Genomic DNA, 53112 nt, shown 5'->3' with positions numbered 1-53112 from the left:
GGCTCCGCTCGACTTGCATGTGTTAGGCACGCCGCCAGCGTTCATCCTGAGCCAGGATCAAACTCTCCGAATATATCTCGAAAAGTTTTCATCCGAAATTAATAGAAACTCGAAACTGACGAGTCCGTTTTACGGTGTAGAACATCCTGTTCAGTTTTCAAGGATCTGTTCTTTTCGGTTGATTATAGGCTTCGCATTACTGCGTTATCTGCTCGCCTCTAATCAACCTCAGTATGACCTCTTCCCGGATTCGAACCTCGAACATCCAACTTCGAACCTCGCATCAGCGACGTTAGTTATAATATCACATCGGTAGCTTTTTTGTCAACTACAAATTTTATTTTTTCATCGGGGGAACTTGTCCCCCGACGCTTGCATATAATAACACACAGAGAATAAACGTGTCAATAGTTTTTTGTTTTTATTGTGGGGCTGCGCGGTGGCCTAAACCAATAGCGACCTCATCCAAATGTAAAAGTCCTATACCAAAGAAAACGGCTACGCTAATATGGTCTTGATAACGAGCAATACCAATTTTGCCACCTACGTTTAACCCAACTGCTTTAGGCATGATTTGAGCCAGAGCTTCTCGGGTTGCACCTGCAACCGCTCCTTCGTCGGCATGGGTATCTTTGATAACGCCTTCTCGTTTAGCTGCCACAACAGCTCTCTCTACGATTTTTGCCACTGAAGGTACAAACTCACCACCATAATCTACTGCTGCAGTTTTTATCCCAATTTTGGCAAATTCGTTTTTCAAATTTTTTTCTTCTTCTCGGTCGGATGTTAACGCCATACGAATTGCAACAGCGGCAATTCGCTTGCTGCCAGTTGGTGCATGAACCAACGATATCACCTCATTAAACTCTCTGTAGCGTTAATTAATTATATCTAACAATTTGTATACAAGCAATATCACTCGGTGAATATTTCCGCCCGCTGACCTGCTTTTATTGACAATTGCCCCTTGCTTACTCTGCCCCGTTCAGTCCATTTCTCAACCTGCACAGTTATTGTTTTATTAAGTCTATTATAAATCGTAATGCGATCACGGTTCTGGGAGGGTATAGTTACCTCCCCCAGTAAAAAATCTGCAATCGCTATACCATTTCTTTCTACTATTATTGCAGCTGATTGGCTAAAGTTTTCAGGTATGAGGCGCCAGTAATAATCTGCTTGATTTTGTTCGGTGCTAAAAACAGATATAGCTTCTTCAGAGTAATATATATGTCCCTTGGGGTCATGATGATTTTCTAAAAAGGCTGAGACTTTAAAATACCCCTCCATTGGTATTGAATTGTCCCACAATTGATAAAAGCCTATGCTCAAAATTGTTAAGATGGCTACTGCCGTAATAGCTCGAAATACATAATCCCAGGCAGGCATAATAATCCCTCCCGCAATATCATATGCCTGCCTCCTGGTCTCTTATGTAAAAATTTGTTTGATTATCGATTGTTTAGACGTTTCTCCCATAATTCTTTGGTTCTCTTCAATTCAGTAAAAAGACGAAACAGCAGTCGTTCTATTTCCAACCTATCCATGACAAAGTCCGCAGGAGCAAGGATCTCAATCTTGCGAAACTCATCTCGCACAATAAAGGGCAAAATCTCCTCAAGGGTATCACAGCGGACAGTTATAATCAAGGGCGCAAAGGCCATTTCCCTGCCATCCACTTCATCAGTCACGGTATAGATGTCTAGACCCATGTCTATTTCTTCGACAATTACCCCTTGCCAGGGTACGTTCCGCAGCAATGCTGCCTGCTGATCCCGGATTTCTTCAGCCATTTTTTCTGGAGACTTACCTCCAAATAAAGCTTTCTTTCCAGTCCCTTTAAAATCCAGGCGAATTCTCGCCCGTACCGGTGATATTACAACTTGGTTATTTTCCAGAGATTTAACCATAGATAAACCTCCAAACTTTTTCTAATACTCAATACCCCTTCTCGCTGAAATTCCCTGTTGAAATGGGTGCTTTATCTCTTTCATTTCTGTAACCAGATGGGCCGCTGCAATGATTTCCGGCGGAGCATTACGCCCGGTTAGGACCAACTCCACCAGAGGAGGCTTATTATTGATCAGTTCTAGAACTTCTTTCGTGGAAATTAGCTCAAAATAAATTGCATTTAGTACTTCATCTAAAATAATAATATCAAATTCATCGGTAGCCATAATCTTTCTAGTTTTTTCTAAAGCCATGGCAGCTTGTCTTATATCTTCGGCTGTAGCTTCCCCTTTTTTGACAAAGCATTGACCACATCCCCGGCAAGAATCTTCCCCCTGGCGAATAAGGTGACTGTAGGGACAGCCACGACCGTACTGGCTGAATTGAATGTAAGGATAAAGGCGATGCCAGGTAGCTAGCTCCCCATAATAACCGCTACCTTTCATGAATTGAATAATATAAACTTTAAAACCATGACCAATAGCCCGTAAAGCCAGGCCAAAGGCAGCCGTAGATTTTCCTTTGCTATTCCCTGTATAAACCTGAATTAGCCCCTGTGTTAAGCGCTGACGCATTTTCTCCTTCTCCCTTCCCTGAAGCTAAAAAAATTATTCTCCCCTGTCTGGCACTTTTCCTGCCGGACAGGGGATTTTTTTCTACCAGGTCAGGTCTCTGGAGCCACATAACCCGCAAGTATCAAAGTACCGCCTGGGGTTTTCATAGGCCAGTTGCGCCGTGTCCAGATCTGCTCCCGTTGCCTCCATAGTACTGATAAAACCCTCATCGTCAAAATTAGCATAAAGGCCAGTCGGGGGACCACAGGCCTCGGGGACAGGTGGAGGAATCAGGGAACTGGAGAAGTTCACTGTGTTTCCACAATTATTGCAGCGTGGCATTATTCTCCCTCCTTCGTTGTAGTAGTATTTACCAGTGAGACTGCTTCCATACATGAAAACTTATCAGAAAAGAAATGCTATTACTGGAGGTGTGATTATGAAAAGAGTAGTAACAGCTCTTTTTAACAATGCCGGTGATGCCATTAAAGCCGTTCAAGAAATCAGTCCGTTTCTCGGACCAGATCAGGTTTCCGTAGTTACTAAGCTAAAATCCGATAATGAAGAGGTATTAGGAGGCCCAAAAGGGATACTCCTGTATACCAGTCGTATTTATGGCCAGTCTGAACCATTGGCTCCGCTGCAGGGGCTGTATCCTGTTGAAATAGTGGAACTCGAAAAGCATGGTACCTTCGCAGCTGTTGGCCCCCTGGCGGATGCAATTATGCAACCAGACAAGAGCATTGCTGATGCTCTGTCCTACCTGGGAGTTCATACTGAGGAGGCTAACTATCTGGCTACAGAAGTGCTGGAAGGCAATACCCTGGTAGCGATTGAATCAGATAACAGCAAAATTAATGAGATCGGTAACCTCCTGGCCAATTATGGCGGTTATGCAGTCAAGAAATGGGACAGAGATCTTGACCATGCTCTTTACCCCTACGGTTAAATTGGGACTTGCCAAGTCCCGCCTCCCATTTTAAAATAGAATCAGGGAGGTGGGAAACCATGCCACGGGTAAAAAAGTTTGGTACTTTCCGGTTGAACAGCATGGGGAAGAGCATTGAAATCAACATGGATCATGGATGTGGTATCTGTGATAGTGAAGAATTCCGGCATCTCAACACCCGTTTAGTGGATGAAAAGGGCTGGGTTTCAGAATTCAAGTGTAATGGTTGTGGTGATGTCATTCGTTTATCCCATCATCACCACAATGTTATCGACTAAAAATATAACCCCGTTCCACAGGGGGAACGGGGTGTCCTGTTTTATAGCCTTTTTAATAATTCCTGGCGTAATTGCTCATAACCAGGTTTACCCAGTAAAGCAAACATATTCTTTTTATATGCCTCTACACCAGGCTGGTTAAATGGATTTACCCCCAGTAAATAGCCACTTATTCCACAGGCCTTTTCAAAGAAATAGACTAACTGGCCAAAATAATATGGATTATTGGCAGGTATATTGACAACCAGTGCCGGTACCCCGCCATCAGCATGGGCCAAGAGAGTGCCGGCAAAAGCTTGCTTATTGACAAAATCAAGCGACTTCCCGCTAACAAAATTCAGGCCATCACTGTCATCGGGATCTTCGGGTATGAACAATTCTGCTGTAGATTGTTCAAACATGAGAACGGTTTCAAACAGATTGCGCAAACCTTCCTGTAAATACTGCCCCAGGGAATGCAGGTCAGTGGAAAACTCTACTGCCGCAGGAAAGATACCTTTGCCGTCTTTACCTTCGCTCTCTCCATATAACTGTTTCCACCATTCGGCAAAGGAATGTAACTGGGGTTCATAGCTGACCAGTACTTCCAGAGTCTTGCCTTTGGCATACAAAAGATTACGTAGAGCTGCATACTGGTATGCCGGGTTCTGTTCCAGGTTTTGGTTAGCATACAACTCCATGGCCTCGCGCGCCCCGGCCATGATTTCCTCAATGTCAATCCCGGCCGCAGCTATTGGCAACATTCCCACTGCCGTAAGCACAGAATAACGGCCCCCGATTTCGTCTGGAATAACAAAGGTTTCATAGCCTTTTTCGGTAGCCAGGCGTTTTAAAGCTCCCCGGTTCCTGTCAGTGGTAACATATATCCGTTCCCGGGCCCCTTCAACCCCATATTTGCGTTCCAGCAGCTCCCGGAAGAAGCGGAAAGCAAGCGCCGGTTCGGTTGTGGTTCCTGATTTTGAAATAACGTTTAGTGCCAGCTCCTTACCTTCCAGTACTTCTAATAGATGTTTTAAATATACCGGACTCAGGTTATTACCGGCAAAATAAATTTCCGGTGCCTGTCTTTTCTCCGCCTTAAGTTGATTGCGGAAAGTGTGGCCAAGCAGTTCAATCGCAGCTCTGGCCCCCAGATAAGAACCCCCAATACCGATAACAATCAGGGCATCTGCCTGTTCCTTGATGCGGGCAGCAGCATTTTTTATTCTCTCAAACTCCTGGCGATCATAGGTTTGTGGCCATTCAACCCAGCCAGTGAATTCCTGGCCGGGTCCTTTCTTTTCATGTAGCAGCTGGTGAGCGAGCTTAACAGCCGGTGCCAGCTGGCTTAATTCCTCCTCACGAACAAAAGCTAGTGCTTTGCCATAGTCAAGGGTGATGTTTTTCATAAGCTACCTCCTCTGGATTTGATTTATAATGCATGCCCAGGCTGTTTAGCGATTAAGCCAGAAGGCCCGCCGTTCCATATAGGGAACAAATCCCTGACTGCTCCAGAAATTACGGGCGATTTCATTTTCCTGGGCATTAGCAATTTCCACCAGTTCCACGCCGTTTTTTTCAAACCACTCCAGAATAGCGCGTAAAAGGGCTTGTCCAATGCCCTGCCGTCTGTGACTGGCCCGGACTCCCAGTTCAGAAATAAATCCAAGGCGTGTAATAGTGAAAATTGGGGGCCGGGTCAACAACATACCATGGCAAAAACCCAGTACCTCACCATGTTCTTCTGCCAGAATCAAAAAATTGGTAGGATCTGCTAGTAGCGTATTGAGATAGCGAAAATAATTTTCCCTGGCTCCAGCCGCCAGCCGATATTGTTCCCCGTATTGTTCATGGAAAACAGCCAGTTCATACCATAAAGCTGTAATCCCGTACAAATCCTCACGGGTTGCCTCACGCACAATCATCCCGGTCTCCCCCATTTATTTCCTCTCAATCCTGGCTATTTGCCTGAGTTTCCTGATCTCTTCACTGTTTAGATAACGATATCCACCCTTCTTAAGACCTTTTAAATTTAAAAAAGCGAAGCTGGAACGTTTCAGAAATAGAACCGGATGACCTATGTACTGGCACATGCGTCTAACCTGGCGTTTCCTGCCTTCATGAATGGTAATCTCCAGCCAGGCTCTTCTGCCTTCCTTGCCTGCTAACCTGACCTGTGCCGGAGCCGTCATCCCGTCTTCCAGAGGGACCCCCTGGCGTAGTGCCTGCAATTTTTCCTCCTCCGGTACCCCTTCTACCAGAGCCAAATAGGTTTTGGGTACTTTATAGCGCGGGTGGGTAAGAGCATAGGTCAATTCACCGTCATTGGTCAATAAAAGTAGTCCTTCCGTGTCATAATCCAGGCGACCGACGGGAAAAACCCGGGTCTTTACATCCTTAAGCAATTGTAAGACCGTAGGGCGCCCTTGCGGGTCTCTGACGGTAGTGACATAACCTCGCGGTTTATATAATAAAATATAAATTTTCTCATCGTTAATTTTTATCTTGTTACCATTAACTTCGATCAGGTCGCGCTCGGGATCAGCCTTAAAACCCAGTTCTTTTATCACTTTGCCGTTTACTTTCACTTTTCCTGCCAAAATCAGTTCTTCTGCCCGTCTCCGGGAAGCAATCCCCGCTTTAGCCAGGATTTTTTGCAATCTCTCCAGCGGCATCTTTTTTCCTCCCCTGTTATTAAGCAAAAGCCTGTTTACAAATAACAATTGCTGCCAGAAATGCCACAGCATCAGCCACTAACCCTGCCCAGGGAGCATGCCGAAATTTCTTGATCCCCACTGACCCGAAATAAAGGGACAGAATATAAAAAGTAGTTTCTGTACTACCCTGCATAACTGCAGCAATCCTGCCAATTAAACTATCCGGGCCATATGTCTTCATTATATCACCACTCAAAGCCAATGCACCGCTACCGGATAGTGGGCGGAGTATCGCCAAAGCCAGCAAATCCGGTGGTATATCAAATAAACCAAGAACAGGAGCCAAAGCTCTGCCGATAAAGTCCAGGGCCCCGGAGGCCCGAAATACATTAATGGCTACCAGCATCGCCACTAAATATGGTATCACTTTTATTGCTGTTGTAAAACCCTTTTCTGCCCCTTCGATAAAAATCTCATAGGCTTTAATCCGTTTACCTGCCGCTACTAAGATCACCAGAACCAGAAAAAACGGCACCAGCCAGCGGGAAAGCTCTTGCAGTGCAGTGATCACCACCATCGCCTCCTCCGCCACCAGCGATCCAGCAGCAGGCCAGCTCCCAGCCCGAACAATGTAGCCAGCATCGTGGGTCCGATAATGTCAGTAGGTTGCTGAGCTCCCAGTTTGGCTCGCAAGGCAATGACTGTTGTTGGAATCAAGGTAAAACAAGCGGTGTTTAGTACCAGAAATGTACACATAGCATTACTGGCTTCATCCCGGTAGCCATTCAGTTTTTGCAACTCCTGCATAGCCAGCAGGCCCAGAGGGGTGGCTGCATTGCCCAGGCCCAGTAAATTGGCAGCAATATTCATCAGCATTGCGCCCATGGCCGGATGCTGCACCGGAACGTCAGGAAAAAGTCTGATCAGGAGAGGACGCAAAAGCCTGGCCAGCCCATTTACCAGCCCAGCTTCCTCAGCTATTCGCAAAATGCCCAGCCAGAAGGCCATAATGCCTACCAAACCCAGGGCCAGCTCCACCGCCTGTTGCGCTCCCTGCCAGGCAGCCTGAAGAACCCGGTCTATTTGCCCATTAATAGCCCCAAAGAGGAAACCGCAAAGCAGTAAACCGCTCCACAGCCAGTTGAGCATAAAAAAACCTCCCGACTTTTGCTACCTTCAATATACGCTCTGAGCGGGAGGAAAAGAACTTTTTATAATTCATAAATAACAGCAAAACCAAATTCTCTGGCTATTTTTTCCGCTTCTGCAACATCTTCTTCACCCCAGATGGACCAACCACCTTTGCGCACTCCCTGAACCAGCAGTTCCACTTCTCCCGGCCTGATCACCATCACCCGTTCTGACTGATTGCGGGCACTGCGTTGCATCTGAGCTATTTGCCGCTCAATAGCAGCTTCCAGATCCACATCCATTACTTTCAGAGCAATAAACAAACAGGAAAGGGCATCTTCCAGCTCCTTGCGGGCGCTTTCTTCATCCCCCCGTAACAGAGCCTTTAGGCTTTCTGCCACTTCTTCATTAAGATGGCTGATCACCTGCCGTGGATCCAAAACCTTGTACTTACGATTAGCCCAAATTGCTTCCACAGCTGCTCGTAATTCCATGCGACCCTACCCCTTTAGTGGCATTAAATTTTACCAACAATTATACCGCAAAGAAAAAAGGGGGACAAGCCCCTATCACTATAATCCCGCCCCGATATCTGTCTTGTTCTCCTCTTTTTCCTTGCTTTTTTTCCCACTGACAATGTTCTGTATTTTTTCCAGAAGACCGGGAGCCATGTCCAGCAATCGATCCACCACCGCATTTCCATCAACCGGCAAGAGCCGTACCTGATTCTGACCTACTACTAAAAATCCAACCGGTTGTACTGATACTCCTGCACCACTACCACCCCCAAAGGGTATGGCCTGGGTGTTATCTTTCTTGTTGCCCCCACCTAAAAGCTCAAACTCCCCGCCGCCAGCAGCAAAACCACAGCATACTCTGGAAACGGGAATTATCACCGTCCCATCCGGTGTTTCTACCGGATCACCCACTATGGTATTTACATCCACCATTTCCTTGATGCTTTCCATTGCTGTTTTCATCAATGCCTCAATGGGATGCTGGTCTGCCATCAGCTTTTCCCCCTTTTTTACACTTCCATAACCGCCAGAGCGTTTTCCCGGCGGCATTAATAATATGACCACAGGAAAGGTTTACTATGCACAAAAAACCTATTTGCCATTCCGAGGCAAGGAAATCAGGCCGATAGGCAAATTCTGCTGTACGGGAAGATGGAGCGAAAAAGCGGGGGATCATCCGGTTAACCAGGGCTACCCCTATCCAGACCAGACCAGAAAAGAGGCCAGTTAAGTGAGGGGCAAAAGGCCACCCTCCTTCTAGTTCCAGGCGCAATCTCAATACGCGGGCATGACGGCGCAAACTGTTAAACCAGGGTTCAAATGTATAAAGGTAATTGTTCAGATTGGTACCCAGGTAGTCCCGCAACACTTCTGACCAGAAAAAACGCAATTGCTTTTTATGCCAGTGGAGTTCCTGAGCCGGCCATTCCGAATAAAGCACAGTCCATCCCTGCCTGGCCAGAGCTAAACGCCAGATTATTTTTTTCTCTGTTCCAGTGCGTTTTATTTTTAATTCCAGATATACAGGCAGGCGGTAAAGAGCCCAACCAGCTAAGCCTATGAAGGCCAGGATAAGAAACCAATACAGGCCCGACACCGCACTTCCCCCTTAAATTTCGATCCCTTGTTAATTTAACCGCAAAAAAACCGCCCTATTCTTCCAGGGCGGTAAGAAATTCCTCCAATGGGGGTAGATCAGCCAGACTTTGCAAACCAAAGTGGCTGAGAAACATTTCGGTTGTTCCATACAGGATAGGTTTACCCAGACCCTCCCGGCGGCCTACTTCCTTGATCAGGCCTCTTTCCAGCAGAGTATTGATGGCCTTCTCAGTTTTCACTCCCCGGATGAGCTCGATTTCGCTCCGGGTAATTGGCTGCCGGTAGGCAATAATGGCCAGGGTCTCCAGGGCTGCTTTTGATAAAAAATTGCTTTGCTGAGGGCGAAACAAGTGCTCAATATAATGAGCAAATACTGGTTTAGTCACCAGCCGCCAGCCCTCAGTTCCTTGCAGTAACGTTAATCCCCGTTCCGGCCGTTGCAAATCTTCCTGCAATTTTTGCAGCTGTTCCTGCACTTCTTCCTGGCTGATGCCCAGGATTGTGGCCAGTTTTTCCTCAGTCAATGACTCAGTAGCAGCAAATAAAACCGCTTCCAGGGCTGCCTGTAATTCCTCGGAAAAGAGGGTGGTCACTCCTGTTCCTCCTCAATCATAATGGTGTTGTTGCCTTTAATCTCAATTTCGCCAAACAGCTGCCTTTGAAAAAGGGCAATCTTGCCCTGCCGAAACAGCTCTAAAATAGCCAGAAAGGTAGTAACAACCTCGGTTCGACTGGATCGCCTGGTAAACAGGGAAGAAAAAGTTATTCCTTCGGGGTAGAGGACCAGATGGCGCAAAATCTCCCGCATTTTATCCCGTATCGAAAATTGTTCCCGAGTATAGGAAACAGGTTTGGGATCTTCCTGGTCCTCAGCCCGTTCCAGCACTTGCTTTAAAGCTGCCAGCAGCTGTTCCAGCGTCACCCCGGCCAGTGGATTCCGGGGGCAAAAGAGATATTCATACAGCTCGCGACAGTTCTGGCGAAAATACATCTGGCCCTGTTCTCTTTCCCGTATTTCCAGAAGCTGGGCTACAGCCTTGAACTGTTTATATTCCAGAAGTTTTTCCACCAGCTCCTCGCGAGGGTCTTCCTCATAGACCAGCTCGTCCTCTTCCTCCCCTTCCAGGCGCGGCCGGGGCAGAAGCATTTTAGCTTTAATGGCCAGCAACTTGGCGGCCATGACCAGAAATTCGGAAGTAACCTCCAGATCCAGTTCCTGCATGGCTTGCAGGTAGTCCAGATACTGTTCCACCACAGTAGCAATGGGGATATCGTAAATATTCATCTGGTTTTTGTCAATTAAATGACATAATAAATCTAAAGGTCCAGAAAATGTTTCCAGCTGGATTTCGTAGGCCACCATCTTCTTCCTTTCTAAAACTTCAATGCCTCCCGGACCCGTTGCATTGTCGCCTCAGCTTTGCGGCTGGCCTTGTCCCTCCCGGCAGCCAGAACCTCTTCCACCAGACCCGCCTGTTCACTGTAATGTCTCCGCCTCTCCCTTAGAGGAGTCATTACTTCATTCAGACGTTCCGCCAGTTGCTTTTTGCAGTCAATACACCCAATACCAGCGGTACGGCAACCTTCGGCAATTTCCACAATAGCCGCAGGATTGTAGATTTTCTGATAGGTATAAACCACACATACGTCAGGATTGCCTGGATCCTGACGCCGAACACGGGCCGGATCTGTGACCATTTGTCGGATTTTTTGCCAGAGGCTTTCCGGCTCTTCTACCATGCTAATATCATTGCCATAGGATTTGCTCATTTTCCGTCCATCCAGACCCGGCAAAAGGGGAACCTCCCCCAAAATAGCCTGAGGCTCGGGAAAGAGCTGGGTCTGATAGAGATAGTTGAAGCGGCGCCCTACTTCCCGGGTCAACTCCAGGTGGGGTAACTGGTCCTGCCCGATCGGAACAGCATCGGCCAGATAGACGAGGATATCAGCCGCCTGCAGCAAAGGATAGCCCAGGAAACCATAAGTGTTGATATCCTTCCCCTGGTCACCAAACTGTTGAATTTGGTCTTTATAAGTAGGCACCCTTTCCAGCCAGGAAATAGGAGTGATCATGGAAAAAACCAGGTGTAGTTCCGCATGTTGCTGCACTTTGCTTTGCACAAAGATGGCCGCCTTTTCCGGGTCCAGACCAGCAGCCAGCCAATCCAGTACCAGTTCCCGGGTATTGGCCGCTATTTGTTCGGTATGTTCAAAGGCAGTGGTAATTGCATGCCAGTCAGCTACCATAAAGTAGCAATCATTTTCTTCCTGTAGTTTAACCCAGTTTTCCAGAACACTTAAATGACCGATATGCAAGCGCCCGGTCGGCCGCATGCCACTAAGTATGGTTTTTCTCTGCATTGACTGTGCTCCTTTCCCCATCTATGCTAGACTAGTAAATTGGCTACAAGTTGCAAGAAAGTAATTAATACATCCCGCAAGGGAACTAAAAGAACCCGATGAAAACCTGTTAGCAGCATCAAGAAAAGAATTGGATAGGAGTACTGTTCCAGCAGTTCCAGCCAGCGGGTATAGCGATAAGGCAACAGACCAAACAGGATTTTGGAGCCATCCAGAGGCGGAATGGGCAGAAGGTTGAAAACTGCCAAACCTACATTGATACTGAGAATTCCCTGCAAAATGATTTCAAGGACAGGAGATAGTTCAATTCCAAAACGGACCAACAACCCCCAGCTAATTACTGTCAGCAAGGCTATTAAGACATTAGTCAGCGGACCAGCCAGGCTTACCAGCATCATCCCTGTCCGCATATCTATTCGGCGGGTAAAGCGCACTGGATTGACAGGAACCGGTTTGGCCCAGCCAAAACCGGTAAAGATGAGCAACAATGTACCCACTGGATCCAGATGGGAAAGAGGATTTATATTTAACCGCCCTTCCCTTGCCGCTGTATCATCTCCCAGTTTATAGGCGACCCAGGCATGGGCAAATTCATGGAAAGCAAAACCCAATAATAAACCTGGTATACTCGCAATTAAGGAATATAAATCATTAAACATTAAATCCCTCTCTCCTTGCTATTTCTCTGGCCAATTGTATTTCATCCTCTCGCGTCACCGCTTTCCCATCCAGTTTAGAACGGCGGATCTCGGCCAGGATTGTACGATATACAGGTCCTCTGGGAATGCCCAGCTGAATAAGATCATTGCCGCTGATATGCAGTTTTAATTCGCGCCTGCGGGCATAATAGGCCTGCAACATGCCGTGGGGACCCGGTTTTTGAGTGGCCGCCAGGAAAAAAGCTCCTGCCTCCCAGCCCAATTCATCCAGATGGGCAGCCAATCGGCCCAGGGTAATCTGGGGCCATTCCCGCAACAGCAGCTGTACCTGGGGCCAGGCTTTCATGGCAGCGAGGATAGTGTCCCGTTCTACCGCTGCCAGCCGCATTCTTTCCACTACCTCTTCCTGCTGGGCCACAGGCAAACGGTACAACAACCCCATCATATAAGCCAGCCAGGGCTGGAATGCCTCCTTGCCTACCGCTTGTTCCTTCAACCATAAAATCTCCCTGGGTAAGGCCTCCAATACCAGACAACATTGCTGGTCCAGATTAAGCTCCGGGATAATCAGGTCCCAGAGACCTAATTCCTGCATGCGGAAAATAGCCTTGGAAGGATTGTCCTCACTAAAAATATGTTTCAGTTCCTCCCTGATCCGGTCATAGGATAGTTTGGTCAACCACTGATCCTTAATAGCCTGTTGCGCCAGCCGCAAAGTGGTAGTCTCCATTAGGAAATTATATCTCTGTTCAAACCTGATGGCACGTAAAATTCTGGTGGGGTCTTCTACAAAGGAAAGATTATAGAGAACCCGGATCACCCCTTCTTCTAAATCCCGCCGACCGCCAAAATAATCCACCAGCTGACCAAAGTTGTCCCGGGACAAATCGATGGCCATGGCATTGATGGTAAAATCGCGGCGGTACAAATCCTCCCGTAAGGTAGATTTTTCCACCCTGGGCAGGGCAGCGGGGTATTCATAGTATTCCGTTCTGGCGGTGGCCACATCGATTTTAAAATCATTGGGGAGGATGACTATGGCCGTGCCGAATTTTTCGTGGGTACGGACACGGCCGCAGAAAAACTCGGCCAGTTCCTGACCAAAAGCAATACCATCCCCCTCTACCACCAGATCAATATCAAAGTTTTCCACTCCCAGCAAAAGGTCCCGTACAAAACCGCCTACCACATAAACCTGACGGTGATTTTTGGTCGCTACATAACTGATTTTAGCCAGCAAATCAGTGATTTCCGCCGGCAAGCGCTCCTGCAAAAGCTGTTTTATGGTCTTGCGCTCCCCGCTGGCGTCCTCTTCCGGCAAATAAACGGCCTGAATGCGATGGGGCAATAAATCCCCGTGTAGAGTTCGCAGAACGTCGGTCCTGGAAACGATACCTACCAGCCGTCCCTGCTCAACCACCGGCAGGCGGCCAATATTATGTTCAATCAATAATCTTTGAATTTCCGGCAAAGGTACATGCGGTTCAATGGTAATCACCTTACGGCTCATATAGCCTTTGACCGGAGCATGCCCCAGATTGTGCAGCTGGGCTTTATCAATGTCCCGCCGGGAGATAATCCCCACCAAATCCAGGTTTTCATTGACAACAGGTAAGCCGGAATGGCCATAGCGTAACATGATTTTCCCGGCTTCGTCAATGGAGGTATGAGGAAAAACGGTCTTAACGGGAGCTGACATCAGATCCCGGGCAGTTAGCAAGGGCCGGATCCGTTCTTTCATGATTTGTTCCAGTTGCTTGAGAACTTCATCCAAAGTCATATCTTTCACACTTGCAGATGCTGCCTTGGCATGACCAGCCCCACCAAAGGGTTCCAGCAAGTCAGCCACATCCACCCCTTCGCAGCGGCTGCGAGCTACAATTTGCACCCGATCTTCCATTTCTACTGCCGCAATGATCACATCCACTGCTTCTATTTCCCCCAGCTTGTGCACCAGCAATGCCAGCCCGCTGATAAATTCCTCCCCGCTGGAACGGCTGAGCAACACCTTGACCCCATTGACCAGATGATGCTGGGCATTGATGATCAGGCGGTTAAGCAACTGTTTCTGGCTTTCCGTCAGGGGGCGTTCAATGAATTCCGCCAGGAGCTTCAGGTTAGCTCCCTGGCGAAGTAAATATGCCACTGCTGCCGCATCCCGGGCCGTGGTTGTGGTAAAGGTCAAGGAGCCGGTATCTTCATAAATACCGATGGCCAGCAAAGTGGCTTCCAATGGATGCAGAGGCAAGCCCGCCCTTTGGATTTCCTCCACCAGCAAGGTGGTGGTGGCCCCCACCTGGTCCACCACTTCCACCTGGCCTTTTACATCCTCTTCATTGCGGGGATGATGGTCATAGATAATCACTTCCAGGCCGGGTTTACCGATGATTTTAGCCACTGGTCCCAGGCGAGAAGCGGTTTTGGTATCAACAACAATCACTTTCTTGACTTTATTTAACGGAATTTCTTTTGCCTTTCTGATCTGAAAAGTATCTTTATAAAGGGCCATAAACTCTTCTACATTGCGGCACATTTTCCCAGCTGCCACCAGAACAGCTTCCGGATGCAGTTTTTTGGCAGCCACCATGGCTGCCAGCCCGTCGAAATCCGTATTGCTGTGGCTGATAATTATCTCCATCTCCGTCCTCCGCCCTCGCTTACTTTACCCTTGTATTATAGCAGAAACAGGCCTGGATTGCTATTTTTTGCAGCAATCAGAGCAGTCCCCAGATTTCCCCGGCATATTCCCTGATGGTTCTGTCACTGGAAAAACGGCCCGAACAGGCGATATTGGTCAAGCTCATACGTTGCCAGCGCTGGAAATCCCGGTATAAATTGTCGATTTTAGCCTGGGCTTCGGCATAAGGCAAAAAGTCCTTGAGGACAAAAAACTCATCACTGTGGGTCAAACTGGAATAAATATTGCTGAATTCTTCCCTGGCAGCGGGCAAAAAGCCATTGATCAGGGAATCCACCACTCGTTTTAGCCGCGGCAGGGAATTATATAAATACCAGGAACTGTAACCGCCATGTTCATAATAGTGCATTACCCTGTCTGCAGTAAGCCCAAAGAAGACAATATTATCCTCTCCTACTGCTTCTCCAATTTCAATATTGGCACCATCCCGGGTTCCTATGGTAATAGCTCCATTCATCATGAATTTCATATTGCCTGTACCCGAAGCTTCTTTTCCTGCCGTTGAGATCTGTTCACTCACCTCAGCCGCAGGCATGACCAGCTCCGCCAGGGAAACCCGGTAGTTTTCCAGAAAACAAACCTGTAAACGGTCATTAAAGCGGCGGTCATTGTTGATTTTCTCGGCAACTGTATTGATAAGTTTAATAATACTTTTAGCCATATAATAGCTGGGTGCTGCTTTACCGCCAAAAATAAAGGTACGGGGTACCAGGTCCAGGTTGGGCTCATCCAGCAAGCGCAGGTACAAGTCCAGTACATGCAGAATATTTAAGAGTTGGCGCTTATATGCATGAATACGTTTCACCTGAACATCAAACAGAGAAGCCGGGTCTACTTTCAGACCACAATGCTGGTAAATAAACCGGGCCATCCTTTCCTTGTTCTGACGCTTGATAGATGCCGCCCTCTCCTGTAAATCCCGGTTATCAACGAGGGGTAACAGACGTTTCAGTTCTTCCGGTTCCCGGATCCAGCTATCCCCAATCACTTCTGTAAGCAGTTCCGCCAGCTGCGGATTAGCTTTTAACAACCAGCGGCGATGGGTAATACCATTGGTTTTGTTAGTGAATTTTTCGGGAAAATACTCGTAAAACTCCCGCATTTCCCTGGTTTTCAAGATCTCTGTATGAATTCTGGCCACTCCATTGACCCGGTAACTACCAGCCAGAGCCAAATGAGCCATTTTTACATAACCGTCTGCCACTACCGCCATCCGGTGGATACGCTCCCAATCACCGGGATATCTCCCCCAGAGAGCCCGGCAAAAACGTTCATTTATCTCCTCCACGATCATGTAAATCCTGGGCAAAAGCTGTTTGAACAGCTCAATAGGCCATTTTTCCAGGGCTTCAGCCAGAATGGTATGGTTGGTATAAGACACGGTTCTAGTGGTTATATCCCAGGCTTCATCCCAGCCCAGCCCTTCTTCATCCATAAGTATCCGCATTAACTCAGGAATTACCAGTACCGGATGGGTATCATTAACCTGGATAGCGATTTTTTCCGGCAGCAAATGCCACTGATTGGCGTAGCATTTTTTGAAATAGCGCAAGATACTCTGTATACCGGCAGAGACAAAGAAGTATTGCTGTTTTAAGCGCAGTTCCCGTCCTTTATATGTATTATCATCCGGGTACAGTACCTGGGAAATAGCCTCCACCGCATATTTATATTCTACTGCCTTCAGGTATTCCCCTCGGCTAAAACAGGCGAAATCGAATTCCGTCCTGGCCACTTCTGCACTCCATAAACGCAGGGTGTTAACACAATCATTGCGATAACCGATGATGGGAATGTCATAAGGCACTGCTATTATTTCCTCATAGTTTTCATGAATAAAATTCAACCGGCCCTGTTTTTCCTCCACCCTGACCTGACCACCAAAGCGCACCTTAACTGCTTTATCCGCCCGCCGGGTTTCCCAGACATTCCCTTCTTTCAGCCAATTTTCCGGCAGCTCTACCTGATAGCCATTAACAAGTTTTTGTTCAAACAGCCCGTATTTATATCTGATACCACAACCGTGGCCAGCCAGTCCCAGCGATGCCAGGGAGTCGAGAAAACAGGCTGCCAGTCGGCCTAAACCGCCATTTCCCAGGCCTGCATCCGGTTCCACTTCTTCCAGCAGGGAATAGTCCACTCCCAGTTCCTGTAAAGCCGCTTGCCAGTTCTCCTGCCAGCCCAGGTTGATTAGATTATTGCTCAATAGACGCCCTAACATGAATTCCAGGGAAAAATAATAAACCTGTTTTGTCTGTTGCTGGGCATGTCGTCGTTTGGATTCCACCCAGCGCTGGTAAATGGCTTCCCGCACCAGATGTCCCAGCACCTGATATTTCTCCTGCTCTGTCGCTTCTTCCAGCGTTTTGCCAAACAAAGCTGCCAGTTTCTCGAGAAATGCCTGCTTAAAACTCTCCTTGTCTGCCAGCATGCCACACCCTCCTCTAATCTGTGCTCTTATATATCTATTCTCACATACTTTTGCAATAGTAGCAATCCTTCCCTTTATATTATATAATAATTTGCAAAAACAGGAGGGTGTAGAGATACGTGGTCAGCCACTTTCTGCTGTTATCGGGGTTTCTTAGCTGTGGTATGAATCAACCTGTGGAAACCCCGGTGGTTCTGGAAATAAAAAAAGGCAAACTCCAGCGGCTCATTCCCTGGCAGGCTTACCCTGCGGACTTACCTGCTCCCGATACAACCTATGCTGATTGTTATGCCCTCACCCCGCTGGCAGATGCCCATGTCCATCTGGCTCTAGACGGGGTGGATTTTGCAGCTGCCCGGGCCCGCTGGAACGACGAAACAGGTATGCACCATATGTGGCAAACTAATCTGGAATCGATGGCCAGAGCCGGTGTGCTGGCAGCCCGGGATGGCGGGGACCGCCAGGGCTGGGCCCATCGTCTCGCCGCCCAATTGGACAGCCTTTTTTATATACATACCACCCATCCCGCCTACTGTCGGGAAGGGGGATATGGTACTGCCTTTGCCCATCCCCTGGGGCGTAATGCCATGCCTCCCTGGGGCGAGCTGACGACACAAATTAGAGCCAATGGCTCCCGGCACCTGAAACTGATGCTCTCAGGCATTATTTCCTTTACCGAATACGGCCAGGTCGGGCCCTGCCAGTTTACAGAGAAGGAATTGTCCGCTTTAGTAGCTCAGGCCAATGGGGCAGGATTACCCCTCATGGTACATGCCAGCGGTGCTGAAGCCAGTGCCTTAGCTGCCAGTTGCGGGGTACACAGTCTGGAACATGGTTACTTCCTCACCGAATCCACCCTGATCCAGCTAGCGCAAAAGGGCATTTACTGGGTCCCCACTCTGGCTCCGGTAGCCGCTCAGGCCCCGGCCTATCCGGTAGCAGCCCGCAGCCTGGATAGGCAAATGCAAATGGTAGAACTGGCCCGGCAACTGGGAGTGCCGGTAGTAGCAGGCAGTGATGCCGGGGCCACAGGAGTCAGACATGGTTTTGGCTTACTGAAGGAACTGGAGCTCCTGGGTCAGTGTGGCTACTCACCACTGGAACTGCTGACAAAGGTTTTGCGCCACACCTGGCAATCCCTGAATCCTGACCTGGATCCTGTCTGGCCTCTCCCGGCCTTGAACCTGTATCGCCAGCCGCCCTGGCAAAAGCTTTCTGCCCTTTCTGCCGATCTGATTACCATCCTCTGGTTGGGAGATGATGAAATTGCAAGAACAACACTGGCAAAAAGTCACCTTAAGTTTTCCCCGGCCTCGTCTGACTGACCCGACGGCAGTTTTACAGGCCGGACTGGAAAGGTTATGGCAGCAGCAGCCCCTGGCAGCCGGAGCTACCGTGGCCATACCGGTAGGCAGCCGGGGCATAGCCGTTTTACCCACCCTGCTCAAACAAATTCTGGATTTTTTGCGTCAGCGTCAGGTTACTCCCTATTTGATTGCCGCCATGGGCAGTCATGGCGGTAGTACCGCTGAAGGACAATTGCGGGTCCTGGCTGAACTGGGTATTAGTGCTGACACTATGGGCTGCCCGGTATATCCCGGGGTTGTTACCCGGGAAACTGACAGGCTGAAGAATGGCACCCCGATATTTACCCTGGAATTACCGCTGCCCACCAATGCTATTCTGTTAATTAACCGGGTTAAACCTCATACTTCTTTTACTGGTCCCTGGGAGAGCGGTCTGGTCAAAATGCTGGCTCTGGGTATGGGCGGTCCTGCTGGAGCAGCAGCCTTACATGCTGGCGGCCCCCAGAGCTTAAGCCAGCGTCTGGGTGAAGCCGCCCGGCTGCTGCTTACCCGCCTGCCGATCTGGGGAGGCATAGCCATTCTGGAAAACGCCTATCAGGAACTGGCCGACCTGGTGGCTCTTACTCCTGCAGAAATTCTGGCAGAAGAACCACAATTACTGGCCCGGGTTAAAGGCTGGCAACCCCGTCTGCCCTGGTCAGAGATCGATTTGCTGATGGTGGAGGAAATCGGGAAATGTTTTAGTGGCACTGGAATGGATACCCATGTTATCAATCGCCTGGGTATTCCCGGCCTACCTGCACCAGCTCCCTCTCCTCTGATCAAACTGATTCTGGTTTTGGACCTGGCCCCGGCATCCCAGGGCAATGCCTATGGAATCGGACTGGCTGATCTTACCACCCGGCAGCTGGTCAACAAGATTGACTGGACAGCCACCTATGCCAATGCCTTAACTACCGGATTTCTTGAGCGAGCCAAACTACCCCTCGTAGCTGCCGACGAAAAAGAGGCCCTGCACTGGGCCTCCAGAATACTGGGACATCGTCCCCGCTTAACTGTCAGAATTAAAAATACTCTGCAGCTGGATACCGTCTGGTTATGGGAAGAAACTGACTAGGGAACTGCCGGTCCAGGTTGCCAGTTGACCTCTACCACGGTCCCGGCTGCTTTTAGCATATTATATACCGGACAGCGTTTTTTGATTTGCTGGGCCAGGCGTTCCAGCTGTTCCTGATTGGCAGTGCTATCAATGCTAATCTCCTGTTTCACCCGGGTAAAATAGGGAGGTACATCTCCTTTACCCATAATACCATCGGTATTTAATTCCCCTTCTGCCCGCATCATCAGACCATTGACTTTAATGGCCATTTCTTTCGCAATCATTACCGCCATTACGGTGGTACAACCCAGTAACGAAGCCAGGACATATTCCATCGGGGTGGGAGCTGAATCCTGTCCGCCCAGATCTCCGGGCTCATCCATGGTTACGGGGGAAAACTCCCTGATGGTAATTTCGCTTTTCATTTGTTCTACCCAGTGGCTTTTAGCCTGCAATGTAATAATCATGGGCCTTACCTCCTGTCAGTTATTTCACTAACAGGATGGCGAAAGGGCCCTATTCTTATGCATGCCTTTCGGCATTAAAAAGGCGGTCCAGTAGTTCGGGCAGCACTTTTTCCGCTTCCGCATTTATTACCTCCACCCTGGCCCCGGCCAGGCGAGCTCGTTCGGTAACATAGCGGGCAGTGGAAGTATAAAAGGAAGTGCCAATAACCAGCAACAGTTCGGCATCAGCCACCAGATCCAGGGCCTGGGGCAACTGGGCCAGCCAGTCGCCATATAAGACGACATTGGGTTGCAGCACCTCCCGGCAGTCAGAACAAAAATGATTGTCTTTAACTACTGTAAAAGGATATTGGCGTTGACAGACCGGACAAAAAACATAGTCCAGATTGCCGTGAATTTCCACTAGCTCTTTGGTCCCGGCTTTACGGTGCAGGCCATCAATATTCATGGTTATTACCGGAATCTGATAGCGGGCCAGGGCCAGATGAGCAGGATTAGGTTCTGCCTGGCTTATTCTTTCATACATTTGCCACAGCTTCTGGTAGAACTCCTGCGGCTCCTCTTGAAAATAGTTCCGGGTCAGGTAGTCTCTGATTCCGGGCATTTCTTCAAAAGTAGGTATACCACTGGCTTTAGAAATGCCAGCTCCGGTGAAGGCGATTATTTTCATCCTTCTCACCTCTGCTCCTTAGAGATGAACATAATTTATCGGGTCCTGAAAACCTGCCCGGGAAAAACCCTGTAAACGCAAAAGACAGGCATCACAACGACCACAGGCCTTTTCTCCCCCCCGATAGCAGGTGGTTGTAAGGTGCAGGGGAGCCTTCAGCTCCATACCCAGTTTAATAATACCAGCCTTATCCAGATTGATTAAGGGGGTTACAATCTCGATTCTTTGAGCATCCCTGGTTGTCGCTTTAGTCGCATAATCCACTGTGGCCTGAAAGCGCTGGATAAACTCCGGTCGACAATCGGGATAGCCGGCATAGTCAAGGGCATTGACCCCGATATATATCCGTTCTGCTCCTACCACTTCAGCATAGCCGACGGCATAACTGAGGAAAATCAGATTGCGGGCTGGAACATAAGTAGGGGGAATGTCCTTGCGCTCTATATCCCCTTCCGGTACTTCCATTGTCCCCGTCAGGGCACTGCCCCCGATAGCATCCATGTTGGTAGTAATAATTAAATGCCGGGGACAGTGATAATATTCGGCAATCTGGCGGGCACTGTCCAGTTCCCGTTTGTGGCGCTGGTTATAATCAAAGGAAATGGGATATAGCTCATAACCATCCCGGTACGCTAAAGCCAAACAAACGGTGGAATCTATGCCCCCGGATAATAAGATAACCGCTTTTTTCATTTCTTTGCTCTACCTCCATTCTCATCCATAAGTATAACCTATTTTGATGCTTTTGCAACAGCATCTGTGAAGACTATTTACATCTATCCGGTCAATACCCAGAATGGATATGCTGTGATTAGTTGATTTTTACCAGCAACTTTGGTAGAATATGAGAATAAAAACTGGAGTAATTGTGGGTTCTTATTTACTGACACCATCCGTTAATAAGGAAGTGGTCATATTGACAAAAAAGTATTTTCATTTAAAAAACATAAAAAAATATAGTTTCTTAATGCTTGGCGCTATTTTAGCATCAGTTGGACTCGAAATTTTCCTTATACCTAACAATATTATTGATGGAGGGATAGTTGGTATTTCTATCATCTTAAGTTACCTAACTAATTTACCTCTTGGGGCTTTTATTTTTATCTTAAATCTACCATTTCTTTTTATCGGGTATAAGCAAATTGGAAAAACCTTTGTCATTTCTACGTTGTTTTCTGTAACCGTTTTATCTATTGGTGTCACAGTCTTACATCCTGTTCCAGGACTGACTAAGGATGTTCTTTTAGCTGCGGTTTTCGGTGGAATTATTTTAGGCATAGGTGTCGGTTTAATAATTCGCTACGGTGGTTCTCTAGATGGAACGGAGATTGTTGCAATCATACTTGATAAACGAACAGCTTTCTCTGTTGGGGAAATTGTAATGTTTTTTAATTTTTTTATTTTGAGTAGTGCAGGATTTTTCTTTGGTTGGGATAAAGCTATGTACTCACTCATTGCTTATTTCATTGCATTTAAAGTTATAGATTTGACTATTGAAGGTTTGGACGAGTCTAAAGCAGTATTAATTATCACTGAGCAACCAAAACTTATAGCAGAAGTCCTCATGGCTCGGTTGGGTAGAGGGGTTACATTCCTTGAAGGTAGAGGTGGATATACAGGACAGTCAAAAAGCGTGTTATACTCTGTAGTAACCCGTTTAGAAATTGCGAAGCTCAAAACAATAATTGATGAAATCGACGAAAATGCTTTTGTAACTATCCATGATGTTCATGAAGTAATGGGCGGAAAATTTAAAAAGAAAGCAATTCACTAAATTCCCTCGGATTGTTGTCCGGTAAGATTGAAGAATTAGTGGTAAGGCATAACATCTAGAGAAAACGCCACCCAAAACGGGTGGCCTGTTTTTTACTCCTCAATTTTAATGGCCCCTACCGGACAACCATCTGCCGCATCCCGGGCACTGGCCTCAGCCTCCGCTGGAACTGGATCCGCAATGACCCGGGACAATCCGTTCTCCCCTAGCTCAAACACCTGGGGACAAATGGCGGCGCAGGCTCCACAGCCAATACACAGATCCTTATTCACTCTGGCTCTCATTTTCCCACACTCCTTTCTGTTCTTAATCCAATTATACCATCCCCTGCCAGCAACTCCTGTGACCGGGCTCACAATTGCTGTCTTTTTTTGTATAATCCGCAACTAACGGCAAAAAATAAAATAAATCCACCGCAAGGAGGAGCAAACCATGACCAATACCTACTATCACGCCCTTTTAAGAAAAGGCTACACCCGGCGCGATTTTTTACGCCTGTGCACCATTCTCACTGCTACCATGGGTCTGGATGCCTCCTTTATTAGCCAGGTTGCTCATGCTCTGGAAACCAAACCGCGATTACCGGTTATTTATCTGGAATTGCAACTATGTACCTGTTGTTCCGAATCCTTTATCAGAACCGCCCATCCCCTCTTTTCAGACCTGATCCTCAACCTGATTTCTCTGGATTACATGGAAACCCTGATGGCCGCTTCCGGAGAACAAGCAGAAGCAGCTAAAGCTAAAACCATGCAGGACTATCGGGGCCGCTATTTGCTTGTTGTGGAAGGAAGTGTGCCTTTAAAAGATGATGGTATATACACTACTATTGCTGGCAAAACTGCCCACCAGGTCCTGTTGGAAGCTGCAGAGGGCGCACTGGCAGTTATCGCCTATGGCTCCTGTGCCACCAACACCTGTGTTCAGGGGGCCAGCCCTAATCCTACCGGAGCTGTCGCCGTTAAAGATATAGTGCGGAACAAACCGGTTATTGATGTGCCTGGTTGCCCACCTATTGCAGAAGTAATCGCAGGGGTGGTTGCCCACTATGTTACCTTTGATCGTTTGCCGGAGCTGACTGGATTGGGCCGTCCCAGAGCCTTCTACAATCATCGTATCCATGATAACTGCAATCGCCGGGCCTTTTTCGATGCCGGTCTTTTTGTGGAGCAATTCGATGATGAGGGGGCCAAACAGGGCTGGTGCCTCTATAAAATGGGCTGCAAAGGTCCCACCACCTATAATGCCTGTGCCATTACCCAGTGGAATAATGGAGTCAGCTACCCTATCAAGTCCGGCCATCCCTGTCTGGGCTGTTCGGAGCCCAATTTTTTCGATAACTCGCCCTTTTATACCAGGCTGGCGCATATACCTGGTCAGGCTAAACCGGTTGACCCCGATGAACTGGGTAAAAAAGTGGTTGGTATCACAGCTGCCGGAGTGGGGTTACATGCCCTGGCCACCGGAGTGTTAAAAACCAAAAAGAAAAAAGAAGGTGAAAAGCATGGCCCAAAGAATAGTGGTTGATCCTCTAACCAGAATTGAGGGACATTTACGCATCGAAGCTGATGTAGAAGGGAACGTGATCAAGGAAGCCTATAGTTCCGGCACTGCCTTTCGCGGGCTGGAACTTATCCTCAAGGATCGGGATCCCCGGGATGCCTGGGCCTTTGCCCAGCGTATCTGTGGGGTTTGTACCCATATCCATGCCATTGCCTCCGTACTGGCAGTAGAAGATGCCCTGAAAATTGAAGTGCCTAAAAACGCCACCTTGATCCGCAATATCATGAATGCTACCCAGTTTGTCCATGACCATGTAGTGCATTTCTACCACCTGCATGCCCTGGACTGGGTGGATATCACTTCTGCCTTGAAAGCAGACCCGGCTGCGACCAGCCGTCTGGCCCAATCTCTTTCTGACTGGCCCAAATCCTCCCCTGGCTATTTCCGGGATTTACAAAAACGCTTGCAAAGTTTTGTTGCCAGTGGTCAACTGGGTATTTTCACCAATGGCTACTGGGGGCACCCGGCCTATAAGTTACCACCGGAAGTCAACTTACTGGCAGTGGCCCACTATCTCGAAGCTCTGGAATGGCAAAAAGATATAGTCAGGATACATACCATTTTTGGTGGTAAAAATCCCCATCCCAATTATCTGGTTGGCGGTATGGCCTGCACCATTAATCTGGATAACGATAATACCATAAATATGGAACGTTTGAATCTGGTGGGCCGGGAAATCGATAAAGCGATTGAGTTTGTGGAAAAAGTCTACCTTCCCGATCTGCTGGCCATTGCGTCCTTTTATAAAGACTGGACCTATGGTGGTGGCGTAGGTAATTTTCTGGTCTATGGCCATCTAGCTGACCGGGGTAAAAAAGAAACCGGAGAAGAAATTTTTCCCGCCGGGGTAATCTTAAATCGCAATCTGAATGAGGTCCATGACATAGATGTAAAGGATCCAGAACAGATTCAGGAATTCGTTGACTATTCCTGGTATGAATATAGTGGAAGCAAAGGGCTGCATCCCTGGGAAGGACAGACCAATCCCAAATATACCGGCCCTCGTCCTCCTTATAAGCAACTGGATACAACCGGCAAATATAGCTGGCTCAAAGCTCCCCGCTGGCGGGGTAAACCTATGGAAGTGGGTCCACTGGCCCGTATACTGGTAGGTTATGCCCGGGGCCAGTCCCGGATTAAGGAAGAAGTAGATTCCGCCCTGGCTAAACTGGGATTGGGCAAGGAGGCTTTATTTAGCGCCCTGGGGCGTACCCTGGCCCGCGGCCTGGAAACCAGGATCCTGGTCCACTTCCTGAAGAAAACCTATGCTGAACTGCTGGCCAACCTCAAAGCCGGTGATACCCGGGTTTTTAATCCGGAAAAATGGGATCCTTCCACCTGGCCCAAAGAAGCCAGAGGTGCGGGCATTACTGAGGCTCCCCGCGGCGCTCTAGGGCACTGGGTAAAAATCAAAGATGGCAAAATCACTCTCTATCAAGCAGTAGTCCCCACTACCTGGAATGCCTCCCCTCGGGATGGTCTTGAACAGCGCGGCCCTTATGAGGAAGCTCTGGTCGGAACACCTCTGGCCGATCCGGCAAAGCCTCTGGAAATTTTGCGAATTATTCATTCCTTTGATCCCTGTATTGCCTGTGCTGTCCATTTAACTGATCTCACTACCAGTCAACCCTTGACTGAAATAAGGTTTTACTAAGGAGGGTATGCGATGCTGCGCAAAGCCATCTATGTCTGGGAATGGCCGGTCCGCTTCTATCACTGGTTAAATGTCTTTTTGATCATTACCCTTTTTCTCACCGGCCTCTATATTGGCTTTCCCAAATACAGGCCGGCTGGAACCGAAGCCTACTCCTTTTTTCTGATGGGTAAAGCCCGCTACTGGCATGGCTGGGCTGCCTGGCTGTTTATAGCCAATTTTCTTTTCCGTTTTTACTGGGCTTTTGTCGGCAATGAGTATGCCCGCTTTCGCCCCTGGCGAAAAGGATTTTTTGCCGATGGCCTGGAGACGTTAAAATACTATCTTTTTCTCAAAAAAGAACATACGGTGCATACCGGCCACAATGTCCTGGCCCAGCTTACCTACTTTTTCATTATCTGGATCAACTCCGCCTTTATGATTGCCAGTGGACTAGCCTTGCAAGGAGAGATTCATCCCGGCGGCTGGCAGGAACGCTGGTTTGGCTGGCTAATCCCCTTCTTCGGCGGTAATTCACTGGTTCTGCGCAGTTATCATCACCTGGCGGCCTGGCTATTTGCTGCTTTTGTTGTCTTGCATCTCTATACCGTAATACGTCAGGATATCCTGGATGATGATGGCACCGTTTCGTCTATTTTTAGTGGCTATAAATATGTTCCTGTCAGAGAGGACAGAGAAAATGGCTAAACCGGTTGTTCTCGGGCTGGGTAATCCTCTCTATCGTGATGAAGGAATAGGAATTCATCTACTGCAGAGATTACGTCAATCCGGTCTTGCTTCTCAGATAAAACTGGTGGACGGCGGCACCGGGGGTTTATCCTTATTGCCCGTAATTGAAACTGCTGCACAGCTTTTGATCATCGATGCCGTAAACTGGGACAAGCCCCCGGGTACCGTGGGTCTTTTTCGTTATGAGCAGTTAATCCAGCTGGCCCGGCCCCGGCTCTCCCCTCACCAGGTAGCCCTGGCTGATTTACTGGCCCTGGCCTGCTGGCGTGGTAAATTGCCCCATGACCTGGTCCTGCTGGGAATTCAACCTGCTGACATCAGACCTGGTCTGGAATTGAGCCCACAGGTCAAAGCAGTCATACCCGTAGCTTTAGAACAAGTCTATGATATTATTGCCTTTTATTTCGGTGCAGGATGGCATTGTTGACACAGATTAGTTGCTGGACGATGGCAGGCAAGACAGTTATTCTTATCCCTTCGATATTCCCGCCCGTGGGTTATTGCCCATGCTGGCTCCTGATGGTTTCGGGGTTTAAGACTATTGGGATCCCGGTGGCATTTCAAGCAGTCATCTACCGGTGCTTTACCAGCGCCTTTAACCCGATGGCAGGTCAGACAATCTTTCATTTTTAACCTGGCTCTGCTACCATGGGCTACCCCACTGTGGCATAAAGTACAATTATAGCCCCGGCTATGTTTTTCGTGATTGTAAATTATGCCAGGCATGTTTTTTAACTCAGCAGGCCATTGCTGATGACAGCTCTGGCAACGCTCATTTTTTACCGTAGCCTGCGGCCTGGGCTCCAGATTAAGTAAAGTTATCATCAGCTCCCTAACTCCGCTAATTTTGGCCTTTACCACGCCAGCGAAGCCGGGCTCAGCATGACAGGCATAACATTCAACATCTTTATGGGCAGATTGGGTCCAGCTTTGATAAATAGGCTCCATCAAGTGACAACTGGCACAAAACTGCGGTTTACTGGTATAGTAACTTGCCCCTGCCAGAATTATAATTAGCAAGAATCCTGAAACCAGTATAATTTTTTTAAGATTTTGGGCTGTTAACATCTCTCTCCCCCCTAGTTAGAAATATTAAATAAAATTATCCCTTTCCCTGCCATCTAGTCTATTTTTAGTGCATTTGTACTATAAATAAAACCCGGCTACAGCCGGGTTGTTGCCTATTTTTTCAATCTCTCAGGAATTACATCATTTTGTACCAGGTCAGCATAGCTTTCCCGGCGGATAATCAAATCTGCCTGCCCATCCTTGACCAGTACCGCAGCCGGTCTGGGTACCCGGTTATAATTCATGGCCATAGAGTAGTTATAAGCACCAGTGCAAAATACAGCCAGAATATCTCCGGGCTCAGTACGGGGAACTGCCAAATCCCAGATTAGCATGTCCCCGGATTCGCAGTATTTCCCGGCCACAGATACCACTATTTCTGCCGGTTGATCAGCTTTGTTGGCCAGCAGGGCCGAATACCTGGACTGATAGAGCGCCGGTCTGGGGTTATCACCCATGCCGCCATCAACGGCAATGTAAGTTCTTACTCCTGGTATCTCCTTCACTGAACCGACAGTATAAAGAGTAGTACCAGCCGGGCCAATGATAGAACGACCGGGCTCCACTACCAGGCGGGGTAAAGGCAAATCTCTTTCTTCACAGCCAGCAAGAACTGACTCCCGGACCAGTTGCCCATACGCAGCGATAGAGGCGGGTTCATCCCCTTCGGCGTAGTAAATACCAAAACCCCCACCCAGGTTCAGTATTTCTGCTGTAAAGCCCAGCCTGCTACGCAACTCAGCCAGAAAATCCAGCATAACTTGCACTGTGTAACGGTAGCTTTCAAGTTCAAAAATCTGGGAACCAATATGGCAATGCAATCCCTTTAGGTCTATGTGAGGCAGTTGCAGGGCTTCCTCCACAATTGCCAAAGCCTGGCCGGTAGAAATAGCTGACCCGAACTTGGAATCAATTTGTCCGGTCTGGATGTATTCATGGGTATGAGCTTCTACCCCTGGGGTAATTCGCAAAAGGATGCTGGCCTTGACGCCCCGCTCCCCGGCCAGGCCATTGAGCAGATGCAGTTCGGTGAAATTATCCACTACAAAATAGCCGATACCGGCAGCTAACGCCATCTCGAGCTCGGCAGGGGATTTGTTATTGCCATGAAAATAAATCCGGGCAGGATCAAACCCTGCCTCCAGGGCAGTATATAACTCACCGCCAGAAACCACATCCAGGCCCAGTCCTTCTTCCTGAATAATGCGGGCCATGGCTTTGGTCATGAAGGCTTTCGAGGCATAAATTACTTCTCCCTGAATACGCTCATCCTGCATAAAAGCAGCCCGGTAGGCGCGGCAGTTTTGCCTGATCAGTTCCTCATCAAAAACATACAAGGGGGTACCAAACTCCGCTACCAGACCTGCTGTATCGCAACCGCCAATGGTTAAGCGCCCTTCGGCATTGATGCTCATAGTACCATGCAAACGCATATCATCATCTCCTATCACCAATAGATATTATGATTTTTTCTGAGAAACCGTTAACCTTCAATCACAAAAGTCCGGGAAAATTCTATCAATCACTATAACATGTTTTTTCCCTATTGACAATCTTTCTCACTGTCCTTTTGCCTATGTATACAATATATCTGCATAACAATGCAAAAAGCAGGAACACATTATCTGAGTGTTCCTGCTTGAGTAATTTATAATTCCACTTTAGGCAAGTTAGCCAGGGCTTCTTTAACCAGCCGTTCCGGATATTCATAATCCTGGATTTTACCGGTCAAGTAATCATCATAAGCACTTAAATCGAAGTGTCCATGGCCGCTTAAACAGAACACGATGGTTTTAGTTTCCCCGGCTTCCTTGCAACGCAGGGCCTCTACTATTGCCGCTTTAATGGCGTGGGAAGATTCGGGGGCTGGCAAAATCCCTTCAGTGCGGGCAAAGAGAACAGCCGCCTCAAAAACCTGAGTCTGGGGATAGGCCACTGCCTCAATCAAGCCGTCCTTTAAGAGCTGACTGACCAGCGGGGAATCCCCATGATAGCGTAACCCACCAGCATGAATGCCAGGAGGCATGAAATCATGGCCAAGAGTATACATAGGCATAATGGGAGTCAGCTTGGCCACATCACCATAGTCATAGGCATAGACCCCTTTGGTCAGGGTGGGACAGGCTGCCGGTTCTACGGCGATAATGCGAGTTTTCGTTCCCTTTAGAATTTTGTCCCGGACAAAGGGGAAGGAAATACCGGCAAAATTGCTGCCGCCTCCACAGCATCCGATTACAATATCAGCTGCTTCATCCACTTTGGCCAGTTGGGCCTGAACTTCTTGCCCGATTACCGTCTGGTGCAGACAGACATGATTGAGGACACTGCCCAGGGCATAATTGGTATCTTCCCGGCTGGCGGCATCCTCTACCGCCTCACTGATAGCAATGCCCAGACTGCCCGGTGAATCCGGGCTTTGTTCCAGCACTGCCCGCCCGGCCTGGGTCAGAGGCGAAGGACTGGGGATCACCTCAGCGCCAAACACCCGCATCAGTGAGCGCCGGTAGGGCTTTTGCTGGTAAGAAACCTTAACCATATACACAGTGCATTCCAGCCCGAAGAAACTGCAGGCCATGCTGAGAGCACTACCCCACTGCCCGGCCCCTGTTTCCGTTGCCAGCCGCTTAATGCCAGCCTGTTTATTGTAAAAGGCCTGGGGAATGGAGGTATTGACCTTATGGCTGCCTGCCGGGCTGGTCCCTTCATATTTATAGTAAATCCGGGCCGGAGTGTCCAGGGCTTTTTCCAGGCGATGGGCCCTGAATAAGGGCGTTGGTCTGAATAAGCGATAAAGCTGCTGAACTTCCTCAGGAATCTCGATATATGGTTCAGTGCTTACCTCCTGTTTGATCAGTTCCAGCGGAAATATAGGCAACAAATCTTCCGGAGTGACCGGTTGACCTGTTCGGGGATTGAGCGGGGGTGGCGGTAAATTGGGCATATGAGCCTGAATGTTATACCAGACGGTAGGCATTTCTTTTTCAGTGAGCAGGATTTTGGTATCCGCTCTCATCTCTCCTCAACTCCTTCTTGCCATGCTCTTCTCCCTCAAATGGAAAAAGAAGGCTCCATGCTTGTATTTTAGCATAGAGCCCACAACTGTTCAATAACAATTTTATTTTCCAGCCGCTGTTTCGCGGGCTGCTTCTGCTTGCGACCAGCGCCCGCAGCGGTCTCCCCAGCGGGCTACGGTTTCTCCGTTTTGTTTTAATTCAATAACCTCACAGAGATTGGGGCAATATTTGCACTCAAAACTGCCAGAGGCAAAATCTTGCTGACAGAGACTCCAGCCTTTAAACCTGGTAGTTTGTCCTTGCAGGACCGCTTCCCGGGCCAGGATGGCAGCTCCTACTGCTCCCATTACATTAAAGTGGGGCGGGACAATAATTTCCATCCCCAGGGCCTTTTCAAAAGCAGCCCGGATGCCGGCATTGGCGGCAACTCCCCCCTGAAAAACCACTGGTGCCAAAATCTCTTTGCCTTTACCTACATTATTGAGATAATTTCTGACCAGGGCTTCACATAAACCGGCGAGAATATCGGCCAGATCGTGACCCATCTGCTGTTTATGGATCATGTCCGATTCAGCAAAGACCGAGCAACGGCCAGCAATGCGTACCGGGTGGCGGGCAGCTAAGGCCCGGGGCCCAAACTCTTCAATGGGTATATTAAGACGCGCCGCCTGCTGGTCCAGGAAGGAGCCGGTACCGGCAGCACAAACAGTGTTCATGGCAAAGTCCGCCACAATCCCATTTCTCAGAATAATAATTTTCGAATCCTGCCCACCTATTTCCAGCACTGTTTGTACCCCAGGCACCAGCGTAGAAGCAGCCACGGCATGGGCAGTGATTTCGTTTTTAACCGCATCCGCACCCACCAGTAAAGCCGCCAGCTGGCGCCCACTACCGGTAGTGCCCACCCCGCGGATATTGGCTTTACCGGCCCAGCTTTCAGCAATTTGGGCAAGACCCTCCTGCACCGTAGGGATAGGCCGTCCCCGGGTTCTGAGATAAAGTGCTTCCTTAATCTCCCCTTTTTCATCCATCAAGACAATATTGGTACTGACTGAACCTACATCAATACCGAGAAATGCTTTCATTTCTCCTGTTAACCTCCTTTTGGCGAACCAGCAAATCCACAAAGGCCTCCAGTCTGGTCTGCAAGCCAGCCTCACCGGTATGCTGGTCAAAATAGAGCGTCATGGCAGGAATGCCCAGCTCATTGCTCACTTGAGGCAAAATACTCTGCGCTACAATTTCCGGCATACAGGTCAGAGGAGCAACCTGAATCAAGCCATCAAAACCTTTCTGAGCCCACAATACTGCATGGCCAATGGTATCCTGACCATGTCCGCCCACGAAATGATTTAAATAAGGACTGGCAGCCTGACAGGCCTGATGGCTATCCGGAATACCGGGGATCAATCCCCGAAAAAGATGTTCATTGATCCAATGGCTCAAATACAGACTCCGTTCCACCTCGACCCCCAGCGCTCCTAAGCGGCGTTCAATTTCCAGGTTGGCAAAGGGCTCCAGCAGGCAATAAATCTCTCCCGTTAAACCGATACGCACAACTTTTTTGGCCCAATCCACTGGCAAACTGTACAGCAGTTGCTGGGAATGCGTCACCGCCTGCTTAATTTCCGCCAGAGTCCGGGCCTGATCCAGGCAGACCTGGACCTGGCGCCAGGCTTTTTCCACTTCCTCCGGCTGGTAGGCCCGGGCCCTCAAGGTAGCCACCAGTCGTTCCAGTCGGTCCAGGGCCGCCAGTTTATGCCAGGCCAGGCGCAAAGCCTTCATCACCCGCCAGAGGGGCTGATTGCCGGTAATTCTCCGCAGGCGCTGTATAAACTGGGAAATGTGTTTCTCCGGCGGTTCCAGCACTACCATTTCCAGGTCATAACCCAGGTCTTTCAATATTTCCCGTTGAACCTGGGCATAATAGCCAAATCGGCAAGGCCCCATGCCGCCTGCCATTAAAATTGTATCTGCCCCTAGCTCGGCAGCTTCAATAAAGTTGCCCAGATTTATTTTCAGCGGCAAACAGGCGAACTCCGGGGAATGACGACACCCCAGTTCCAGAGTGCGTTTTGTAATGGGAGGTGGCACAATCGTTTCCACTCTCAGTTCCCTTAATAGTCCCTTTACCCCGATAGCCATCGTCCCCATGTGGGGAAAAGTTACTTTAGGCACCGCACTGTTTCCTCCTTCTCTGCAGCATATCGATAAAGGCTTCCACCCGCGTCACCAGCCCTGCCTCCCCGCTATGCTCATCAATAGTCAGGTTAAGAACCGACACCCGCCCTGCTCTTTGTAAACGCCGGGTAATAATTTCACCGGTAAATGAGTCAGGCCCACAGCCGAAGGCAGAGAGATGGATTAACCCGGATAATCCTTCTTGCTCAGCCAGGTGTAACGCGGTTCCCAGCAAATGGCGGTTCAGGGTCCAAAATAGCCTTTTGGGCATTTGGGCTGCTCCCGCTTCTGCTTCCTGGACGGGCACATCTTCCGGAGTAACCACTTCTACACCCAGCTGCTCCAAATGCTGGAGGAGCCCCAGATTAATGTAATTATCATACAGATTATAGGGATGAGCAATTACAGCTACTTTCAGTCCCCTGCGGCTGTTTTCGCCTCTCAGCGAACGGGTGTGCTGGCGCCACCAGCTGATCCCCCCGGCTTTCTGCCAGAACACCCAGGCTTTAAGCAGGGCTCGTCCCGCTTGTATCGGATGCACTCCCAGCTGTTCTGCCGTCTCCCTGGCCGCCAGCCAGAGCTGCCGTCGGCCGCCATTCAGATTGATAGTAGGCTTTAGCAAGGGTACAGGCAATTTTAAACAGGCCCGGGCCATATCCGGTAGCCCCAGGAATTTGGGACAAATATAAGCCCTTTTCTCCACGGCCACCAGCCGGGGAATGAAAAGATAGTCCACACCCAGATTAATCACGGCCTGAACATGCCCCAGAAACACCTTTACCGGCAAACAGGCTTCATCAGCAGCCAGACGCACTCCGGCATCGAGGATTTCCTTGTTAGTCTCCGGTGATAAAATAGGCTCTGCCCCTATCTGACGAAAAAATTCGGTCCAGAAAGGATTATAGCTATAATAAAGGAGGGCCCGGGGAATCCCCACCCGCGGAGCCCGTTTCTCACTGATTTTAATCTTTCTCATTTTCCTCTTTCTCTCCTTTGCCAAACTGAGGTTTCCGTGAGGGAATAGGAATGGACTGCCCCGGTTGCCGGTCAGTATCTACTGGCTTCAGGATGCTGGGCCGGCTGTTCTGAATCGGTACTGGATAACGAATCAGAATGGCTTTCAAAGCTGTCCAGTTAAAAGGTATTAGCGGCCAGAGATAGGGTACTCCAAAAGACCTGGACCGGGCCAGGAAGACAAATAAGGCCAGCACGCCTAGCACCAAACCGGGCCAGCTTAAAGCGTAGACCAGTATAATCAAGAGATAGCGCCACAATCTTAATGCCATTCCTAGCTCATAACTGGGGGTAGCAAAAGTTCCAGTAGCAGCAATGGCCATATACATAATTACCTCTGGAGCAAACATCCCGATATTAATTGCTACCTCACCGATCATTAAAGCCGCGATCAAACCCAGGGAAGTGGTCAATGGGGATGGAGTATGGATAGCCGCCATCCTGACCACATCGATACTGACTTCAGCTATGAGAAACTGCAGGATCAGAGGAACATTCCCTATTTTTTTCGGCCCAATAAAACTCAGTGCTTTCGGCAACAATCCAGGATGCAGGGAGAAAAGCAACCATAAAGGAACAACTACCAGGGAAGCTACAATCGCCAGTAACCGTACCCAGCGGATATATGCACCCACGATTGGCGCTTGCCGGTATTCCTCAGCATGCTGGACGTGGTGAAAAAAGGTTGTAGGTGCAATCATAATACTGGGGGAAGTATCCACCATAATCAGCACATGCCCTTCCAACAAGTGGGCTGCTGCCACATCCGGCCTTTCAGTATAGCGTACCTGGGGAAAAGGGTTCCAGGCATTATCCTCTTTAGTAATCATCTCTTCCACAGACTTTTCCGCCATAGGCAAACCGTCGATATTTAGTTTTTCCAGACGCCGTTTGATATCAGCTACCAGTTCCGGGCTGGCGATATCCTCGATATAAGCCAGACAAATATCGCTTTTAGACCTCTTCCCTCCCGATAGCATGATAAATCTCAATTTGGGGTCTCTGATCCGCCGCCTGATCAAGGCAGTGTTGAAAATAATGGTTTCCGTAAAGCCATCCCGGCTACCCCGAACTACCTTTTCCAGATCGGGCTCCTCCGGCCCCCGGGCCGGATAGCGCCGGGCCTCAACGATAATGGCTTCCTGTTCGCCTTCCACAATAAAAGCGGTGCGACCGGCCAGTACATGGGAAGCAATTTTGTCCAGGGCAGCTTCTGTGGTCACCTGGCCGTGACTGAGGTAGGTCTGTACCAGTTTGTGCAAAGTGGCTGGTACCAGGTCATTGCGCTCCACCATAGAGAGAATCCGGGTCATATCCAAAATGGAGGTCGAGTCAACCAGACCATCTACAAAATACATCTGTATTTTTTTCTGACCGAATTCCAGGGGGCGGCTATGTACATCAAAACAAATTCCAGCAGCCAGGATTTTATCCAGCTGGGCCACATTTTCCTGAAAATTACGGCCCAATTTGCCGCTCAGCATTTCCTCCCGTTCAGCCATGCTGGTTGCCTCCTTGTTCAATAATGTATCGTAAAGCCTTAGTCGTTAAAGGTGCGCCTTTCGCCCAGCTATCCGCCCCTTGCTGTTTGCCTATATCCCCGATACCAACAATTACTGGTACCCCCAGAGAACGCAACATATCTACCGTATCTCCCTCCAGATAAAGATGGCCTTCCGGCTCTGGTTGCCCTTCCTTGTCCACGGGACCGGATATTATTTTTCCATCAGCTGTTATGGAACAATCCACTCTGACCCCATCCGCTCCCTTGTCATTGGAAGCTACCGCTACTGCGCCAATAATTTCTACTTCCCGGCATTTAGCCAGGAAACGGGCCAGCTGCTCTCCTTTCCCCTGACCTTCCTTGCCACGGTCATCCACCATGATTACTACCGGCTCACCCCGGGCTTCCCTGATTAACTGCAACAATTCCGGGCCACTTATTGGCGTTGGATTGCCGGCCGAAGCAGAAATACAGTGAGCCTTAATATTAGCCGCAGCTTTCTCTACAGCTTTACGGGCCACCTTGTCCCCGTCAGTAACCAGGATTACCCGCTTGCGTTGCCCCATTTCAATCACCCCGCGGATTGAACAGGGCAGCGATTAAATAACCAAAGACAATGGCAGCCGTAAGGCCAACAGCGGCGGCTTGCAAGCCTCCAGCAAAAGCGCCCAAAAGCCCTTTAGACTGTACCGCTTTAATGGCACCCTGCGCCAGCGCATGGCCAAACCCCGGTAAAGGTACAGTGGCTCCTGCCCCTGCCCAGTTGACCAGAGGCTGATAGACACCCAGGGCGCTTAGAAGGGCTCCCCCCGAAACAAATCCGACCAGTATATGAGCCGGGGTGATTTTATGACTGGTTAAATCCATCAAGAGCTGTCCCAGTAAACAGATTGCCCCCCCAACCAGAAATGCCTTAAAGTAAATCATGCCTTTCTCCTCCTAAAGCCTTTCTACGGCAATGGCATGGCCAATGCCCGGGATAGTCTCCCCTTGCTGTACTGAAATGGGACTATGTAAAGATCCGGAACCCACCAGTAAAACCCGTTTAAATCGCCCTTTCAACATTTCCTGATAAAGCCAGCTACCCCATACGATCGCTGAGCAGCCACAACCACTGCCACCGGCGTGCACATCCTGAATGGGGTCATATACTAATATTCCCGCATCGGTATACTTATTAGTCACATCAAAGCCAGCTTCTTTCAATATCCTTTCGCAAAGAGCCTTTCCAATACTGGCCAGGTCACCACTGATGATCAGGTCATAATCCGCCGGACTGCGGCCTGTATCGCCAAAATGGGTAAGGATGGTATCAGCTACTGCTGGCGCCATAGCTGAGCCCATATCATTGGGATTATCCTGCCCTAAATCCATCACCTTGCCGATAGTAGCATGGGTAATATACAGACCTTCCCCAACGGCTCCTAAAACCATGGCCCCTGCCCCGGTCACTGTCCATTGTGCCGTCATCGGTCGTTGAGTTCCTAATTCAGTGGGATAGCGATACTGCCTTTCGGCAGTATCATAATGACTGGAAGCTGCAACCACCAGGTGACGGGCAAAACCACCGTCTATAATCATCGCCCCCAGGGCCAGGCCTAAGGCCATGGTAGAACAGGCCCCATACAGACCAATCAATGGTATACCCAGATCCCTGGCCGCAAAATTGGCAGTGATAATCTGATTCAACAAATCACCCGCTAGCAGAAACTCGATATCCATAACCGTAAGGCGAGAATGGCTGATGGCCAGCTCCACCGCATCCTTCAACATCTTTCTTTCCGCCTGTTCCCAGGATTTCTGTCCAATCAGCTGGTCAGGATAGGTTAGACTGTAATAAGTGCCTAACGGTCCTTTGGCTTCCATAGGCCCAGCCGTGGTGGCAGTAGCGAGAATTACCGGCGGATTGGCAAACTGTATCGTCTGTTTGCCGATTTTTTTCCCTTTCATCTATTTCCCTCCCCCTACCAGGTAAAATAACAGTCCAACTAACCAGGCCGTTACCGTACCAAAAACAATCACAGGACCAGCAATGGTAAATAGCCGGGCGGCAACCCCAAAAACCATTCCTTCGCGTTTATACTCCAGTGCCGCTGCTACCATAGAGTTAGCAAAACCGGTAATTGGAACAATCGCTCCAGCACCGGCAATTCGCCCAAATGTATCCCAAACCCCTAGACCGGTGAGAAAGGCAGCTACAAAAACCAGTGTAGCTGCAGTTGCCGCTGTGCTATCCAGAAAACTCAATCCCTGTCTCTGATAAAAATTAATTAACAATTGCCCGACAGTGCAAATTAAACCTCCGAAAAAGAAAGCAAAAAAGGCATTTTTCAATACTGGCGGCCTGGGCGCTAACTCCTGAATCATTTGCTGATATGCCTTCTGTTTATTTTTTTTACCAGGATATTGTGCCAGAATACCCATGATATCCCCCCCACATTGAGAAAGGACACCTGCCGGTGTCCTTCCCGGTTATTTCAGTACTTCATCAGTGTAAGCGATCTTAACATTGGCTTTAAATTCTGTCAGTTTACCATCTTCAACGTTGGCGGTCATATTATATACTTCCACGCCGGTGATGTTCTGAACACTCTTGGATGCTTCCTCCACCGCCCTCTGCACTGCATCCTTCCAGCCAATGGGAGACTCGCCTACCAGTTCTACTACCTTGACAAACATGCCTTTCCCTCCTTTCATTCACTCTTTAGCCTCTCCCTGAAGAAAGAGAAATATACAAAAAAAATCCGCCTTCGTTTCCAGGCGGATTATCCTCTAACCTGACAGTAAAGCTCGTAAATTTTGCAAAGCTTGCCGCTCCAGGCGAGAGACCTGAACCTGGGAAATGCCCAGAATCTCTGCCACCTGCATCTGGGTTTTATCTTCAAAAAAGCGCAAAATAAGAAGCTGCCGGTCCCGGGGTGGCAATTTATCTATTACTTCCTTAAGAGCCAGTTTCTCCAGCATTTTTTCTCCTGTACCCTCTTCAGTCAATCGGTCCTCCAGCAGAACCGGGTCACCATCATCCTGATACAAGGCTTCTTGCATGGAAACGGGAGCCTGCATGGCCTCCAGCGTAGCCAGCACTTCATCTGCTGCCATATCCAGAGCCCCTGCCAGCTCCTGGACCGTTGGTTCGCGGCCCAGTTCTTTCATTAAAGTCTCTCGCATTTTATGTACCTTCACTGCCCCCTCCTTAATTGAACGGGTCAGTTTTACCGGCTGATCATCCCGGAGATAGCGGCGAATTTCCCCTAAAACCATAGGTACAGCATAGGTGGAAAAACGCACATCAAAATCGGGATTAAAACGATCCACAGCCTTCATTAAACCTATGACACCGATTTGAAACAGGTCTTCCAGGTCATAACCCTTACCGGCAAAGCGCTGGACCAGATTAAATACCAGTCGCAGATTATGGTTGATCAGTTTTTCCCTGGCCTCCTGATCGCCCCTGACACTTTTTTGCAGCAAGTCTCTGGTCTCTTCCTCTGTTAATAGGGGATAATAGGGCAAATTCATATCTTTAAACAGGTTAGCCATGCCATCGCCCCCATCAGCTGGCCGGCTGATCTTCAGCGCCGCCGGTAAGTTTTTTAAACATAATCACAGTCGTGCCCTGACCGACAGCGGTCTCAACCAGTAAATTGTCCATAAAGGAGTTCATAAAAGTAAAGCCCAATCCCATCCGCTCCGGCATGCTGGAATAAGCTGGCTCCATGGCGCGGGCTAAATCTGCTATACCTTTACCCCTGTCTATGACCCGGATTTCTATCCCCTGATCATACAGGGTAGTTTCTAGCACTACTAATTGCCTGCCATCATTATCATAACCGTGGATTATAGCATTGGAAACTGCTTCTGAAACTGCCACCTTGATTTCATCAATATCTGCCAGAGTAAAATCCAGTTGAGCTGCTAGTGCTGCCACAGTCACCCGGGCAAGGGCTACATTTTCTGCCAGGGCAGGAAATTCAATTTTTAGCCAGTTCTTTTTCTCCACAGTGCGCTCCCCCTTACATTTGTGCCAGTTGTTCCAGTGAATCGTAGACAGGCATGATCCTCATTACCCCTGAGAGCTCTAAAATTCTTTTGACCGGAGGCCGGGGTGAACAAATGGACATCTTTAACCTGGTAGCTGACAGTTTTTTATAGCGTCCCAGAATCACCCCTAAACCCGAACTATCAATAAAGCTGACCGCTTCAAGATCCAGACACAAATCACAGCCTGGATGCTGTTCCAATAATTGGTCTACTCCTTGACGAAATGGCTCAGCCACAGACATATCCAGTTCTCCCTCCGGCCTAATCACCAGAGTATTCCCTATTTTTTTATGCAGCAGGCGCAAGGCTTGTCCTCCTCTCCCGTACATTTTTATTTAATAATATTCTTTGTCATTTTCAAAAATCCTGCCAAATAATTCCACTAATTTTGTCACTTGCTGTCGCTTATTAAAGTTCCGAAAAGAGTTTTACTGCCAGAGTTCGCGGCCAGCCTTTTCTTCTTTCCTGCAAATAACAGGATGTCAATGCTTCCGAAACTGGTAAAACCGAGCTAAAACAACAATCAGCATCAGCCAGCAGCTCTTCCCATTCCTGACGAGTTTTGCTGGCAAACAGCTCCACCAGGGTGATATATGCCGGGTGGTCCGCTGCTATAGGGACATTATAAAAATCCAGCAAGTCAGGCCTGGCCAGGCGCTCACAAAAACGCCGCCAGAAATGTCGTTCCAGTGCTGAAATGGCAACCTGACCATCATCTTTGGTCGCATAGATCCAGTTGTTCACCGTAGGACGAACATTTTTCTGCTCTGCTATAAGCCCCGACCACTCCAGCATTCCGGCTAAAATAGCAATATCAAGGAAAATTCCTTCCCCTGTTTTTTGCTGCTGATATAGTCCAGCCAGAACTGCAATCACGGCCCAGAGAGCACCACTTAAAGCACTTACTGGAAAATGAGGTCCGAACAGCAGGCCGCTAATCGCCTGGAAATTGAGATCATGAGCCCCCTGATTGCCATAGATGCTATTCTGACCAAAACCGGAAATCAGGCAACAAACCAAATCAGGCCGATATTTTTTCAATCCTTTATATTCAATGTTCAGCTTTTTGAGGCGCTCCGGACGAAAATTACAGAGCAAGACCTGAGCTTCTGAGACATAGTTAAAAAAAGATTGTCGTTGCTCAGGATCATTAAGGTCCAGAAAAACAGTTTCCTTGCCTTCGTTCAGGTTTCTGCCCAGATCTGTCCCCTGGAAATATTCCTGCCTGGCTGGCTCCACCACCCTGACCACCCGGGCTCCTAAGTCAGCCAGAATCCTGCCCGCATAGCGCCCCGGCAGGACTGCCGCCAGTTCAAGCACCGTAACCCCGTCAAGCATATTTTCCCCTCCCACCCTTGATTGTGAAAAATTGCACATTCCAAAAACTGATTCCTTTTTCATTTTGCTCCAATATCAATTATAGAACTGTTAACCAATAATTCCAAGGGGTTTTATGAAAAAAGCGGAGCATCCCTAGCCCCGCTTCTGTTTCAGAGTATCCAGCATTACAGCGCCCATGATAATAAAACCTTTAATAATATACTGATAGTTTGCTTCCACATTGAGAATGACCAGAACGTTATTGAGCAAGCCAATGATGAACGCTCCAATTACGGAGCCACCAACTGCCCCAGCCCCCCCGGCCAGACTAGTACCACCGATAACTACAGAGGCGATGGCATCCAGTTCCGCCATATTTCCGGCGGTCGGAACCCCGGCTGCCATGCGACTGGCCAGGACCAGGCCAGCCAGAGCTGCCAACCCCCCCATAATGACATAATCCCAGATCAGTAGTTTATCCACGTTTATCCCGGAAAGGCGGGTAGCCTGAACATTACCTCCATAAGCATAAAGATAACGGCCAAAGGTAGTTCTTTTCAGGACAAAGATCCCCAGAGCGGCCACAATGGCGAAAATAATAACCGGTAAAGGCAGGCCGCGGCTATTTAAAAGCACCCAGATGACAAATAAAGTGACCAATGCAGTAGCTATGCCATCCAGCCAATGTTTGTTCCTGATATTTCTAAACAGGATTAAACCACCAATAATGGCAGTCAAGACAACGGCTACCAGAGAAGGCAGCTGCCAGGTCGCCAGCATAGCAAAGGTATTGTTGACAGGAGCGATGGCACTACCTTTGGAGATAACCAGAGCCAGACCCCTGGCAATGGTCATACTGCCCAGCGTTACGATAAACGGAGGGAGTTTGAATTTGGTGATGAAAAAGCCATTCCAGAGACCAATCCCCAGACCCAGAGCCAGGGAAATTAATACAGAGGACCAGGTAGAAAAGTGGTAGGTTAACTGCAATTTGGCTACAACTACCCCGATAAGGGCCATAACCGACCCTACTCCCAGATCGATACCGCCAGTAAGAATGATCAGGGTCATACCCACAGCCAGTATGCCATTGACAACTACCTGTACCGCCAGATTCATAATATTTTCTGGCCGGGCAAAAGCACCATCAGTAATTACTGTTGAAATAATTCCCATTGCCAGTAGAACCAGCAAGATCGTGTATTTATGCAGATTCTTTTTCATTGCGTCTTCCTCCTGTTGCCAAGGCCATGATTTTTTCCTGAGTCACTTCTTCTTTTTCCAGAATGCCCGCCAGACTGCCATCAGCCATAACCGCTACCCGGTCACTCATACCAATGATTTCTGGCAATTCGGAAGAGATCATGATTATGCCTACTCCATTGGCAGCCAGACGGTTGATGATCTGATAGATCTCAGCCTTTGCCCCTACATCCACACCCCGGGTGGGTTCGTCCAAAATCAATATGCGGGGCTGGGTGGCCAGCATTTTGGCCAGTACCACTTTTTGTTGATTGCCACCGCTAAGGTTGGCCACAGCCAGATCTTCATCAGCCGTTTTAATGCGCAATTCCTGAATGTAATTTTTGATTACAGTCCTTTCTCTTTCCTGGTTGATTATGCCCAGGGCGTTGCTCAACTGTTCTAAACAGGATAGAGTCAAATTTTCACCTACTGACATACCCAGGACCAGGCCGCTGACTTTTCTGTCCTCTGTCACCAGGGCTATCCCGTTATCCAGCGCTTGCCGTGGATTTTGAATGGTAAGTTTTTTACCATTGAGACGGATTTCTCCGGTCAATCTCTTCCCGTAAATTCCAAACAGGGCCAGGGCCAATTCTGTCCGACCAGAGCCCATCAAACCAGCTATACCAAGTACTTCCCCTTTTCTCACTTGCAGGGACAAAGTTTCTAATACCCCCGGCACCGTCAGGCTTTCGATTTCCAGAATCACTTCACCGGGTTTATTCTCCCGGCGTGGGTACAAATCAGTAAGGTCGCGACCAACCATCAAGCTGATAATTTTATCCCGACTCAGATCTGCTTTCATGCCTCCCCCTACTGATTCCCCGTCCCGTAAAACCTCCACCCGGTCTGCTATCACATCAATTTCATCCATCTTATGGGAAATATAGATAATCGCTTTATCCTGGCTTTTCAGCAGACGGATCAGGTTGAACAATTGCTCAACTTCACTATCAGTCAAGGCAGAAGTAGGTTCATCCATAATAATGATTTCGGCAGAAAAACTTAAGGCTTTGGCAATTTCAATCAGCTGTTGCTGGCCAATACTAAGGTTACCCACCAGTTCCTCCGGCTCCAGGGTTATCCCTACCCGTTCCAGCAGTTCCACAGTCAGTTGACGCATCTGTTGCCAGTCAATTAAGCCTGGTGCTGTTTTGGGCTCCCGTCCCAGAAAAATATTTTCCATAACACTTAAACCGGGGATAAGATTCAGTTCCTGATGGATAATGGAAACCCCGGCTTTAACTGCATCTCTGGTGCTGTTAAACTGGCAAATCTGGCCATTGATGACCAGCTCACCACTATAGCTACCATAAGGATAAACACCGCTGAGAATTTTCATTAAGGTGGATTTACCTGCCCCATTTTCCCCCATCAAAGCCAGTACTTCGCCCCGATAGGCAGTTAAATTAACTCCTTTCAGAACTTTCACTTTACCAAAACTTTTTTCGATCTGGCGCATTTCCAGGATTTTCTTCATTTTCTCACCACCTATTTTTCTCAAAAAAGACACCGCGGAAAGAAAGGCAGGCAGCCGGATTTTCTATCCGCGGTTCTTGGCCTTACAGATTGGGCCAGCGATATTTCATAGTATCGACATTATCCTTTTTAATAAGCTCAACAGGAGTCAGTTTCACAGGCACTTCAAAGTCACCGTTCTTAATTGTGGTATCACTGGCAGGAGTTTTCTTCTGAGCCAGTTCTACAGCAGCCAGGAAGGAGGCCTTCCCTAATTCATAGGGCTTTTTGTCCACATCAGCGGACAGCTCCCCGGCTTTAATCGCTTTACATGCGTCTTCATCAGCATCAGAACCGATAGTTACCACCTTGCCAGCCAGTCCTTTATTCTTCAAGGCCTGAACTGCACCCATAGCCATACCGGAGTTATTGGCCAGAATGCCTTGAATATTGTTATTGTACTGGGTCAGAGCAGTTTCTACAGTATTCATGGCCAGGTCCCGGGCCCAGCCTTTGTGAGCCTGATCCACTACGACTTTGATGTCGGGATACTTGGCCAGTACTTCCTTGTTACCAGCAGTAATGTCCCGGGCCACGCCATTGCCAGCTTCCCCTTCTAGGATGATAACATTCCCTTTACCACCCAGCTGTTCGGCCAGATACTGAGCCTGAATCCGACCAACCTGCTTGGAGTCAGCAGTTACATACAGGGCCACTTTGGCATTTTCCGGGAGACGGTCCATAGCCACTACAGGTACCCCGGCAGCCTCAGCCTTGGCTACCAGAGAAGCAGCAGCGCCAGTGTTAACAGCATGCAAAATCAAAACATCGATTCCCTGCGACAGCAAACTTTCGACATCAGATAATTGCTTTTCTTCCTTGTTATCTGCAGAAGTCCAGATGATTTCCGCATTGTTAGCAGCAGCATTGTCTTCCATGGCCTTTTTCATAAAGGTATAAACAGCTTCCTGCATGGTAGCGACAGAAACACCGATTTTAATTTTCTTCTTTTCCGGCTGGTTGTCCCCGCTGTTTCCAGCATTATTGGTATTACCACAACCGGCCAGGGCGCTGAAACCAATTAATAGTGCCAGCAGTAGAGCGATTCGCTTCATGAATTTGGACATCCAGGACCCTCCTTTTTTCTTCTGCTTGTTGTTGCCTGCCAGCCTAATATTAAGCAAGGAGCGTGCCAAAACAGAAAAAAGCCTGTCCCAGCGGCTTTTTTGTTCAGGGACAGGCTTTTTAACACACTTCATTTTAGTGTGTCAGACTGTTCAGCCTCAGTGTGTAATACTTTTGTTTCCCACAAGCGAAAAAACGGCCAATAAATCAATGCTGCCAGTAACAAATCCACTGCTTGTAACACAGTACCGCTAATATGCCCATTGCTCAAATACCCGCTGAATAAGACCGGTACAGTGAAAGGCAATTGATACAAAGGCCTGGCTACCCAGCCCCAGGCCATGGCCCAGTAATTCACAGTTACAATCATCGCTGGGGCCAGGATAAAAGGAATAATCATTACCGGGTTTAATGCCAACGGCACCCCAAAAGTTATCGGCTCATTGATATTGAACAGGGCCGGTAATAAGGCAACCCGTCCTACCTGACGTAAGGTCTTGCTTTTGCTTTTCAGCAAATATATTACCAGAGGCATCGTCGCCCCTGAACCACCCAGGTGGGCAAAAATATGATAAAAAGGCTCAGTTACAATATGTGGCAATACAGTGCCTGGCTGTGCCAGAGACCAGCTAAAATTCTCACTGAGATTGGCTGCCCAGAGGGGATAGGCAATGGCCGAAACCAGGTTCATACCGTGCAGGCCAACACTCCAGAGCAACATCATCACCAGAATCTGCAGTAAAGCAGACCAGTAAGTATCTGAGGCCCTAACCAGAGGGGTAATCAACTGACGCACAGCCGCTGACCAGGTTAAATCAGCCTGTCCTAATCCAACAGCCAGCAGCAACCTGCTTAACCAGATCAGGGTTAAAACAAATCCAGCCGGCAACAAAATGGCCAGGGTGCGGGCTATCCCGGCCGGAACCCCTTTGGGCAAACGCAGTAACCAGCCTTTTTGCTGAAACCAGCGAAATATTTCCACAGTCAAAATGGCACAGAGCACTGCAAACAGTAAACCCTGCGGACCAAGTTCAGTGAGCCAGTTCTCTACGGTAGCAACCACTGGCCGAGCTGGAAAACTGCCTGCCACAAAAACCGCTGTCGCTGTCAGGGCAATCCTATCTCGGTCCAGACGATAATAGGCTGCTAAAGCGTTGGCCGTCCCCCAGGCAATCCAGAGACTGAGCAGACCGAACGTGGCATTGAAAATAACCAGTAGAGTAGTATTGAGCTGAAACCACTGCCGCGGCAGCCAGGCCGCCGGCAGGGGAGGATTGGCCAGCAGGAGAAAGAAAGAGCCCAGTAAAATCATGGGTAAACCGTAACCAATAAAAGCATCACGCACAGCCTGTAAATAGCGATTTTCCGCCAGTTTCACGGCAAAGGGCAGAAATTTTAGTTCCAGCCAGTTAACCATAGCCTATTCCTCGCTCTTCTGCTGCTGGATTAAGGATAAAGCCAAATCCAGGGCCGCTTTACCATCAGCCATAGCATAAGCTAGCGGGGGTATGACGGCCAGGGGCTTTCCCTTATCTGCCCAGGTTTTTTGCAGATAACCTACCTGTGGACCCAGCAGGATAACATCCGTCCTCTCCCAGTAGTCATGGATTTCATTGCTGCCGATATAGTCGATTTTAGCAGTAAGTTTGCGCAGTTCAGCCTCAGTCTGCATGGCTTCCACCAGTAAGCTGGTTGACATACCAAAACTGCATACCAGTAAGATACGGACTGGTTTCATTTATTTTTCCTCCTTCTGCTGCAGGGCCTGTTCCAGCAAATGCAGCAAATTGGCTTTTTCCCTGGCCGTCAGCTTAACATCAAATTCAGCCAGTACCGGCTGAAACAACTGCAGAAACGGATGTTCTATCTGACTTCCCGAAACCTCGTCTTCTTGCAGGTTCAATCTGTTCTGGATTTTCCTTTCCAGCATGCAAACAATGTGCATTATCAAACCTACCCAGTTACCATCAGGTAACTGCCGCCCCATCTCCCGCTCATAGCGAGACAGGCAGTCAATGACCAGAGGTAAGGCCCGTAAGGGGTTAATAAAGCGTAAGTGCTTGGCCAGAGTCTCTTCCATTTTAGCCAGCAATTGCTGACGATCCTGAGAGTCTGCCTCCAGCCAGTTTAACTGCTCTCCGCCGTTGATTAACCAGCGCAACTGACTTAAACCTGCTGCTGTAAGAATGCGATCAATGGAAATAAAGGGCACCTGCAGTTCTGGCAGGGGAAAACTGCCTACCACAGCCAGAATCTGTTTACCCGCAGGAACCTGCAGGTTATGAGGTCCTACCGGTAGCAAGTTGATATTTCTTTCCGCCAGTTCAGGCAACTTTTCTTCCAGTAAAGCCTTGATTTTAAGAGCACTGCCTTCACCAGTAGAACAGGTTACCAGAATCACCCCTTCCAATCTCTTATGTCCACTACCGGAAACAACAATTTTATTTGTCTGTCTCCCAGGCTGTTCTCTTTTGCGCAATCTGGCTGCCAGAGCGCGGGCAGTAAGCTTTTCCTTTTGTACCAGACGCAAAGCCTGCATGACCAGCATCGTATTTACTCCCTCTACTACTTCAGTAACTATACCGGTCCGCTCACTGATAATCTCTCCAAAAGCCAGAAAGGATCCCATATCTACCAGGAGTACCACTCCCAGGCCCTGGTCTGCTTTACGCACCAGTTCTGTCGCCTGTTCCAGGGCCTCTTCCGGACTCATGGTTAAAGGCATATCCAGGGTCAGAATTTCCTGAAATCCCAGCAATTCCGCTGCAACCTCTGCCATGCTGCTGGCTGTAGCCCGGCCATGACAGAGTACCACAATTCCAGGTTGCCCGCTCTGATTTTTTTCCTCCTGTTTACGTTCCGAAGCTAAAAATAGCGCCACCAGAGCGGCTTCTTCGTCTGGAAATTTTAATCCCATTTCCTGTTCCAGGGCAGCAATAATCTGTTCCGCTGCCTTCAACTCATCTGGATACTCTTCCACCCAGGTACCAATAGGTGTCCTGGGCATGGATTTGCCATTCTTTATATGTTCTATGGTTGTAGTCAAATGCATGGCTATTCCATAATAAACCCGGGCTGGCAAGGTGCGTCCTAAAGCCAGTTCCGCTTCGGCAACCAGAAAGGATATTTTTTCAAGATACTTGGATGGGATAATCTGATCAATCTTTTCCGGCAAACCGGCCAGTAAGCGCTGAAAATATCTTTCGATATCATTATACAGGATCTGTTGAATTTCCTGTTCTGACAGTTTACGGGCAGCCAGGCTTTTTACCCTTTTACTGATCAACTGGTAAAAATCCGGTTCCTGAATTGGTTCAGCCGGCAATACTCGGCCCTTTTGCCTGGACTCAGGCTCAAAAATCCAGGCAGGCTGGGCCAGTAACAAACTGCGCAGTTGTCTTCCCTGCTCACTTTTTTCCGCTAAACTTTGTCGTACAGTCACCGGCAAATCACCAATCTCCACTTTAACCCGCTCTTCCCCATCTGTGACGAAATGCAAAAAAGCCTTGGCACAGGCCAGCTGAATGTCGCTTTTTAATTGTCCGATATTTCCCCGGGGTTCATATAAAGCAAGGGCCATAACGGCTTCCTCGGTAATTTCCAGGGTCTGTCGCATCCTTCGGGCCTCGTCCTCAAGAAAGCTGCGAATCAGTGATAATCTTTCTTCCCTGGTTCTTTCCCCCAGTGGTGGCAACTCAATCAACATAGGAATCCGGCGGCAAAAAGTGGACAGTAGCTGGGACTGGGGATTTTCAGTGGTAGCCCCTAATAATAAAACCCTGGCTTCCCTGTACTCCCCCGTTTCCCCCAGCGGCCGATAGCGTCCCTTGTCCAGCAGATAGAACAGCATTTCCTGCCCTTCTGCCGGCAAGCGATGGATTTCATCAAGGAACAGAATCCCGCCGTGAGCTTTGGCTACCAGTCCTTCCTGATCCCTCTCCGCCCCGGTGTAGGCGCCTTTCTTCACCCCAAAAAGTACCCCCAGCAGTAGCTGAGGATTATGGGCATAATCAGCGCAATTAAAGGAAACAAAAGGCGCGGTGGGTGGTAATACTCCTTTTTCCAGGGCAAACCGGTACATTGTCTCAGCAAACTGGGTTTTACCCACCCCGGTAGGCCCAATCAGAAGACAGTGTAGCCCCTGCGGGGGATACAAAATGGCAGCTTTAGCCTGCAAGACAGCCTGTTCCAGGCTTTGTTCCGCTCCGATCAATCTCTGGAAAGCATCGGTTGCACCCATCCTATTCTTTTGCTGTTCTGAAGCTGCCAGATAAAAATACCTGACTGGTCTGCCACTGCTTTTACCCAGTATGCCTTTTCTTACCGCCTCATTTAATTCCCGGCTGACATTGGCCCGCTCTAAACCCAGTGCTCCAGCAATTTCACCTGCACTTAGGCCCTGAGGAAATTGGCCAATCATCTCTTTCAGGTAATTCAAGATTAATTCCTGGCGTTTCATACTCCACACCTTTTCCTTTTTACTCTTAAAAATATTATAAGGGTTTTGCTGATTGACCACAACAAAACCCTTTTAAACCCAGTATTTATCTTATTTAATTCCTGTGGCTTTTTGCCAGATGGCACCAAAATGCTGATTTAAGGTAGCTGCCTCTACTTCCCTCGCAGCCACCAAATCCACAATTTTTACTGGTTGACCTTCAAACATTATGATTAGTTTACCAATTTTCTGCCCCTTCTTAATCGGAGCCTGAACTCGAGCAGGAATTTCTACCTTATAGGTTACTTTTTTCTCCTGGCCTTTTTCCACCACCATTACTACCGGTTCCTGGCTTACAGCTTTTACCTGTTTGACCTGGCCTTTACTTACCGGGATAACACCCTGAACCTGCCCAGCCTGACTGATATTAACGGCCTTATATCGGGCAAACCCATAATTATACAGCTTGATAGATTCCCGGAAATGGCTGCGAGGCTCGGGGGTTGCCATCACCACTGCAATCAGGCGCAAGCCATCCCGCTGGGCCGAAGAAGCCAGGCAGTATTTGGCTTCAGTGGTCCAGCCCGTTTTGCCTGTATCAGCACCATTATACCACCAGAGCAGCTTATTGGTATTATATAACTTAAATTCACCACCCCGGAGGTCATATTCCTTAATAGAGGTCAATTCCCGGAAGAGGGGATGTTTCATCCCTTCCCGGAGGATCATAGCCAGGTCATAAGCAGAAGCGACATGACCTTCAGCAGGCAAACCATAAGCATTGACAAACTTACTGTCCTTCAGACCCAGATCCTTAAGCTTCTGGTTCATCATTTCCACAAAAGCCTCATGGGAACCGGCAACATGCTCCGCCACTGCTACACAGGCATCATTGGCAGAACCAACAGCTATCGAAATCAGCAGGTCTTTTAGTGTCATTTCTTCCCCGGGTTCAAGATAGATCTGGGATCCACCCATGCCGGCAGCATTTTCGCTTGCCTTAATCCGGTCTTCCAGTTTTACTTTGCCCTGTTCCACAGCCTCTACAGCCACCAGCAAAGTCATGATTTTAGTTACACTGGCCGGCGGCAAGGCCTGATGCATATTTTTTTCATAGAGAATCTGTCCACTATTAGCTTCCATCAAAACGGCTGATTGTGCTGTAGTCTCCAGTTGAACCACCGGCTGTGCAGGCTGCTGACCAGTTTTTATCTTTGCAGCACCGGCTGCAGCCGGAAAAAGCAGTGTAAATGCTGTTATCCAGATAATCATTTTCTTCCACATAAAAAGAACCCCCTTTGCCACATGCTTGTACAACATTATTATGTGGCAGAAAGGGGGAAATATACCTTAGATTTTAACGAATTCTGGCATTAGGTACATCATGACCAGTTAGTTCTTTATAGGATTTTTGCAGAAGCTGTACTGCATAAACAGGGTTGTGAATCCCATAAGATCCTTCATCCTCAATAAAGAAGATATTGAAAAGAGCATTATAGATTTCTTTTGCTGCAGGGTTAGTCCAGTAAGGTTTGGTTGTATCCACTACCCATTTGTTATTTTCAAACTTATGTGTTAAAGAGTCAGTATGCTTCATATCAGTGTAGATAATGATTTGACCACCGGTACTGACAGCATGGGCTTCAGGATAACCCAGTTTCTCATTAATAGCTTCTTCCAGCACAGCGATCAAACCTTTGATTTCATCCTGAATCCCTTCGATTTTCCTGTCCCCGTCATAATCGCCCAGAGCCTGACGGTTAATAGTATTCAGGCCCGGATGACAGGCAGTACAGGCATTAAGATTTGATTTAATCAATTTACCGCTGGCATCTCTGGCTGCAACCTTAAATGTGTGACCACCCAGACCAGGTACATTGCTTTTTGCCATATGGCAGGTGACACAGGCATTAGGTATAGCAGCATGCGGGGAAGATTGATATTTTTCACCTGTTACTTCTGCTCCACCAAAACCTAGCAGCAATTCACTCTGGGCAGCGGCGTGAGGTCCACGGATGGCTACCCCAGGTGCATTCAAGTCCCTGGGGAAAGATGGAGCCTTGCGATAATCATGGCAGACAAAACAGGCGGCCGCTTTACCGGCATTAACCATCATAAATGGTTTATCAGCACCGGGTTGTCCTGGAGCTGCCACAGTTTGCAATCCCACCATACCAGTAATCCGCAGCCCCTTGTTGTCATGGCAGGCATCACAAGCTGCTACCGCTTTGGCATTGGGATAAGGACCATAAGGTTTCAAGGTGATGCTGGCATTACCATATACCGCTTCAAAAGTAGCTGGATTGCTTTTTACATCAGTAATATAGGCTTTAAATCCTTCAGTAGTGTGGCACTTGGCACAGTTATAAGTCCCACCCCGGTTATTGGGCCAAATTGATTTATCGGGCCCTTCCTCTACCAGCTGGCTGTGCTTGCTGCTTGCCCAGGCCTGATAGTTGAAAGCTACCGGATCAAAAGCTGGTTTGGGCGGCGGTGTCGGTTTGATTGGTTGCGGTTTAGCTGGTTGTGGTTTAGCTGCAGTTTGTTTTACCGGCTGTTTTTTGCTTGATTTTTTGGTTGATTTTTTAGTTGTAGAGGTTGTTTTAGTTACTGTTGTCCTGGTTGTTGTAGTCTTTGTACTTTGCAAGAAAGAGAAACTTCTTCCAGCGCTCAGGAATTTCTTACCTGTCTCGTTCAATTGTGGTATATTTGTTGTATGACAGGTAGTACAGCTTTTTGGCAAACTGCTGGGTACTTTGCTCAGATAGGCAGTACTGGCCCAACCTGTACCGCTGCCTACTGCAAACGCAACTAACAGAGCAAATCCCATTATGCCTGCCTTTCTGTTTTTGAACATTTCGCTCCCTCCTCTACTGTTTTGAATTTTTGTCAACCTTTCGACAAAATTACACCTCTTTACTTCACCTCCTCTAATTTACTTTATACGACATTTTTTTCACAATTCCTGCTTAAAAAAAAAAAACAGACCGGTAAAACCGGCCTGGTTCATTCCTGCATTTGCTTCAACAAATTGGCCATTTCAATAGCAGTAACCGCAGCCTCATACCCCTTGTTTCCAGCTTTGGTGCCTGCCCGTTCAATGGCCTGTTCAATGGTATCAGTGGTCAGGACACCGAAAATCACAGGTTTGCCGGTATCCAGTCCCACTTTGGCCACCCCTTTGGCCACTTCAGCCGCTACATAATCAAAATGGGGAGTAGAACCGCGAATAACCGCCCCCAGACAGATGACTGCATCATATTGGCCACAGGCCGCCAGTTTTTGGGCTACCAGGGGAATCTCAAATGCTCCCGGCACCCAGGCTACTGTTACTTCTTCTTCTTTACCGCCATGGCGTTTAATGGCATCTAAAGCCCCGCCCAGCAGTTTGTTGGTGATGAACTCATTAAAGCGGCCTACTACAATGGCAAATTTAAGGTCCTGGGCCAGCAATTTACCTTCCAATAACTGATATGCCATGTTCTTGCTCCTTTCAAAAATTATTTAGAAGGACAACATGTGCCCTAATTTGGACTTTTTAGTGCTAAGGTAGCGCTCATTATAGTCACAGGGCTCGATCTCAATGGGCACCCTTTCTACAATCTCCAGACCATAACCCTCCAGGCCTTTGATTTTCCGGGGGTTATTGGTCATCAGGCGGATTTGCTTTAAACCCAGATCAGCCAGAATCTGAGCCCCTATACCATAATCCCGCAAATCAGCCGGAAAACCCAGGGCCTCATTGGCCTCAACGGTATCTGCCCCCTGTTCCTGTAATTTATAGGCCAGGATTTTGTTTTTCAAGCCAATGCCCCGCCCTTCCTGGCGCATATAGAGCAGCACGCCGCGGCCTTCCCGCTCAATCATGCGCATAGCTGCTGCCAGCTGGTCGCCGCAATCGCAACGGGCAGAGCCAAATACATCTCCTGTCAGGCATTCGGAATGAACCCTTACCAGCACCGGGCCAGGTGCGGTCAGGTCTCCTTTATGAATAGCCAGATGGGTCTGGCCATCAATCAAACTTTCATAGGCAGTGGCCTGGAATTCCCCAAAGCGGTTGGGCAATCTGATGGTCTCCACTCGCTGAATCAGTTTTTCCGTTTTACGACGATACTGAATCAGGTCAGCGATGGTGATTATTTTCAAACCATGTTCCCGGGCAAATTCCAGCAGCTCCGGCA

General features: G+C 48.5%; 57 protein-coding genes, 1 rRNA gene and 1 pseudogene. 9 read left to right on the top strand and 50 right to left on the bottom strand.

The genetic code is table 11. The features are described 5' to 3' along the window. The 6 genes and pseudogenes from JDF658_RS04970 to JDF658_RS04945 form a co-directional block, all read right to left on the bottom strand. Positions 1–73, bottom strand: a 16S ribosomal RNA gene (locus JDF658_RS04970); the annotation flags it as partial. Between the two features lie 348 nt (positions 74–421). Then, complete coding sequence (locus JDF658_RS04965; protein ID WP_278307752.1) at positions 422–847, bottom strand: HutP family protein; 426 nt, start codon at positions 845–847, stop codon at positions 422–424. Between the two features lie 68 nt (positions 848–915). Continuing rightward, positions 916–1386, bottom strand: a complete 471-nt coding sequence (locus JDF658_RS04960; protein WP_079906658.1) for a hypothetical protein — start codon at positions 1384–1386, stop codon at positions 916–918. Positions 1387–1448: 62 nt separating this feature from the next. Further along, positions 1449–1907: a hypothetical protein gene (locus JDF658_RS04955; protein ID WP_078664764.1), complete on the bottom strand. Its 459-nt coding sequence runs from the start codon at positions 1905–1907 to the stop codon at positions 1449–1451. Between the two features lie 21 nt (positions 1908–1928). Then, positions 1929–2525: pseudogene (gene cobO / locus JDF658_RS04950) on the bottom strand (cob(I)yrinic acid a,c-diamide adenosyltransferase); the annotation flags it as partial. 78 nt (positions 2526–2603) lie between these two features. Next, a complete protein-coding gene (locus tag JDF658_RS04945) occupies positions 2604–2843 on the bottom strand; it encodes a hypothetical protein (protein WP_078664766.1) in 240 nt (79 codons plus the stop codon). A gap of 97 nt (positions 2844–2940) precedes the next feature. Between JDF658_RS04945 and JDF658_RS04940 the strand changes: the two genes are divergently transcribed. Continuing rightward, entirely contained in the window at positions 2941–3450 is a 510-nt protein-coding gene (locus tag JDF658_RS04940) for a hypothetical protein (RefSeq protein WP_079906657.1), read from the top strand. Between the two features lie 59 nt (positions 3451–3509). Further along, the gene (locus tag JDF658_RS04935) at positions 3510–3728 is read left to right on the top strand and encodes a hypothetical protein (protein WP_078664768.1); all 219 of its coding nucleotides are present in this window, start codon (positions 3510–3512) and stop codon (positions 3726–3728) included. Positions 3729–3769: 41 nt separating this feature from the next. Here the strand turns inward: JDF658_RS04935 and JDF658_RS04930 are convergent, their stop codons facing one another. The 14 genes from JDF658_RS04930 to JDF658_RS04865 all read right to left on the bottom strand — a co-directional run bounded on the left by JDF658_RS04930 (position 3770) and on the right by JDF658_RS04865 (position 17260). Beyond that, on the bottom strand, positions 3770–5116 hold the full coding sequence (locus JDF658_RS04930; protein ID WP_079906656.1) for a glucose-6-phosphate isomerase: 1347 nt from the start codon (positions 5114–5116) through the stop codon (positions 3770–3772). 45 nt (positions 5117–5161) lie between these two features. After that, positions 5162–5632, bottom strand: coding sequence for a GNAT family N-acetyltransferase (locus JDF658_RS04925; protein WP_159446564.1), 471 nt, complete (start codon positions 5630–5632; stop codon positions 5162–5164). A 15-nt stretch (positions 5633–5647) separates the two neighbouring features. Continuing rightward, positions 5648–6382, bottom strand: a complete 735-nt coding sequence (locus JDF658_RS04920; RefSeq protein ID WP_078664771.1) for a pseudouridine synthase — start codon at positions 6380–6382, stop codon at positions 5648–5650. A 19-nt stretch (positions 6383–6401) separates the two neighbouring features. Then, positions 6402–6941 carry a spore maturation protein gene (locus JDF658_RS04915; RefSeq protein ID WP_079906654.1) on the bottom strand — a complete coding sequence of 180 codons (540 nt, stop codon included), beginning with the start codon at positions 6939–6941 and terminating at the stop codon, positions 6402–6404. Beyond that, positions 6932–7513, bottom strand: a complete 582-nt coding sequence (locus tag JDF658_RS04910; RefSeq protein WP_078664773.1) for a nucleoside recognition domain-containing protein — start codon at positions 7511–7513, stop codon at positions 6932–6934. The genes JDF658_RS04915 and JDF658_RS04910 overlap by 10 nt, the downstream gene beginning before the upstream one ends. Positions 7514–7575: 62 nt before the next feature. After that, positions 7576–7989: a MazG nucleotide pyrophosphohydrolase domain-containing protein gene (locus JDF658_RS04905; protein ID WP_078664774.1), complete on the bottom strand. Its 414-nt coding sequence runs from the start codon at positions 7987–7989 to the stop codon at positions 7576–7578. Between the two features lie 78 nt (positions 7990–8067). Continuing rightward, positions 8068–8505 (bottom strand): GerW family sporulation protein, encoded by a 438-nt coding sequence (ytfJ, locus tag JDF658_RS04900; RefSeq protein ID WP_078664775.1) that lies wholly within the window; start codon positions 8503–8505, stop codon positions 8068–8070. Further along, positions 8483–9109 (bottom strand): hypothetical protein, encoded by a 627-nt coding sequence (locus JDF658_RS04895; RefSeq protein WP_079906653.1) that lies wholly within the window; start codon positions 9107–9109, stop codon positions 8483–8485. The genes ytfJ and JDF658_RS04895 overlap by 23 nt, the downstream gene beginning before the upstream one ends. 55 nt (positions 9110–9164) lie before the next feature. Continuing rightward, positions 9165–9704, bottom strand: a complete 540-nt coding sequence (gene scpB / locus JDF658_RS04890; protein ID WP_079906652.1) for an SMC-Scp complex subunit ScpB — start codon at positions 9702–9704, stop codon at positions 9165–9167. Continuing rightward, positions 9701–10471, bottom strand: coding sequence for a ScpA family protein (locus tag JDF658_RS04885; RefSeq protein ID WP_079906662.1), 771 nt, complete (start codon positions 10469–10471; stop codon positions 9701–9703). Before JDF658_RS04885 ends, scpB begins: the two co-directional genes overlap by 4 nt. Before the next feature lie 14 nt (positions 10472–10485). Next, positions 10486–11472 (bottom strand): tryptophan--tRNA ligase, encoded by a 987-nt coding sequence (trpS, locus tag JDF658_RS04880; RefSeq protein ID WP_079906651.1) that lies wholly within the window; start codon positions 11470–11472, stop codon positions 10486–10488. Between the two features lie 26 nt (positions 11473–11498). Further along, a complete protein-coding gene (locus JDF658_RS04875; RefSeq protein WP_079906650.1) occupies positions 11499–12131 on the bottom strand; it encodes a site-2 protease family protein in 633 nt (210 codons plus the stop codon). Further along, complete coding sequence (locus JDF658_RS04870; protein WP_079906649.1) at positions 12124–14769, bottom strand: CBS domain-containing protein; 2646 nt, start codon at positions 14767–14769, stop codon at positions 12124–12126. Before JDF658_RS04870 ends, JDF658_RS04875 begins: the two co-directional genes overlap by 8 nt. A gap of 76 nt (positions 14770–14845) precedes the next feature. Next, positions 14846–17260 (bottom strand): glycogen/starch/alpha-glucan phosphorylase, encoded by a 2415-nt coding sequence (locus JDF658_RS04865; RefSeq protein ID WP_078664781.1) that lies wholly within the window; start codon positions 17258–17260, stop codon positions 14846–14848. Positions 17261–17379: 119 nt separating this feature from the next. On the opposite strand from JDF658_RS04865, the gene JDF658_RS04860 reads away from it, so the two are divergent. Together JDF658_RS04860 and JDF658_RS04855 are read left to right on the top strand one after the other, a co-directional pair. Next, positions 17380–18585 carry an amidohydrolase family protein gene (locus JDF658_RS04860; protein ID WP_079906648.1) on the top strand — a complete coding sequence of 402 codons (1206 nt, stop codon included), beginning with the start codon at positions 17380–17382 and terminating at the stop codon, positions 18583–18585. Further along, positions 18527–19684: a hypothetical protein gene (locus tag JDF658_RS04855; RefSeq protein WP_078664783.1), complete on the top strand. Its 1158-nt coding sequence runs from the start codon at positions 18527–18529 to the stop codon at positions 19682–19684. The genes JDF658_RS04860 and JDF658_RS04855 overlap by 59 nt, the downstream gene beginning before the upstream one ends. Here the strand turns inward: JDF658_RS04855 and JDF658_RS04850 are convergent. From JDF658_RS04850 to queC, 3 genes are read right to left on the bottom strand one after another with little or no spacing between them, the layout of a single operon-like run. Next, positions 19681–20133, bottom strand: a complete 453-nt coding sequence (locus tag JDF658_RS04850; protein WP_079906647.1) for an OsmC family protein — start codon at positions 20131–20133, stop codon at positions 19681–19683. The two genes, JDF658_RS04855 and JDF658_RS04850, sit on opposite strands and share 4 nt — an antisense overlap. A gap of 55 nt (positions 20134–20188) precedes the next feature. After that, entirely contained in the window at positions 20189–20803 is a 615-nt protein-coding gene (locus JDF658_RS04845) for a Sir2 family NAD-dependent protein deacetylase (RefSeq protein WP_078664785.1), read from the bottom strand. A gap of 18 nt (positions 20804–20821) precedes the next feature. Next, positions 20822–21496 (bottom strand): 7-cyano-7-deazaguanine synthase QueC, encoded by a 675-nt coding sequence (queC, locus tag JDF658_RS04840; RefSeq protein WP_079906646.1) that lies wholly within the window; start codon positions 21494–21496, stop codon positions 20822–20824. Between the two features lie 274 nt (positions 21497–21770). On the opposite strand from queC, the gene JDF658_RS04835 reads away from it, so the two are divergent. Further along, positions 21771–22577 carry a YitT family protein gene (locus tag JDF658_RS04835; RefSeq protein ID WP_242946612.1) on the top strand — a complete coding sequence of 269 codons (807 nt, stop codon included), beginning with the start codon at positions 21771–21773 and terminating at the stop codon, positions 22575–22577. Positions 22578–22669: 92 nt separating this feature from the next. On the opposite strand, the gene JDF658_RS04830 is transcribed toward JDF658_RS04835, so the two are convergent. After that, positions 22670–22861: a ferredoxin gene (locus JDF658_RS04830; RefSeq protein WP_079906644.1), complete on the bottom strand. Its 192-nt coding sequence runs from the start codon at positions 22859–22861 to the stop codon at positions 22670–22672. A gap of 148 nt (positions 22862–23009) precedes the next feature. On the opposite strand from JDF658_RS04830, the gene JDF658_RS04825 reads away from it, so the two are divergent. The 4 genes from JDF658_RS04825 to JDF658_RS04810 are packed head-to-tail and all read left to right on the top strand — an operon-like array spanning position 23010 to position 26950. Further along, a complete protein-coding gene (locus tag JDF658_RS04825; protein WP_079906643.1) occupies positions 23010–24104 on the top strand; it encodes a hydrogenase small subunit in 1095 nt (364 codons plus the stop codon). After that, entirely contained in the window at positions 24082–25794 is a 1713-nt protein-coding gene (locus JDF658_RS04820) for a nickel-dependent hydrogenase large subunit (protein ID WP_079906642.1), read from the top strand. Before JDF658_RS04825 ends, JDF658_RS04820 begins: the two co-directional genes overlap by 23 nt. 12 nt (positions 25795–25806) lie before the next feature. Next, positions 25807–26481 (top strand): Ni/Fe-hydrogenase, b-type cytochrome subunit, encoded by a 675-nt coding sequence (cybH, locus tag JDF658_RS04815; protein WP_078664790.1) that lies wholly within the window; start codon positions 25807–25809, stop codon positions 26479–26481. Continuing rightward, positions 26474–26950: a hydrogenase maturation protease gene (locus JDF658_RS04810; protein WP_159446563.1), complete on the top strand. Its 477-nt coding sequence runs from the start codon at positions 26474–26476 to the stop codon at positions 26948–26950. The genes cybH and JDF658_RS04810 overlap by 8 nt, the downstream gene beginning before the upstream one ends. Here JDF658_RS04810 and JDF658_RS04805 read toward each other — a convergent pair. The 26 genes from JDF658_RS04805 to ribA all read right to left on the bottom strand — a co-directional run. After that, positions 26923–27591: a NapC/NirT family cytochrome c gene (locus JDF658_RS04805; protein ID WP_079906640.1), complete on the bottom strand. Its 669-nt coding sequence runs from the start codon at positions 27589–27591 to the stop codon at positions 26923–26925. The genes JDF658_RS04810 and JDF658_RS04805 overlap by 28 nt on opposite strands. A gap of 113 nt (positions 27592–27704) precedes the next feature. Continuing rightward, complete coding sequence (gene lysA / locus JDF658_RS04800; protein WP_078664793.1) at positions 27705–29024, bottom strand: diaminopimelate decarboxylase; 1320 nt, start codon at positions 29022–29024, stop codon at positions 27705–27707. Positions 29025–29239: 215 nt separating this feature from the next. Continuing rightward, entirely contained in the window at positions 29240–30604 is a 1365-nt protein-coding gene (locus tag JDF658_RS04795; protein ID WP_078664794.1) for a TrpB-like pyridoxal phosphate-dependent enzyme, read from the bottom strand. A gap of 102 nt (positions 30605–30706) precedes the next feature. Next, positions 30707–31690 carry an acyl-CoA dehydratase activase gene (locus JDF658_RS04790; protein WP_079906639.1) on the bottom strand — a complete coding sequence of 328 codons (984 nt, stop codon included), beginning with the start codon at positions 31688–31690 and terminating at the stop codon, positions 30707–30709. Then, positions 31668–32783, bottom strand: coding sequence for a CoA protein activase (locus JDF658_RS04785; RefSeq protein ID WP_307168109.1), 1116 nt, complete (start codon positions 32781–32783; stop codon positions 31668–31670). Before JDF658_RS04785 ends, JDF658_RS04790 begins: the two co-directional genes overlap by 23 nt. Then, positions 32776–33762 (bottom strand): acyl-CoA dehydratase activase-related protein, encoded by a 987-nt coding sequence (locus tag JDF658_RS04780; protein WP_079906638.1) that lies wholly within the window; start codon positions 33760–33762, stop codon positions 32776–32778. The genes JDF658_RS04785 and JDF658_RS04780 overlap by 8 nt, the downstream gene beginning before the upstream one ends. After that, positions 33749–35302: a spore germination protein gene (locus JDF658_RS04775; RefSeq protein WP_078664797.1), complete on the bottom strand. Its 1554-nt coding sequence runs from the start codon at positions 35300–35302 to the stop codon at positions 33749–33751. Before JDF658_RS04775 ends, JDF658_RS04780 begins: the two co-directional genes overlap by 14 nt. Further along, a complete protein-coding gene (locus JDF658_RS04770) occupies positions 35295–35870 on the bottom strand; it encodes a stage V sporulation protein AE (protein ID WP_078664798.1) in 576 nt (191 codons plus the stop codon). Before JDF658_RS04770 ends, JDF658_RS04775 begins: the two co-directional genes overlap by 8 nt. A 1-nt stretch (position 35871) precedes the next feature. After that, positions 35872–36231 carry a stage V sporulation protein AE gene (gene spoVAE / locus JDF658_RS04765; RefSeq protein WP_079906637.1) on the bottom strand — a complete coding sequence of 120 codons (360 nt, stop codon included), beginning with the start codon at positions 36229–36231 and terminating at the stop codon, positions 35872–35874. Positions 36232–36243: 12 nt separating this feature from the next. Beyond that, on the bottom strand, positions 36244–37254 hold the full coding sequence (spoVAD, locus tag JDF658_RS04760; protein WP_079906636.1) for a stage V sporulation protein AD: 1011 nt from the start codon (positions 37252–37254) through the stop codon (positions 36244–36246). Then, the gene (gene spoVAC, locus JDF658_RS04755) at positions 37255–37728 is read right to left on the bottom strand and encodes a stage V sporulation protein AC (RefSeq protein ID WP_078664801.1); all 474 of its coding nucleotides are present in this window, start codon (positions 37726–37728) and stop codon (positions 37255–37257) included. Between the two features lie 48 nt (positions 37729–37776). Continuing rightward, a complete protein-coding gene (locus tag JDF658_RS04750; protein WP_079906635.1) occupies positions 37777–37983 on the bottom strand; it encodes a dodecin family protein in 207 nt (68 codons plus the stop codon). A gap of 93 nt (positions 37984–38076) precedes the next feature. Further along, complete coding sequence (locus tag JDF658_RS04745) at positions 38077–38844, bottom strand: SigF/SigG family RNA polymerase sporulation sigma factor (RefSeq protein ID WP_078664803.1); 768 nt, start codon at positions 38842–38844, stop codon at positions 38077–38079. A 13-nt stretch (positions 38845–38857) separates the two neighbouring features. Further along, positions 38858–39304: an anti-sigma F factor gene (gene spoIIAB, locus JDF658_RS04740; RefSeq protein ID WP_078664804.1), complete on the bottom strand. Its 447-nt coding sequence runs from the start codon at positions 39302–39304 to the stop codon at positions 38858–38860. Between the two features lie 13 nt (positions 39305–39317). Then, the gene (locus JDF658_RS04735; RefSeq protein ID WP_242946609.1) at positions 39318–39650 is read right to left on the bottom strand and encodes an anti-sigma factor antagonist; all 333 of its coding nucleotides are present in this window, start codon (positions 39648–39650) and stop codon (positions 39318–39320) included. Positions 39651–39753: 103 nt separating this feature from the next. Then, positions 39754–40683 (bottom strand): CoA transferase, encoded by a 930-nt coding sequence (locus JDF658_RS04730; protein ID WP_159446562.1) that lies wholly within the window; start codon positions 40681–40683, stop codon positions 39754–39756. A gap of 135 nt (positions 40684–40818) precedes the next feature. Next, entirely contained in the window at positions 40819–41889 is a 1071-nt protein-coding gene (locus JDF658_RS04725) for a sugar ABC transporter permease (RefSeq protein WP_078664807.1), read from the bottom strand. Continuing rightward, positions 41870–43390, bottom strand: coding sequence for a sugar ABC transporter ATP-binding protein (locus JDF658_RS04720; RefSeq protein ID WP_079906633.1), 1521 nt, complete (start codon positions 43388–43390; stop codon positions 41870–41872). Before JDF658_RS04720 ends, JDF658_RS04725 begins: the two co-directional genes overlap by 20 nt. A gap of 82 nt (positions 43391–43472) precedes the next feature. Further along, positions 43473–44495: a substrate-binding domain-containing protein gene (locus JDF658_RS04715; RefSeq protein WP_159446561.1), complete on the bottom strand. Its 1023-nt coding sequence runs from the start codon at positions 44493–44495 to the stop codon at positions 43473–43475. A 128-nt stretch (positions 44496–44623) separates the two neighbouring features. Beyond that, positions 44624–45910: a PTS sugar transporter subunit IIC gene (locus tag JDF658_RS04710; protein ID WP_079906631.1), complete on the bottom strand. Its 1287-nt coding sequence runs from the start codon at positions 45908–45910 to the stop codon at positions 44624–44626. Between the two features lie 3 nt (positions 45911–45913). Then, complete coding sequence (locus tag JDF658_RS04705) at positions 45914–46231, bottom strand: PTS sugar transporter subunit IIB (RefSeq protein WP_078664811.1); 318 nt, start codon at positions 46229–46231, stop codon at positions 45914–45916. After that, positions 46232–48952 (bottom strand): sigma-54-dependent transcriptional regulator, encoded by a 2721-nt coding sequence (locus JDF658_RS04700; protein WP_143311947.1) that lies wholly within the window; start codon positions 48950–48952, stop codon positions 46232–46234. Positions 48953–49042: 90 nt separating this feature from the next. Continuing rightward, positions 49043–50215, bottom strand: coding sequence for a D-alanyl-D-alanine carboxypeptidase family protein (locus tag JDF658_RS04695; RefSeq protein ID WP_278307751.1), 1173 nt, complete (start codon positions 50213–50215; stop codon positions 49043–49045). 73 nt (positions 50216–50288) lie between these two features. Then, complete coding sequence (locus JDF658_RS04690) at positions 50289–51788, bottom strand: hypothetical protein (RefSeq protein WP_079906629.1); 1500 nt, start codon at positions 51786–51788, stop codon at positions 50289–50291. A gap of 149 nt (positions 51789–51937) precedes the next feature. Further along, positions 51938–52411 carry a 6,7-dimethyl-8-ribityllumazine synthase gene (gene ribE, locus JDF658_RS04685; RefSeq protein ID WP_078664815.1) on the bottom strand — a complete coding sequence of 158 codons (474 nt, stop codon included), beginning with the start codon at positions 52409–52411 and terminating at the stop codon, positions 51938–51940. A 24-nt stretch (positions 52412–52435) separates the two neighbouring features. Beyond that, positions 52436–53112 (bottom strand): GTP cyclohydrolase II (gene ribA / locus JDF658_RS14770; RefSeq protein WP_242946608.1); only part of this gene is annotated, 677 nt, incomplete at its 5' end.

The organism is Carboxydocella sp. JDF658, assembly GCF_002049395.1.
In the GTDB taxonomy this organism is placed as follows: domain Bacteria; phylum Bacillota.
This window is presented reverse-complemented; position numbering and strand designations above follow the sequence as displayed.

Coding starts and splice junctions, on each gene's coding strand:
- JDF658_RS04770 (WP_078664798.1), bottom strand. CDS start 35,870: ATGGGGCAACGCAAGCGGGTAATCCTGGTTACTGACGGGGACAAGGTG.
- JDF658_RS04870 (WP_079906649.1), bottom strand. CDS start 14,769: ATGGAGATAATTATCAGCCACAGCAATACGGATTTCGACGGGCTGGCA.
- ytfJ (WP_078664775.1), bottom strand. CDS start 8,505: ATGGCAGACCAGCATCCCATTGAGGCATTGATGAAAACAGCAATGGAA.
- JDF658_RS04830 (WP_079906644.1), bottom strand. CDS start 22,861: ATGAGAGCCAGAGTGAATAAGGATCTGTGTATTGGCTGTGGAGCCTGC.
- JDF658_RS04835 (WP_242946612.1), top strand. CDS start 21,771: ATGCTTGGCGCTATTTTAGCATCAGTTGGACTCGAAATTTTCCTTATA.
- JDF658_RS04945 (WP_078664766.1), bottom strand. CDS start 2,843: ATGCCACGCTGCAATAATTGTGGAAACACAGTGAACTTCTCCAGTTCC.
- JDF658_RS04935 (WP_078664768.1), top strand. CDS start 3,510: ATGCCACGGGTAAAAAAGTTTGGTACTTTCCGGTTGAACAGCATGGGG.
- JDF658_RS04850 (WP_079906647.1), bottom strand. CDS start 20,133: ATGATTATTACATTGCAGGCTAAAAGCCACTGGGTAGAACAAATGAAA.
- ribE (WP_078664815.1), bottom strand. CDS start 52,411: ATGGCATATCAGTTATTGGAAGGTAAATTGCTGGCCCAGGACCTTAAA.
- JDF658_RS04825 (WP_079906643.1), top strand. CDS start 23,010: ATGACCAATACCTACTATCACGCCCTTTTAAGAAAAGGCTACACCCGG.
- JDF658_RS04690 (WP_079906629.1), bottom strand. CDS start 51,788: ATGTTCAAAAACAGAAAGGCAGGCATAATGGGATTTGCTCTGTTAGTT.
- JDF658_RS04750 (WP_079906635.1), bottom strand. CDS start 37,983: ATGTTTGTCAAGGTAGTAGAACTGGTAGGCGAGTCTCCCATTGGCTGG.
- spoVAC (WP_078664801.1), bottom strand. CDS start 37,728: ATGGGTATTCTGGCACAATATCCTGGTAAAAAAAATAAACAGAAGGCA.
- JDF658_RS04915 (WP_079906654.1), bottom strand. CDS start 6,941: ATGGTGGTGATCACTGCACTGCAAGAGCTTTCCCGCTGGCTGGTGCCG.
- JDF658_RS04875 (WP_079906650.1), bottom strand. CDS start 12,131: ATGTTTAATGATTTATATTCCTTAATTGCGAGTATACCAGGTTTATTA.
- JDF658_RS04805 (WP_079906640.1), bottom strand. CDS start 27,591: ATGTTAACAGCCCAAAATCTTAAAAAAATTATACTGGTTTCAGGATTC.
- JDF658_RS04725 (WP_078664807.1), bottom strand. CDS start 41,889: ATGAAAAAGAATCTGCATAAATACACGATCTTGCTGGTTCTACTGGCA.
- JDF658_RS04695 (WP_278307751.1), bottom strand. CDS start 50,215: ATGTGGAAGAAAATGATTATCTGGATAACAGCATTTACACTGCTTTTT.
- JDF658_RS04865 (WP_078664781.1), bottom strand. CDS start 17,260: ATGCTGGCAGACAAGGAGAGTTTTAAGCAGGCATTTCTCGAGAAACTG.
- trpS (WP_079906651.1), bottom strand. CDS start 11,472: ATGCAGAGAAAAACCATACTTAGTGGCATGCGGCCGACCGGGCGCTTG.
- JDF658_RS04910 (WP_078664773.1), bottom strand. CDS start 7,513: ATGCTCAACTGGCTGTGGAGCGGTTTACTGCTTTGCGGTTTCCTCTTT.
- JDF658_RS04710 (WP_079906631.1), bottom strand. CDS start 45,910: ATGGTTAACTGGCTGGAACTAAAATTTCTGCCCTTTGCCGTGAAACTG.
- JDF658_RS04955 (WP_078664764.1), bottom strand. CDS start 1,907: ATGGTTAAATCTCTGGAAAATAACCAAGTTGTAATATCACCGGTACGG.
- JDF658_RS04795 (WP_078664794.1), bottom strand. CDS start 30,604: ATGAGAGCGGATACCAAAATCCTGCTCACTGAAAAAGAAATGCCTACC.
- lysA (WP_078664793.1), bottom strand. CDS start 29,024: ATGCGTTTGCATGGTACTATGAGCATCAATGCCGAAGGGCGCTTAACC.
- JDF658_RS04810 (WP_159446563.1), top strand. CDS start 26,474: ATGGCTAAACCGGTTGTTCTCGGGCTGGGTAATCCTCTCTATCGTGAT.
- JDF658_RS04705 (WP_078664811.1), bottom strand. CDS start 46,231: ATGAAACCAGTCCGTATCTTACTGGTATGCAGTTTTGGTATGTCAACC.
- JDF658_RS04730 (WP_159446562.1), bottom strand. CDS start 40,683: ATGCTTGACGGGGTTACGGTGCTTGAACTGGCGGCAGTCCTGCCGGGG.
- JDF658_RS04920 (WP_078664771.1), bottom strand. CDS start 6,382: ATGCCGCTGGAGAGATTGCAAAAAATCCTGGCTAAAGCGGGGATTGCT.
- JDF658_RS04925 (WP_159446564.1), bottom strand. CDS start 5,632: ATGATTGTGCGTGAGGCAACCCGTGAGGATTTGTACGGGATTACAGCT.
- spoVAE (WP_079906637.1), bottom strand. CDS start 36,231: ATGATTTACTTTAAGGCATTTCTGGTTGGGGGGGCAATCTGTTTACTG.
- JDF658_RS04745 (WP_078664803.1), bottom strand. CDS start 38,844: ATGGCTAACCTGTTTAAAGATATGAATTTGCCCTATTATCCCCTATTA.
- JDF658_RS04820 (WP_079906642.1), top strand. CDS start 24,082: ATGGCCCAAAGAATAGTGGTTGATCCTCTAACCAGAATTGAGGGACAT.
- spoVAD (WP_079906636.1), bottom strand. CDS start 37,254: ATGAAAGGGAAAAAAATCGGCAAACAGACGATACAGTTTGCCAATCCG.
- JDF658_RS04720 (WP_079906633.1), bottom strand. CDS start 43,390: ATGAAGAAAATCCTGGAAATGCGCCAGATCGAAAAAAGTTTTGGTAAA.
- JDF658_RS04790 (WP_079906639.1), bottom strand. CDS start 31,690: ATGAAAGCATTTCTCGGTATTGATGTAGGTTCAGTCAGTACCAATATT.
- queC (WP_079906646.1), bottom strand. CDS start 21,496: ATGAAAAAAGCGGTTATCTTATTATCCGGGGGCATAGATTCCACCGTT.
- JDF658_RS04845 (WP_078664785.1), bottom strand. CDS start 20,803: ATGAAAATAATCGCCTTCACCGGAGCTGGCATTTCTAAAGCCAGTGGT.
- JDF658_RS04905 (WP_078664774.1), bottom strand. CDS start 7,989: ATGGAATTACGAGCAGCTGTGGAAGCAATTTGGGCTAATCGTAAGTAC.
- JDF658_RS04775 (WP_078664797.1), bottom strand. CDS start 35,302: ATGGCTGAACGGGAGGAAATGCTGAGCGGCAAATTGGGCCGTAATTTT.
- JDF658_RS04780 (WP_079906638.1), bottom strand. CDS start 33,762: ATGAGAAAGATTAAAATCAGTGAGAAACGGGCTCCGCGGGTGGGGATT.
- JDF658_RS04715 (WP_159446561.1), bottom strand. CDS start 44,495: ATGTCCAAATTCATGAAGCGAATCGCTCTACTGCTGGCACTATTAATT.
- JDF658_RS04960 (WP_079906658.1), bottom strand. CDS start 1,386: ATGCCTGCCTGGGATTATGTATTTCGAGCTATTACGGCAGTAGCCATC.
- JDF658_RS04700 (WP_143311947.1), bottom strand. CDS start 48,952: ATGAAACGCCAGGAATTAATCTTGAATTACCTGAAAGAGATGATTGGC.
- JDF658_RS04930 (WP_079906656.1), bottom strand. CDS start 5,116: ATGAAAAACATCACCCTTGACTATGGCAAAGCACTAGCTTTTGTTCGT.
- JDF658_RS04940 (WP_079906657.1), top strand. CDS start 2,941: ATGAAAAGAGTAGTAACAGCTCTTTTTAACAATGCCGGTGATGCCATT.
- cybH (WP_078664790.1), top strand. CDS start 25,807: ATGCTGCGCAAAGCCATCTATGTCTGGGAATGGCCGGTCCGCTTCTAT.